The organism is Microvirga sp. P5_D2 (genome assembly GCF_054049475.1).
On sequence record NZ_JBFUMH010000013.1, the window covers coordinates 1 to 56,361 of the forward strand.

Sequence of the window (56,361 nt, forward strand, 5' to 3'; positions counted from 1 at the left end):
ACCATCCTTTCTTCGGCATGAAGTACGAAGGCAGGACCTACGATACGGGCTCGAAGATCGGCTTCCTCATGGCGAATGTCGCCTATGCGCTGGAGCGCGAGGAGCTCTCGGCCGACTTCCGCAAGGAACTCGAGGCGCTGCTGCGCCAGAAGTAACCGGGTTTCAGGGTTACTCATGGCCGCTCCGATATGCTAAAGGGGCGGCCATGGCACTCGTAAAACCGATCTCCGAACAGTCCGATCCCGCCGTCGCCTCGGCTCTCCGCACCCTTGCGACGGAGCGGGAGGGCTTGTCCATCCTGATGGATTCCATCGGCAACGGGCTCGGCGGGCCGTTCACCGCCGCGGTTGAGAAGATCGCCGCCGCCAAGGGCCGCGTCATCGTGACCGGCATGGGCAAGTCCGGCCATGTGAGCCGCAAGATCGTCGCAACACTCGCCTCCACTGGCACGCCCGCCCATTACGTCCACCCTGCCGAGGCCAGCCATGGCGATCTCGGCATGGTGCAGGCCGAGGACGTGATCCTCGCCCTGTCTTGGTCGGGCGAGACGACGGAGCTTGCGGACATCATCGGCTATGCCAAGCGCTTCCGGGTGCCCCTGATCGCCTTGACCTCGAATGCGGATTCGACCCTGGGCCAGGCCGCCGATATCTGCCTGGCATTGCCCAAGGTAAAAGAGGCCTGCCCCAACGGGCTGGCGCCGACCACCTCTACCACGATCCAGCTCGCTCTGGGCGATGCCCTGGCGGTGGCGCTTCTGGAAAAGCGCGGCTTCACGGCGGAGCATTTCCGCGTGTTCCATCCCGGCGGCAAGCTCGGCGCGCGGCTCAAGCTGGTGCGCGACATCATGCACAAGAACGAGCGTCTGCCGATCGTCGGCATCGACGCCCGCATGGATGAGGCCATCGAGGAGATCGGCCGCAAGGGCTTCGGATCGGTGATCGTGGTCAATCCCGACGGCACGCTCGCCGGCATCGTCACCGATGGCGATCTGCGCCGTAACCTGCGCCCCGATCTCGGCACCCTCCCCGTCACCGCGATCATGACCCGCACCCCGCGCACCATCGCGCCGGATGCTCTCGTGGCCACCGCCCTGGAGATCGAGGAAACAGCGCGGATTACCGCGCTGATCGTGGTCGATCACGGCAAGCCGGTGGGACTGGTCCACTACCTCGACCTGCTGCGAGCCGGAGCGGCTTAAAAAGCCTCAGACGATCAGGAAATCGCTGAGCACCAGAGCGGCCTTGTTGGACAAGGTCGCGATGTGAACCTGCGCCTCGGGTCCGGTGCCGTCCGGATCATAATAAAGGTTGCCTTTGGCCTTGTGATAGATGATCCGGTCCTCGGCATCCGCCGCGCTGGCGCCAAGCCGGAAGGCATCCGCCTTCAACTTTCCCTTCGGGCCGATGGCGGTAAAGACCGACTGACGAAACTGGAACGTGTCGTCTTTCGAGGAGAAGTCCTTGATGATGTCGAGATCGGCAGCGGTCGACATGAATGTGAAGATGAAGGTGTCTTTGCCGACGCCGCCGGTCAGCGTGTTGCGGCCAGCACCGCCGGCCAGCTTGTCGTTGCCTTCTCCGCCATTGAGCTTGTCATTGCCGTCGCCGCCATTGACGTTCTCCGAGACCTTGCCGCCCAGATAGGTATCGTTGCCGCCGAGAAGATCGACCTTGCCATAGATGAAGCCCTTGCGGGTATCGAGATAGTTGTTGCCCTCGCCCATGATGACGCCACCGCGAATGGTGCCGCCATTGGTGAAGCGAGAAGTATCGAGATAGAGAGCCATGTCACATTCCTTGGTCTGAAGTATCCGAACCTCTTGGCCCCATATGGCAGGGGCCGCGCTGCGACATGTTACTATGTTATATATTCCTGATTTTCTACGAGAAATTGTCCGCCTGCACGGATAAAGTGACGCGCCCTTACGGATCGTCCACCACGAGTGTCGTACCATCGACCCGCACGACGCGGACCTTGGCGCCCGCGAACCTGTCTGCGCCGGTGACGCGCCAGGAGCTGTCATCTACCCGGACCCGTCCCTCCCCATCCTTGATCGGTGTCTCCAGCGTGAAGACGCGCCCGACGAGGGCTTGGCCGCGCTGATTGAGCGGCGACGATTGCGCCTCCGACTGCGCGCCTGAGCGCGTGATCCAGCGCCCCAGAATCACAGCCGCCACCGCGAGCAGGGCGAAGACGAGGGATGCCGCCTGCCAGGAAAGCCCAAGCAGCGCATCGAACAATCCGGTCGCAAGAGCCGCGAGGCCGAGCCACAGGAAGAAGATGCCCGGCGCCAGAAGTTCGACGCCGATCAGCAGAAGGCCGAGGATGATCCAGGCCCAGGCTCCGAGGCTCGTAAACGCATCGGCGATCATGGGCGCTCCGTTCCGCCCGTGACGGCGGGAACCGTCCGCGAAGGACGGGCCGCCGAGCCGCTTTCCCCGCCGAACACGGATTTCGTCAGTTCCGCGATGCCGCCAAGCGTGCCGGCAAGGCCCGCGGCCTCGATGGGCACGATCACCACCTTCTGGTTCGGCGCGGTGGCGATGCTGCGGAGGGCATCGATGTATTTTTCCGCCACGATGAAGTTGGCGGCTGCAAGGTCGCCGCGCGTAATCGCATCGCTGACCATGGAGGTGGCCTTGGCCTCGGCTTCCGCGAGACGCTCGCGCGCCTCCGCATCGCGGAACGCTGCTTCCTTGCGGCCTTCCGCCGAGAGGATCTGCGATTGCTTCTCGCCTTCCGCGCGCAGGATCTCAGCCTGCCGCAATCCTTCCGCCTCCAGCACGGCGGCGCGCTTCTCGCGTTCGGCCTTCATCTGGCGCGCCATGGCGCCGGCCAGATCCTGCGGCGGGAGAATGTCCTTGATCTCGACGCGCGTGACCTTCGCGCCCCAGGGCGAAGCGGCCGCATCCATGACACGCAGCAGGCGCTCGTTGATCTCGTCGCGATGGGACAGAAGCTGGTCGAGATCCATGGAGCCGACCACCGTGCGGATGTTGGTCATGGTCAGAACCAGAAGCGCCTGGCTCAAATCCGATACCTCATAAGACGCGCGAGCCGCATCGAGCACCTGATAGAACGCGGCGGCATCGATGGTGACGCCAGCATTGTCACGCGTGAACGCTTCCTGGCTCGGAATGTCGAGCACCTGCTCCATGACATTCACGCGCTTCCCGATCTGGTCGATATACGGCACGATGAGACCAAGGCCCGGCGTGAGCGTGCGTGAATAACGCCCGAAGCGCTCCACCGTGTAGGCATAGCCCTGCGGCACGGTCCTCACGCCCATGGCGATCGTCACCACGACGACGAGCACGAGAACGATTACGAAGATATCAAAGCCAGTAAACAGCATTCACTTCCCCAGGCAACGAACAAGCAACGGAGTTGCAAGGGGCTCAAGCTAGCTGAAAGTGTAGAGGCCGCCTAGGTCGTCCGCCAGCATTTAAACGATGGGTAGCTGCTTCCTCACTCTGCACGTCATCACCGGCCTTGTGCCGGTGATCCCGATGGCTTGAAGCGCGGCGCTTTTCGCATCGGGATGGCCGGGACAAGCCCGGCCATGACGAAGAGCGAAAATTGGACGCGGGAATTCAAGTCGCTTCAAATCCACCCCTGAAGTTCGCGCTCGACGATGTGGTTGATCACGCGCATGCCGTCATCGCTGTCGTTGAGGCACGGGAGATAGGCAAATTCCTCGCCGCCGTTGTGCATAAAGATTTCGCGGTTCTCGCCGTCGAGTTCTTCGAGCGTTTCGAGGCAATCGGCGGAAAAGCCGGGAGCTACGATGGCCATGCGTTTCACGCCGCTTTTCGCCAGCGCCTCCACGGTCTTGTCCGTGTAGGGCTGGAGCCACTCGTCCGGGCCGAAGCGAGATTGGAAGGTCAGGCGGAACTTGTCGGCCGGCCAGCCGAAGGCCTCGCGCATGAGGCGCCATGTCTTCACGCATTGGCAGTGATAGGGATCGCCTTTCAGCAGATATTCCTTCGGCACGCCGTGGAAGGAAACGAGGATCACTTCCGGCTCGAAGGTGAGCTTGGCGAGGTTCCTCTTCATCGAGGCTATGACGGAATCGATATAGACCGGGTCGTCGTGATAAGGCGGCGAGACGCGCACGCTCGGCTGCCAGCGCATGTCCATGAGCGCGCGGAAGGCCTGATCGCAGGCGGTGGCGGAGGTCGCCGCCGCGTATTGCGGATAAAGCGGCACGAGGAGAATGCGGTCGCAGCCCTGGTCGAGCAGCGCCTGGATGCGTTCGCGCACCTCCGGCTTGCCGTAGCGCATCGCCCAATCGACGGTGACCTTGTCGCCCGCGATGTTCTTGATATGCGCGGCGACCTTCTCAGCCTGATTGCGGGTGATGGTTTTCAACGGACCCTCGTCGCGCTCGTTGTTCCAGATCGAGGCGTAGTCGCGCCCCTTCGGCCCGGGGCGCTTGGTGAGGATGATCAGGTTGAGAATCGGCCACCACAGGAGACGCGGGGTCTCGATCACGCGGCGGTCGGAGAGGAACTCCTTGAGGTAGCGACGCATCGGCCAGTAGCTCGTGCCCTCGGGCGTGCCCAGATTGAGGAGCAGTACGCCTATCCGGCCCGACCGGGCAGCCGGATGGTCCACCGGGCGCACGATCTCGCTCCATTCCGCTACGCTCACTCGCTCATTCATCGAAAAGACCCTTGGAAAAGCCCTTTGGCCGCGAAGCCCGGCTCGGGCTCCGCTCATTGGATTTGGTCTAGATAGTGGCTTTTGCACCGTGACGCCAACGGGACAAAGCATCACCTCCGTATTTTACCGGAGAGGCTTCTACACCGGCGGGCTCAGGCTCGCAGTCGCCTTGATGGGCGCGTCGATGGAAACGCGCAGGCCCGTCGGGTCGTAATCGACCTTGACCTCGGCATTGAGCTGGGTCGTGAGAACCCGATGCAGGAGGCGGGAGCCGAAGCCCTGCCGGCCCGGCTGCGCGACGCGCGGCCCGCCACGCTCCACCCAGGACAGCGACAGCCGCCGGTCATCGCCCTCCCCGTGCTCGGTCCACATGACCGAGACCCGCCCGGTGCGGATGGAGAGCGCGCCGTATTTCGCGGCGTTCGTCGTGAGCTCATGGACGGCCATGCCGATGGGAACGGCGATCTCCGAAGGAAGCTTCACATCGGGTCCCTCCAGCTCGATCCGCTCGCCCTTCGCATCGTTGTAGGGGATGAGTTCCTTCTCCAGGATCTCGCGTAAGGAAGCGGTCTGCCACAGGGCTTCGGTGAGCAGGGAATGGGTATTCGCGAGCGAGATGATGCGCCCGACGAAGGCCTTGTAGAATTCCTCGATGCTCGATGTGGAGCGCGCCGTCGCGCCCACCACCGCCTGCACCGTCGCGAGCGTGTTCTTGACCCGGTGATGCAGCTCGCGGATCAGGAAGGATTGCTGGTTCTGCGCCTGCCGGCGCTCCTCAATCTCATGCTGCGCCTCCTGATAGAGGCGGCCGTTCTCAAGCGCGATAGCCGCCTGCGCGGCAAGGCCCGTCACGAGGCGCTCGGCGCGCTCGGTGAAGGCTGCCGCCTTCTCATGGGCGAAGAGAAGAACGCCGTAGATCTTCCCCGTCCGCGACGAGACGGGAACCGCGAGCATGCTGCGGATTCGCGGACGTCCCTCGGACGAGCTTTCCTGGGTCAGATATTGCCCGTGGTCTGGGTCCACGGAGATGTCGTCGATCCGGATTGTGCGGCCATGCCCAAACACCGCCTCGCAGATCTTCTCCACGGCAAGGTCGGAGAAAGCGGCCCGCGCCCCGCCCGGCGCATAATGGCCGTAATGCACACCCGGTCTACCATCCTCGTTGGGGGAAACGGAATCCGCGCCCGAGAAGAAGACGCCGGTCTGCGCGCCGGTCAGCAGCACGGCGGCCTCGACCACGTTCTCGACGATGCGTTCGATATCGAGCTCGGCGGCCAGCGCCCGACCGGTGCGATTGAGAACTTCGAGCGCCGCCGTCTCCGCCTTCAGCTCCCCGGTGCGCAAAGATACCTCGCGCTGGAGCAGGGCCTCGGTGGCGGCCTGCTCATAGAATTGCTGATAGGCCAGGGATGTCAGCGCCAGCAGCGCGACGAGGGCGATGAGCGCGAAGGCGCCATAGAGCCGCATCTGAATGGTCCAGGGACCCCAATAGGCATCCTCGGGCATGCTCACATTAATGTAGAGCGGCATCGCGTCGACGCGGTGAAAAGCGCCCATCCGCTCCTCGCCCCGGCTCAGGAAGGCATAGGAACCGGACAAGGCGTTTCTCGCCACTGCCTGATCGAAGGCCGCCTTGTCGATGGGAAAGAATGTCAGCCCGTCCTGCGGCGCGGGATATTGCGCGATCACCCGCGCGTCCGAGCCCCTGAGAAGCGTGATCCGCGTGCCTTTCGGCATGCGCAGCTTGCCCCAGTACTCGTTGAAATAGGACTGCGCCACCGTCACGGAGGCGATGCCCTCGAAGCTGTTGTTCGGCCCCTCGATCCGGCGCGTAACCAGAAAGCTCGGTTCCTTCGTGATCATCCCGACCATCGGCTCGCCGATGACGAGACCCTGATTTGAGCGGGCCTGGATGGCGAATGCATCGCGTCCGGCCACGCTGGCATTCGGCGCGGGGAACACGAGGGATGTCAGGCGCAGCTTGCCGGTCGCATCGTTGAGCCAGACATTGTTGACGTAAGGCAGAGCATCCTTCACGGAGCGCAATTGCTGCCAGAGCGCCTCCGAGGCCTGAACCTCATCCCAGCTCGTGCCCGCGACGAGGCCGATGGTCTGCTTGAGGGTGAGGTCCGTCACCTCCAGGAGGCGCGCCGTATGATCCGCCAGGAAATAGGCGTTGCCTGCGATATCTTCCTGGTTGCGCTCGATGAGGCGGTTGCGCTGCTCCCAGGCGATATAACCGAAGGTGAGGAGAATGAACGCTACGCCGAACAGCCCCATGACCAGCGTCATGCGCCCGCGCGACAGAGAGCGGCGGCGCTTTCGGGTCAGGGTCGTCGGTTCTAATCGGGTCGGGGCCTGCAATGACACTTCGCTTCAATGCCGGGTTTTGGCCGGGATTCGGTCTGAGCGGCCAACATGGCACAGGCTCGACGATTGATGGAGGGGAAAATTACCCTCAAAAAGAAGGACGCCGAGACCCGGGTGAGCCTCGGCGTCCATTTTCATCGCGAATCAGCGAAGGACGACGCGGCCTTCGACCTTCGGGGAGACCTTGCCGGCTTTAGTGATGTACTCGATCACCTGGCTCGCCATAAGCTGGCTGGCCGAGACATCGATAAGGGACTTGCCCTCCGTCAGGGCGCGGTAGCCGTCGCCGCCGCGGGCCATGAAGTCGTTGGTGGCGAGCTTGTAAGTCTTGATCGGATCGAGCGGCTCGCCGTTGATCTTGACCGACTTCACGCGGTTGCCCACAGGCTCCTTCACATCGACCTCGGCCACGATGCCGGAGACCTGCGGGAAGCGTCCGCCGAGCTCACGCACCTGGCTGACGCCATTCTCGAGAGCCGCCTTGATGTGCTCGCCCTTGATCTCCAGCAGAACGGTGGTGTTTCCGAAGGGCATTTCCGCCAGGATGTTGCGGCGGGTCAGCTTCTGGCCGGCCTCGTACTGCTTGTCGGCGCGCAGGCCGCCGCCATTGGTGATGGCCACATCGGCACCGACAGCGGCCTTGAGGGCATCGGCCACGAGGTTGCCCATGGCGGCCTCGCCTCCACGCACCGTGGCGCGGCGGCTGTCGAGCGGGGTCTCGGTGAGGCCGATCTCCACATCGAGCTCCTTGGACAGCTTGTCCTCATAGCCCTTCACGACGCTCTCGATCTCCGGATCGGGCTTCACATTCGTGGTATCCACGATGCGGAAGTTCGGGGTCCAGGTGACCGTAGTCTTGCCGTCCTTCGTCGCCTTCGTCACGGCAAGCTCGGTGACCGTGACGTAGTTGGCCTGGGATTCGGATTCGGTGAGCGTGACCTTGCCGTCGTAGAAGGCGAGCAGGTGCTCGTCATGACCGCCGATGATCACGTCGACCCCTGCCGAGCGGGCGATGATCATGTCCACTTCGAGCGGGGTATGGGCGATGGCGACCACGATGTCGGCGCCGTTGCCGCGCAGTTCCTTTGCCTTCGAGCGCGCCGTATCGATAGTGGAGGAGAACTTGATGGTGCCGGGGCTCGACGCGATCGGCGTATCCTCGGTGGTCAGGCCGAAGAAGCCGATCTTGATGCCCTGGACCTCGATGACCTTGTCGGCCTTGGTGTTGGCCGGCAGGCCGTTGCCGTCGACGATGTTGGTGGCGAGCACGTCGAACTTGGCCTCGGCCATGCGCGCGCGGAAGGCTGCGTCGCCGAGATCGAATTCATGATTGCCCGGGGCCATCGCATCGACGCCCATGCGGTTCAGGATGTCGATGACATGCGCGCCCTTGTCGAAGCCCGACATCAGCGAGGGAGAGAGGGTGTCGCCCGCATGGATGAAGAAGGCATTGCCCTTCGCCTTCTCTTCCTTGACCACCGTCGCCAGCTTGGCAAAGCCGCCACGGCCCTTCTCGGGGCTCATGCGGTCGATGTCATTGGTTTGGACGAAGCGGATGGTCACCGCTTCCTGAGCCAGGGCCGTGCCGGACAGAAGCACGGACATTCCAAGAAGACCGGCGCGGAGCGCAGCGGAGGGTCGGCATTTAAGCATCGTCAGAGGTCCTTGATCGCGAGCGGGCTCACATTAGCCATACAGAGCCTAGACCGGCAACGTGTCACAAAGGCAACAATCTGTCGATGTTCCCACAGCCCAGCTCGGCTGGCACAGAATGATGCCTTTTTCGGCGGCTGCGACTAGAAGGGAGGGCGACACTTTCGATGCCCGCGTATCTGACCCAAAGGCACCTCTCTCCATGACCGGCCCCATCACGAAAGCCCTGGCGGATTTCCGCAAAGAGAAGCATGCCGCCGGTTGGACCAAGCTCCCCTTCTTCCGGGACGGCAGCGCGGAGGCCGTTGCCGCGAAGGTGGACGCGATGATCGCCTCGGGCGGCGAGGTTCTGCCGCCGCCGGATGCGGTGTTCACCAGCATGCGCCTCACGCCCCTCGACAAGGTCAAGGTGGTGGTGCTGGGGCAGGACCCCTATCCGACGCCGGGCGATTCCCACGGGCTGGCCTTCTCCTATCGCGGCGCAAGGCGGCTTCCCGCATCGCTGCGCACGATCCTTGCCGAGATGGCGGAGGATCTGGGCCATCCCATGCCGAAATCCGGCGACCTGTCGAAATGGGCGAAGCAGGGCGTTCTCCTCATCAACACCGCGCTCACCGTGGAGGCGGGCAAGTCCGGCGCCCATATGAAATTCGGCTGGTCGAGCCTGGTGGATCAGGTCCTCAGTGCGATCTCTGCCCAGCAGCCCGCCGTTGCTTTCCTGCTCTGGGGCGGACCTGCGCGAAAGCGGGCGGTTCTCGTCGATCAGGCAAAGCATCTCGTGATCGAATCGGGGCACCCCTCCCCGCTCAATCGCCTCAACGACTTTCGCAAGACGCGCCCCTTCAGCCGCGCCAATGCGTGGCTCATAGAGAAGGGACTTGAGCCAGTGGATTGGCGGCTCGATACGTAAGCCTCCATCAACAGCCTTGCCGGAGGCCTGCTTTCGGGTTTAGGTCTCCCGCATCGAAAACGGCGCTCTCGCAGGCCAGATGCCGCGTGCGCCTGGAGGTCAGCATGACGGAATCATTGTTCGGACGCGTCGAAGCCTTTGCGGGCGATCCCATCCTCTCGCTCAACGACAGCTTCAAGGCCGATCCCCGTACCGAGAAGGTCAATCTCAGCATCGGCGTCTACACGGACGAGAAGGGTCGCATTCCGACACTTGGCTCCGTGAAGGCAGCTTACGAGCGCGTCGGCTTTTCGGAGCGTCCCTATCTGCCCATGGATGGACATGCCGGCTATCGCGAAGGCGTGCAGAAACTGGTCTTCGGGGACAAGCACCCGGCCCGTACCGAGAAGCGCATCGCGACGATCCAGACCATCGGCGGTACGGGCGCGGTCGGCATCGCCGCCGACTTCCTCGCCAAGCATACCCCCGGCCGCACGGTTCTCGTCAGCGACCCGACCTGGGAGAACCACCACGGCCTGTTCCAGCGCGCGGGCTTCAAGACGGCGACCTATCCCTATTGGAACAAAGCCACCAAGTCCGTCGATTTCGACGGTATGGTGAAGGCGCTGAAAGCCGCCGAATCCGGCTCCATCGTGGTGTTGCAACCCGTCTGCCACAACCCGACCGGCGTCGATCTTGACGAGAAGCAACAGGCAGCCATCACCGATGTGCTCGTCGCCAAGGGCCACATTGCCGTGTTCGACATGGCCTATCAGGGCTTCGGCGAAAGCCTTGAAGCCGATGCCGCCTTCGTGCGTCGCTATGCCGAGCGCGCAAGCTGCCTCGTGGCGAATTCATTCTCCAAGAATTTCTCGCTCTACGGCGAACGCGTCGGCGGCCTGAGCGCCGTCTGTCAGAGCCAGGACGAGGCCGAGCGCGTGCTGGGCCAGTTGAAGCTCGCGGTACGCCGCAGCTATTCGAGCCCGCCGATGATGGGCGGCCTCCTCGTCGCGACTGTTCTCGGCAACGATGATCTTCGCGCGCAATGGATCCGCGAAGTCGATGAGATGCGCATCCGCATGGATTCCGTGCGCAAGCTTCTCGCCGAGCAGATCCGCGCCTTGTCGAACGAAGTCGATGTGGGTTTCCTGCTGAACCAGCGCGGCATGTTCAGCTATACGGGCCTCAGCGTGCCGCAGGTCCGCACCATGCGCGAGCGCGATGGCGTCTACCTCGTGGAATCGGGCCGCATGTGTGTGGCTGGTCTCAACGAAGAGAACGCACCCAAGGTGGCAAAGAGCTTCGTGGATGTGAGCCAGGGCTAAAACGACAAGCGGTCATCCCGGACGGCGTAAGCCGATCCGGGATGACGTTTTTTGAAGCCTTACTCCGCCGCAATCGGTAGCGGCTGAGGATCCGTGCGGAACTTGGCGAGGAGATCCGCCTCTTCCTTTTTGGCGATCTCCAGATTCCGCTCCTTGATGTGGCCGAAGCCGCGGATCTTTTGTGGGATGTTGGCAAGGCCGACCGCTGTTGCGTGATTGTCCGCCTTGAGCTTCGCGACGATCTCGCCGATGCGACTCTCGAACTCACGGATGAGCTCACGCTCCATGCGCCGCTCATGGGTGTAGCCGAACACATCGAGCGGGGTGCCGCGCAGGCTCTTGAAGTTTGCCAGAACGCGGAATGCCTTCATCATCCACGGCCCGAAGCTCATCTTCTTCGGAACGCCGGTGACAGGATCCTTCCTGGCGAGCAGCGGCGGCGCAAGGTGGAATTCGTAACGCAGGTTCTCGCCCTCGAAGCTTGAGGCGACCTGACGCTCGAAATGGCCGTCGGTGTAAAGACGTGCCACCTCGTACTCGTCCTTGTAGGCCATGAGCTTGAAGAGCGAACGCGCCACCGCATCGGTGAGTGCGGTCGAGCCTGGAACGACGCTTCCTTCAACCTCGCGAATGCGCTGAACTTGCGTGCGGTAGCGCTGGCCGTAGCGCTTGTTCTGGTAGGCGGTGAGGAACGCCACGCGCCGCTCGATCACCTCGTCCAGCGTCTCGGAGATCTTTAGCTCGTCGTTCGGGGCTTTTAGCGCGCTCATCATGGCAGCGACGACGCCGGGCTCCGCAGCAGCACGGCGTCCCCAGGTGAAGGCGGAGAGGTTCATTTTCACCGCTTCGCCGTTGAGCTCGATGGCCTTCTCGATAGCCTCGCCTGAGAGCGGCACGCGGCCTGCCTGATAGGCAAAGCCTAGCATGAACATGTTGGCCGCAATCGAATTGCCGAGAAGCGCAGTTGCGATTGCGGTCGCGTCCACGAAGTTGACGCCATCAGCGCCGGCCGCGCCCTTGATCGCGCGCTTCAGGCGCTCGGTGGGCAGCGAGAAATCGGCATTGCGCGTGAACTCGCCGGGCATCACCTCGGCGGTGTTCACCACGAGTGCTGTCTGCCCCTCCTTAACGGAGGCCAGCACCTTCTTGGTGCCTGTCACCACAAGATCGCAGCCGAGCACGAGATGCGCGGATTCCGCGCTCACGCGGATGGCGTGAATATCGTCCTGATGGTTGGCGAGGCGCACATGGCTGTAGACCGCGCCGCCCTTCTGCGCGAGGCCGGCCATGTCGATCATGCCCATGCCCTTGCCTTCGAGATGCGCCGCCATGCCGAGGATCGCGCCGATGGTGACGACGCCAGTGCCGCCCACACCTGTGACGATCACGTTGAAGGTGCGGTCGATGGCGGGGATTGCCGGGTCGGGCAGCGGCTTGAACGTCACGCCGTCCGTCGAGAGTGTTTCCGGCGCGGCCTTCTTCACCTTGGCGCCATGCACCGTCACGAAGGACGGGCAGAAGCCGTTCACGCAGGAGAAGTCCTTGTTGCAGTTCGACTGGTCGATCTGGCGCTTGCGCCCGAACTCGGTCTCCACCGGCTGCACGGCCACGCAGTTGGACTGCACGGAGCAATCGCCGCAGGCCTCGCAGACGAGATCGTTGATGATGACGCGCTTGTCCGGATCGGGGAACTCGCCGCGCTTGCGGCGGCGGCGCTTCTCGGAGGCGCAGGTCTGGTCGTAGATCATCACCGTCACGCCTGGGATGGCCGCAAGCTCCCGCTGCACCGGTTCGAGTTCCGAGCGGTGATGGATCGTCATGCCTGACGGCCAGCGGATCTCCTTCGGGTATTTGTGCGGTTCGTCGGTGACAAGCGCGATGCGCTCCACGCCTTCCTCGCGCACCTGCCGGGCGATCATGTCGACGGTGAGCTTGCCCTCGTGCGGCTGCCCGCCGGTCATGGCGACCGCGTCGTTGAAGAGGATCTTGTAGGTGACGTTGGTCTTGGTATCCGCCGACCAGCGCAGGGCCAGGATGCCGGAATGGTTGTAGGTGCCGTCACCGAGATTCTGGAACACGTGTCCGCGATTGGAGAACGGCGCCTCGCCGATCCAGTTCGCGCCCTCGCCGCCCATCTGCGTGAAGCCGTCGGTGGAGCGGTCCATCCACTGCACCATGTAATGGCAGCCGATGCCCGCATAGGCGCGCATGCCCTCGGGCACCTTGGTGGATGAGTTGTGCGGGCAGCCGGAGCAGAAATGCGGCACGCGGGTCGCCACATCGCCGGTCGTGGCGAGAATTTCCTGCGCATGGCGAAGCCGCGCCACGCGGCCACGCAGATCGTCGTTGTTGTGGTACGCGAGCAGTCGCTCACCGATCGCGATGGCGATGTCGTTGGGATCGAGCGCGCCCTTGACGGGGAGGAGCCAGTTGCCGGTCTCGTCCTTCTTGCCGATGCAGAGCGGCTGGTTCGCGGTGCCGTAAAGCTCCTCGCGCAGCTGCACTTCGATGAGGGAGCGCTTCTCTTCGACGACGATAACCTTGTCCAGCCCTTGCGCGAATTCCAGAAGCTCGCGCTGCGAGAGCGGCCAGGGGCATGCCACTTTATAGAGGCGAAGGCCCATGTCGTTCGCCTTCACCTCGTCGATGCCGAGTTCGTCGAGCGCCTGGCGCACATCGAGATAGGACTTGCCGACCGTGATGATGCCGATCTTCGGATTGCGCCCACCGGAGAGAACGATGCGGTTGAGATTGTTCGCGCGCACGAAAGCCAGCATGGCGTCGCGCTTGAAGTCCTGAAGCCGCGCTTCCTGATCGAGCACCCCGTCGCGGTTGCGGATGTTGAGGCCGCCCGGCGGCATGGTGAAGTCATCAGGAATGATGATCTTCACGCGGTCGAGCGAGCCGTCGACGGAAGACGTGGACTCGATGTTGTCCTTCACGCACTTGAACGCGACCCAGGTGCCGCAGAAGCGGCTCATGGCGTAGCCGTACTGGCCGTAATCGAGAATCTCCTGAACGCCCGCCGGGTTCAGGATCGGGATCATCACATCGACGAAATGGAATTCGGATTGGTGCGCGACGGTGGAGGATTCCGCCGTGTGGTCATCGCCCATCAGCGCCAGGACACCACCATGCTTGGAGGAGCCGGCCATGTTGGCGTGGCGGAACACGTCACCGGAACGATCGACGCCGGGGCCCTTGCCGTACCAGAGGCCGAACACGCCGTCATACTTGCCATCGCCGCGGATCTCGGCCTGCTGCGAGCCCCACACGGCGGTCGCCGCCAGTTCCTCATTGAGGCCGGGCTGGAACACGACGTTGGAGGCTTCAAGCCATTTCCGGGCGCGCCAGAGGTTCTGGTCCAGGCCGCCGATGGGGGAGCCGCGATAGCCGGAGACGAAGCCCGCCGTGTTCAGGCCCGCCAGCCTGTCCCGCTCGCGCTGCATGAGCAGCATGCGGATGACGGCCTGCGTGCCGGTAATGAAAACGTGATCCTTCGACAGATCGTATTTGTCGTCCAGCGTAACGCTACGAAGCGCCACATGACCTTCGGCCATGCCGTTCCTCCTTGGAAACTGGTCCCAAAGCCGGTTTTCCGGTTCTTCTTGGTTTTATGATTTATGTCAGTAATGCTGACATAATCCCCCAATGGCGTCAATCAAGCGATTCTAAAGTAGGGCCTTCGTTTTGCCTCCATTAACCATGATCCCTCATGATCCCGCTCCCTTGAGGCTTCCGGCGCCCGCCGGAAGCGCAGCGATTGAAGACAACACATGATACGCCGTCTGGGTCTCACATTCTGCCTTGCCGCCCTCCTGACGGGCATGGCGCTGCCGGCCTCGGCCCATCCGCATGTGTGGGTCACCGCCAAGGCGGAGATCGTCTTCGGACCCGACAGGAAGGTGACGGGCGTCCGCCACCACTGGACCTTTGATGAGGCCTATACAGCCTATGTGACGCAAGGCCTGGACAGGGACGGCGACGGCAAGCTCTCACCGGAGGAGCTTCAGACACTGGCCGATGAGAATGCGGGCTCTCTGGAGGAGTTCGAGTATTTCACCATCCTGAAGGCACGCGGCAAGCCTCAGACCTTCGACGCACCGCGCGAGGCGCGCATGGTCATGGACAACACCAAGGTCACCATGTCCTTCCTGCTGCCCCTCAAGGTGCCTGTGGCCTCCGCGGGCCCGGTCGCCATCGAGATCGAGGATCCGACCCTGTTCGTCTATTTCAGCCTGTCGGACGGACAATCCTCCGTCAGCCTCGCGGGTGCGCCGGAAGGTTGCCTGACCACCATCGCCAAGGCGAAGGCGCTCGACGCCACCATGCAGCAGATCCTGCAGGATGAAGGCGCGCTTCAGGCGCGCCCCGGGGATTTCGGCGTGGAATATTCCAACAAGGCCATCATCGCATGTCCGTGAGTTTCCAACCCTTAGCCCTCCCCGATTCCACACAGGGGCAGCTCTGGCGGAGGCTCGGCCTCATGGCTTTGGCTGTCGCAGGCATCGCCGCTCTGATGGCCGTGCTCGGCCTGTGGCTCGGCCCCATCGGCACGCCCGCACCCCGCAGCCCCTTCGGCATGGGTATCCGCGAGGCCGCGCCAAGCGGCGATATCGGCGCCTGGATCCTGTCGGTGCAATCGGGCTTCTATGCCAGCCTGCAGGCAGGCGTGCGAGACCTGAAGGAGAACGGCGCATTCGGTTCGCTGCTGCTCGTTGGCTTTGCCTATGGCGTGTTCCATGCCGCCGGGCCTGGGCACGGCAAAGGCGTGATCTCGGCCTATCTGGTGGCGGACGAAAAGGCGCTGCGCAAAGGCCTGCTGCTGAGTCTTGCCGCCGCGTTGGTGCAGGCGGTTGTCGCCATCCTCATCGTCTGCACGGTAAGCCTCGTGCTGCGCGCCACCGCCTCCACCATGAATAGGCTCGCGATGAATGTGGAGCTTGTGAGCTTCATCGCCGTCGCCCTGCTGGGTCTCGTGATCACCTGGCGCAAGGCCGGGAAGGTGCTAGGCGTCTTGGCGCTCGCCCGCAATCCCTTCGCATCTGTACAGGAGGAAGGCTGCGATCACGTCCACATGCCGCCGCCCGAGGAGCTGAGCCGCCTCACCCGCTGGCGCGACATGGCGGGCGTGGCTCTTGCCGCCGGCATCCGCCCTTGCGCAGGTGCACTCATCGTGCTCGTGTTTTCCCTGTCCCAAGGGCTGTTCGCGGCCGGCATCGCCGCCACCTTCGCCATGGCACTCGGCACCGCACTTACCACCAGCGCCATTGCGGCGCTCGCGGTCTTCTTCAAGGCTCTGGCTTTGCGGATCGCCGGCGGGCGCGGTGCCTCGGGCGCCGTCGCCATCGCGGGCCTAGAGCTTCTGGCGGCCGCCTTCGTGCTGGTGCTGGGTTTGAGCCTGCTCTACGGCCTTTGGACGACCAGCTAGGATCGGCTACCGCTGCGCTTCGAATGCCATCTTCATGGCGAGGCCGCCCAACACCGTGCCCATCAGCCATCGCTGCATCATCATCCAGCGAGGGCGGGTGGTCAGGAACACGGCAATCGACCCGGCCATGACGGCGATGACCGAATTCACGCCGACGCTGATGACGATCTGGGTAAAGCCGAGCATGATCGATTGCGTCAGAACGCTGCCCTGTTCCGGGCTGATGAACTGGGGCAGCAGCGACAGGTACATCACGGCGATCTTCGGGTTCAGCAGGTTCGTGATGAGACCCATCATGAACAGCTTGCGCGGGCTGTCCTTGGGCAATCCCTTGACCTGGAAGGGCGAGCGTCCGCCCGGCCTGACGGCCTGCCACGCGAGGTAGAGAAGATAGGCCGCTCCGCCGAAACGCAGAGCATCGTAGGCATAGGGCACGGCCAGCACGAGCGCCGTAATGCCGAAAGCTGCACAGAGCATATAGACCACGAAGCCGAGAGCCACGCCTGCGAGCGAGATCAAGCCGGCCACGCGCCCCTGGGAGATGGAACGCGACACGAGATAGATCATGTTCGGCCCGGGCGTCAGCACCATTCCAAGTGCGATCAAAGCGAAGGCGACGAGACTCGATGTTTCCGGCATGCATGCGCTCCTCGAATTGATCCTATATCGGACTTCGCATCTAAAGTCCCATCGCCTCTCCATCCGAGCGCGGATCGTGCACCGCCTCGACCCGCCCGTTTCGCGGATGCCTGACCAGCATGCCCGCATGGCCCATCAGATCGGCATAAGGCTTGCCCAATTCCTGGACCGGATGGCCATAGCTCGAGAGCGCCCTTAAGGTGCTCGGGTCGAAGCGATCCTCCATCTTCAAGGTCGCAGACGGCGCCTTCCAGCTTTTGCCGAAGAGCCAGCGTGGCGCGTCCACCGCATCGGCGAGGCCCATGCCGAAATCGGCATAACGCGTAAAAATTTGGGCAAGGATCTGCGGCTGCCCCTCCCCGCCCATGGTGCCGAAGGAGAGCACACGCCCATCGTTGAACACGGCCATGGCAGGGTTGAGGGTATGGAAGGGCTTGCGGCCCGGCTCCAGGGCCCGGATGCTTTTCGGATCGAGCGAGAAGCTCAAGCCCCGATTGTGCCAGTGGATGCCGGTGGCGGGCAGCACGCAGCCGGAGCCGAAGGCCCAATAGACCGACTGGATATAGGAGACCGCGAGACCATCCTTGTCGATGCAGCCCATCCAGATTGTATCGCCTTCCGCCGGGCGCGGTGGATAAGGCGCAGCGCGGCGGGCCTCGATCATCGCGGCCTCCTGCTCGAAGACCCTTGAGGTGAGCAGCGACGCGGGATCCTCCGTGAGATCGCGGGGATCCGTCACGACCCTGTCGCGGATGGCGAAGGCCCGCTTGGCGGACTCGATCAGCCCATGGTGATGCTCCGGCGTCTCGCCGCGCTGGACGTCCAGGCGTTGGAAGATGCCGAGAAGCAGCAGCGTCGCGAGTCCCTGGCTCGGCGGCGGCAGATTGTAGATTGTGGAATGCTCAAGCGCGACGGATAGAGGCTTCACTACGCGGGCCTGATAGGTCTCCACGTCCTTACGGGTGATAGGCGCGCCGATCCGCTCCAGATCGGCGGCGATCTCGCGGCCCACATCGCCGCGATAGAAATCTCGCAAACCCGCATGGGACAATCGTTCGAGGGTCTCGGCGAGTCTGGGCGCGCGGCGCATTTCCCCGACAGGCGGCAGCTTTCCGTCCGTCAGAAAAGCCTCTGAGAAGCCGGGCGCGGCAAAGAGCGCCTCCTGCTCAAGAAGCGCATTGCGTCCCTCGGCCGCGCCGACGGCATAGCCCTCGCGGGCAAGACGAATCGCATCGCTCAGGAGCATATCGCGTGGCAACTGACCGCCCAGAGCCTTGGCCAGTTCGAGCGCGAGCCCCCAGCCGCTTACCGCGCCGGCAACGGTCAGCGCCGCGTCCGGTCCTCGGGGCGGCACGGCATCATACTCCTTGTCCCGGTAGCGCTTGATCGTCGCGAGCGACCCGGCAGGGCCTGAGGCATCGAGGGCATGGACACGCCCTTTAGGCTCCCGCACCAGCCAGAATCCGTCCCCGCCAAGGCCGTTCATGTGCGGGTAGACGACCGCGATCGTCGCCGCCATGGCTACCATGGCTTCCACAGCGTTTCCGCCAGCGGCCAGGATCATCTGGCCGGTCTCGGCGGCGAGCCGGTGGGGTGCCGCGACGGCAGCAGTGGAGAAGACGGGGGTTTCGGGCATTGGCTCGATCAAAAACGCGACAGAATGAGATTTCCGGCAAACCTTGCACCGGAGGGGGCGTTTAGGGTAGTCCCTTCCGGAAGAGAATGGAGTAATCGAACCGTGGCTCAGGCGAAAAGCACCAACTGGCGCAACCTCATCACCATCATGAGCATCATGGTCCTGGTCGGGGCCGAGGTGTTCGGCGTGGCGATCTCGGCCGGCTGGGCCATCGCGGGCCTGCTCGAACTCGGCGACGTGGTGGGCTACGCCCTCATGGGCCTCTTCAGCCTGCTGGCGATCTACTTCCTCGTGAATCTCTGGCGCCGCTGCGTCGCGGTGGAGCCCCTGGCTCATTAAGCTCAGGGACTGCTTTTACACACCTTCATCACGACAGGGTCAGCCTCCGGCGGCACATAGGCCTCCATGGGGCGGCATTGCCCATCGATGCAGATCCGCCAATCCGCCGTCGCCCCTGAGCGGCGCATGACCACCTCGGCTTGCGGCGGCACCTTCGGCTTCCAGACGTAAGACCCGTCGACGAGCCTTGCCTCCGGCGGCGGCTCCATGCCCGCGCCCGAGCCCTTGACCCGCGCTTCCACGATTTCGAGCCCGGCGGGCGTCGCGCGCCAATCCTCTTCCCACACGATTTTTTCGACTGAATGGGTCCAGGCCAGGGTCATCGCACCGATCATGAGCGGCGCGACGACCTTGCCTGCCAGGAGGCAGATCATCAGCCGGGAACCATCGCCGTCGGAGCCTTGCGGATTTTCCAGACATGGTAGCCGACGAAGAGGGCCGAGAGGAGGAAACCGATCTCGTCTGTGAGCGGGACCGCCGCCACGAGAAGAGCGGCGGCAGCCGTGGCCCAGAGCCGCTCCCACCAATTCAGGGGTTTCAGGAAATACCCGATGGAAGCCATTCCCCATAGCGCCATGGCGAGCGTCGCCTTGAGCACGATATAGACCACCGCGAACCAATAGCTCACGCCTTCGAGACCCGGCACGGGCTGCAGCATCAGGGTCGGATCGTACACGGCCATGTAGGGCACGACGAAGCCGGGAAGCGCGATCCTGACCGCCTGCACGCCGATCTTGAGGCCCGATTCCTTCGCCATGGGTGCAGCCGCGAAGGCCGCGAGCGCGACCGGCGGCGTCAGGTCCGCCATGATGCCAAAATAGAACACGAACATGTGCGAGACGATGAGCGGCACATCGAGTTGCAGAAGGATGGGTGCTGCGAGCGACGAGGTAATGATGTAGTTCGGGATCGTCGGGATGCCCATGCCGAGGATCAGGCTGAAGACCATCGTGAGCACGAGGGCCGCGAAGATGTTTTCCTTGCCGATTGAGATCATCCATGTGCCGACGATGGTGCCGAGACCCGTCAGTGTCATGGTGCCGATCACGATGCCGACAACCGCGCAAGCCAAGCCTACGGGAAGCGCCTGCCGTGCGCCGTCCGCCATGGCATCGACGCACGCTTGAAGCGTGATGCGCCCACGGCCGGAGAAGGCGTTCCACAGGGACAAGGCCGCGACGACGAGAACGACAAGCGTCACGCTCGATGCGAGCGAAAAGGCTGACAGAAGCGCAAGACCGATCCAGAACGCCACGCGCAAGGCAGGAACCGCGAGCCCTGCCACGATGGCCGTGCCGAGGATCAGCGCCACGGTGAGAGACAGGCCGACGGCACCCGCGAAGAGCGGCGTGTAGCCGGTGAAGAGCAGGTAGACGAGAACGGCGAGTGGCGCGATGAGGAACCACTTCGTCTTCAGCTCGGTCCAAGCATTCGGCAGCTCGGTTTTCGGAAGGCCCCGCAAGTTACGCTTGCCGGCTTCGAGGTGAACCGCGAGATAGCAGGCCGCGAAATAGAGCAGCGCCGGAATGATCGCGGCTTCCACGATCTTCGAATATGGAACGTCGATGGTCTCGGCCATGATGAAGGCCACCGCGCCCATGACCGGCGGCATGATCTGCCCGCCCATGGAGGACGTCGCCTCGACGCCGCCCGCGAAGGCGGAGGAGAAGCCGAAGCGCTTCATCAGCGGAATCGTGAACTGGCCCGAGGCCACCACGTTGGCGACGCCGGAACCGGAGACAGTGCCCATGAGTGCGGAAGACGCCACGCAGACCTTGCCGGGCCCGCCCTGCTTGTCGCCGAACACCGCCATCGAGATATCGTTGAAGAAGTCGATGACGCCCGCCTTCTCCATGAAGGCTCCGAACAGGATGAACAGGAAGATGTAGGTCGCGGAGACCAGCGTCGGCGTGCCGTAGATGCCTTCCGTTCCGAAGGCCATGTGCTCGATCACCTGATCCAGCGAATAGCCGCGATGATCGAGCGGCGCGGGCAGGTAATTGCCGAACAGGCAATAGGCCAGGAACAGGCCGGCGACGATAGGAAGAGCAGGCCCCATTACACGCCAGACGAGATAGAACAGGATCACGAGCGCCGCGATGCCGCTGATGAGATCGCCCGTCGTCATATCGCCCGCGCGGATCACCAGATCATTGTAGAACGCCCATTGATAAAGGCCGACCGCGAAACCCGCGAAGCCGACGATCCATCCCGCCAGACGCACGGTCGAAGAGCCGGAGCGGTGATTGGCGACCATGGCGCCCGCCACGAGGCACAGGAAGCCCACATGGATAGCGCGCACGACCTGGCTCGGCACACTGCCGCCGAACCAGAGGATGAGCCCGAACGCCACCGCAAGCGCGAGCCAGCCGAGGATGCCGTCGAGTACGCTGCGGCCCCGCGCAGCAAGCACGATCATCCATGCGGCCCAGGCCGCCATGACGACGAAAATAATCTGGAACAGGCTCACGCCGAGAAAGAACGGCTGGTCGAGCGGAATGCCGAAGGAGGTGACGATCTGGAACGTGGAGAACGACACTGCGATCCAGAACAGGAGTCTGCCCCAGAACCCTTCGCCGAAGCTTTCCGGCAGGCCATGCTCCGGATTCACGCTCTCGGAGGGCGCCTCCATCTGGGCGAGTTCGGATGTGTTCGCACTCTGGCTCATGGCGCGGCGTCTCCTGGCAATGCTTGTTGTTCTTGTCGTTCAAAAAAGAAGCCGGAGCAGTTCACCTGCCCCGGCTCCGATGTAAATCGGCCGAAGGGTTTAGGAGCCCTGCTTCTTCACGCCCTTCTCGTCGAAATAGCGCTGCGCGCCCGGATGCATAGGCACCGGCATGCCGGAGAGAGCGCTCTCAAGCTTGATGTCCTTCGCGGCGGCGTGCGCGGCCGCGAGATCGGGCAGGCTCTCATAGATCGCCTTGGTCATCTGGTAGACGGTCTCGTCCTTCATGCCGGAATGGGTGACGAGATAGTTCACGACGGCCGCCGTCTGCACGGGCGCGGTCTGGCCCTCATAGGTGCCGGCCGGGATGGTGGTCTTGATGTAGGGAGTGCCCACCTTGTCCACGATTGCCGCGGGGATTTCCACCACGACGATCGGCACCGAGGTGGCGAGATCGCGGATCGAGGACACGCCGAGGCCTGCCGATTGCAGGGTCGCATCGAGCTGGCGGTTCTTCATGAGTTCGACGGATTCGCCGAAGGGCAGGTACTCGACCTTGCCGAGATCCTTATACGACAGGCCCGCACCCTGGAGGACCGCACGGGCATTGAGCTCGGTGCCGGATTTCGGCGCGCCGACGGACAGGCGCTTACCCTTAAGATCGGCAAGCGACTTGATGCCCGAATCCTTGGTCGCCACGATCTGGATGTAGTTGGGGTAGATGGCGGTGATGCCGCGCAGCTTGTCCTGCTTGGACTTGAACCCGGCCTCCTCGTCGCCCGCCCAGCCCATGGCCAGGCTGTCGCCGAGGGTGAAGCCGATCTCACCCTTGCCCTGCTGCAGCAGGGTGAGGTTTTCCACCGAGGCCTTCGTGGCCTGGACGGAGGGGCGCGAGCCCTGCACCTTTTCCGTGAAAACCTTGGAGAGAGCCACGCCGAGCGGGTAATACACGCCCGAGGTGCCGCCGGTCAGCACGTTGATGAAGTCTTGCGCCTGGGCCGGAACGCTGGCACCCGCGAGGGCAAGAGCGGTGGCGGCGCCCATGAGGCGGCGCATGATGGAACGATGCATAGGCGTACTCCCTTATTTTTCGGCACTGAAGTAACAGTGCCTGTGTGTGGCCCTAGTTTTGGCTGCTGACGAAGTTTTCTCAAGAGGCTAAGAGGGRCTTAATCCTGCCACCTTGGTCGGTAGGGGTCGGCTCTTTCACAGACAAACGATGCGTCCTGCCATGCTCAATCGCCGCCAGTTTCTCCAAACCGCCACTGCCACGGCCACCCTGGCAGCCCAGGGCTTTTCCGTCCCGGCTCTGGCGCAGCAAGGCCTGAAGATGGGTGCATCCGAGCCCTTCTCCTTCGAGAATCTGAAGAAACAGGCCGAAAGCATGGCCCGCTCGGCCTATGTAGCGCCCCCCAGCCCCGCGCCGGATATCCTCTACCAGATCGACTACGACGCCCACGGCAAGATCAAGTTCAAGACCGACCTGGCGCTGTGGGCCAACGGCCCCAGCGAGTTCCCGGTCACCTTCTTCCACATGGGCCGCTTCTTCCAGAAGCCGGTGCGCATGCATGTGGTCGAGAACGGCCAGGCCCGCGAGATCATCTACGACACCCAGTATTTCGACATGCCGGCGGATTCGCCTGCCCGGAAGCTGCCGGACAATTCGGGCTTTGCCGGGTTCCGCTTCCAGGAATCCCGCAACGGCAAGCTCGACTGGAGAAAGAACGACTGGGTCGCCTTCCTCGGCGCCTCGTATTTCCGCGCCATCGGCGAGCTTTACCAATACGGCCTCTCGGCCCGAGGCTTGGCGGTGGATGTGGCCGTTCATGGGAAGAACGAGGAATTCCCCGATTTTACCCATATCTATTTCGAGACCCCGGAAGCAGGCTCAGACACGGTCACGATCTATGCCCTGCTCGACGGCCCCAGCGTGTCAGGAGCCTACCGCTTCGTCATGAAGCGCACGGCCTCCGTGGTCATGGACCTCGACACCGCCCTCTACCTGCGCAAGGACGTCGAGCGCCTGGGTATCGCGCCGCTGACCTCCATGTACTGGTACTCGGAGAAGTCGAAGACCACCGCCATCGACTGGCGCCCGGAAATCCACGATTCAGACGGCCTTGCCATGTGGACGGGCGCAGGCGAGCGCATCTGGCGTCCGCTCAACAACCCACCGCGCATCATCACCTCGGCCTTCGGGGACGAAAACCCCAGGGGTTTCGGCCTGCTCCAGCGCGACCGGAACTTCGACCACTATCTCGACGGCGTCTATTACGACCGCCGCCCCTCGCTCTGGATCGAGCCGCAGGGCACATGGGGCAAGGGCTCCATCCAGCTCGTGGAAATCCCCACCGACGACGAGATCCACGACAACATCGTGGTCATGTGGGTTCCCGCCGATCCGGCCCGTGCGGGCCAGGCGCTCGAATTCCGCTACCGCATGCACTGGTCGGATGCCGAACCCTATCCCACCCCCCTCGCCCGCGTCGTCGCCACCCGCTTCGGCAATGGCGGCCAGGCCGGCACGATCCGCCCCAAGGGCGTGCGCAAATTCATGATCGAGTTCATCGGTGAGCCGCTGACCAAGTTGCCGAATGGCGTGATCCCGAAGCCCGTGCTCACCGCCTCCCGCGGCGAGTTCTCCAACATCATCACCGAAGCCGTGCCCAACAACGTCCCCGGCCACTGGCGCACCCAGTTCGACCTGACCGCGACCGGCACCGAGCCCGTGGAGATGCGCTGCTACCTGCGCAACGAAAACGAGGTGCTGAGCGAGACCTGGCTCTACCAGTACCATCCGGCGTTCTAGGATTGAGCTTGTAAACCATAGCTTTGACAGGGGCGTATAAAATACTATACGCCCCTAGAAATAGAGCTAGATCCGGTCTATGTGTGTGACATGCCGCATGACCATCACCGCCATCATCATCACGAGCACCGGGCTGTCGCCGCAGCGCCGACCTTTTCGCTGCTTCGCCTCTCGGCAGGGCAGCGTCTGACGGGAGCTGCCCTGGCTTTGGGCGTAATGTGGCTGCTGGTTTTCGGGGTGGTAGGGTAGTGCCATGACAGCGCCCTTGAATACGATCCGCTTCGACGAAGTGACCCTCGGTTATGACCGCAGGCCCGCCGTGCACCATTTGGACGGTGAAATCCCAGCCGGGAGCCTGACCGCCATCGTGGGCCCCAACGGCGCGGGCAAATCGACCCTGCTCAAGGGTATCGTCGGCACGTTGAAACCCCTCGAAGGCCATATCCGGCTGAACGGCCCCTCCTCCGGCATCGCCTACCTACCCCAGGCGGCGGAGATCGACCGTAGCTTTCCGCTCTCTGTCTATGATCTCGTGGCCATGGGCCTCTGGTCGCGCTCAGGGCTCTTCGGCGGCATTCCCGCGGGGGATCGCACCCGCGTTGAGCACGCGCTCTCGGCGGTGGGGCTGACCGGCTTCGAGCGCCGCCCCATCTCGACCCTCTCCGGCGGCCAGATGCAGCGCGCGCTCTTCGCGCGCCTGCTGCTGCAGGACGCTCCCATCATACTGCTCGACGAGCCTTTCACCGCCATCGACGCCAAGACCACCGCCGACTTGCTCCACATCGTGCGCCGCTGGCATGCGGAAGCGCGTACTGTGGTGGCGGTGCTGCACGATCTCGACATGGTCAAGCGCGTCTTCCCGCAGACCCTGCTCATCGCCCGTGAGCCCGTGGCCTGGGGCGCGACTCTGAATGTGCTGAGCGCTGAGAATCTTCTCAAGGCCCGCCGCATGGTCGAAGCGCATGATCCTCATGCGGATATCTGCCACCGCAACGTCGCGTGATTGTTCAACCGTGCTCGATCTTTTCTACACCCCCTTCTCCGAATTCGAGTTCATGCAGCGCGCGCTTGTAGGCGTGATCGCCATCGCGCTGGGCGGCGGCCCCATCGGCGTGTTCCTGATGCTGCGCCGCATGAGCCTGACGGGCGATGCCATGGCCCACGCCATCCTGCCCGGCGCGGCTGTCGGCTATCTGCTTGCGGGATTGTCGCTGCCTGCGATGACCATAGGCGGTCTCGCGGCAGGCGTGATTGTCGCCGTCGCGGCGGGGCTTGTTTCCCGCTTCACGTCGCTGAAGGAAGATGCGTCGCTCGCCGCCTTCTACCTGCTGTCGCTGGCGCTCGGCGTCACCATCGTGTCGCTGAGAGGCTCCAACGTGGACCTGTTGCACGTGCTCTTCGGCACTGTGCTGGCGCTCGATGACAACACGCTTCTGCTGCTGGCTTCCATTTCGACGATCACGGTGCTGGCGCTCGCGGTTCTCTATCGTCCCCTCGTGCTCGAATGCGTGGATCCGATCTTCCTGCGCTCGGTGAGCCGGTCCGGAACGCCGACGCATCTCATCTTTCTCGGGCTCGTGGTTCTCAACCTCGTCGGCGGCTTTCACGCGCTTGGCACGCTGCTCGCTGTGGGCATGATGATGCTGCCCGCCGCCGCCGCGCGTTTCTGGACCAGCGACATCACCATGATGATGATCGTCTCGATCCTCATCGGAATCGTGTCGGGCATCGCAGGCCTTCTGCTCTCGTTCCATGCGGAATTGCCTGCAGGTCCCGCGATCATCCTCTCGGCCGGTGGCGTGTATGTGGCGTCCCTGCTGGTGGGTCGGACGGGCGGCGTTCTGTGGCTCGCATGGCCGGGCAAGCATCTCGAAGCCTAAAACCAATAAGGATCTCATCATGCTGACGAGACGAACCGCCCTGTCTCTGCTTGCGGGTTCATTGGCTCTGGGCTGCTCCCTCATGCCGGCACTGGCTCAGGAAAAGCTCAAAGTCGTGGCGACCTTCTCGATCCTGGGCGACCTCGTGCGCAATGTCGGTGGCGAGCGCGTGGAGGTGATGACCCTCGTCGGCCCCAACGGCGACGGCCATGTCTATTCGCCGACGCCCACCGATGCCCGCCGCCTGACGGAATCCAAGATCGTTTTTTCCAACGGCCTCAAGTTTGAGGGTTGGATCAATCGCTTGGTGAAGTCCTCCGGCACCAAGGCCACAAGTATCGAAGCCGCCAAGGGCATTAAAACGCTTGAGGAGGAAGAGCATGGGCACGATCACGGCCATGGCGGGCTCGATCCCCATGCCTGGCAGAGCATTGGCAATGCCAAGATCTACGTGGCGAACATTCGCGATGCGCTGATCGCGGCGGATGCCTCCGGCAAGGCGGCCTACGAGGCCAACGCCACCGCCTATCTCGGCAAGCTCGACGCGCTTGAGACCGAGCTTAAGGACCTCGTCGCCAGGATCCCCCAGGAGCGCCGCCGGATCATCACCTCTCACGATGCCTTCCGCTATTTCGAGGCGGCCTACGGGATCGACTTCGTCTCGCCCCAGGGCGTCTCCACGGAGGCCGAGGCCTCGGCCAAGGACGTGGCCCGCATCATCCAGCAGATCAAGCGCGAGAAGATCGGCGCCGTCTTCGTGGAAAATGTCTCGGACGCGCGGCTGATGGAGCGCATCGCCAAGGAGACCAGCGCCCGGATTGGCGAGCGGATCTATTCCGATGCGCTTTCGGAGCAGAACGGCCCCGCCGGGACTTACATTGACATGATGAGACACAATATAAGGGCTTTCAGCGCGGCTTTGTCGAGCTGATGCGTTTTTTACCCTCCCCTTGAGGGGGAGGGTCGGAGTGCGTAAGCGCTCCGGGGTGGGGTGGCAGCGCGACCTCACCTGAGTTGGTGTTTCCACCCCACCTCGGCCTTTCGGCCGATCCTCCCCCTCAAGGTGAGGATGAAAGTTGCGGACTATCCGATGACCGACAAGATTCCCGTTACCGTTCTCACTGGCTATCTCGGCGCCGGCAAGACCACCCTACTCAACCGCATTCTCACCGAGCCGCACGGCAAGAAATATGCCGTGATCGTCAACGAGTTCGGTGAGATCGGCATCGATAACGAACTCGTCGTCGGCGCGGACGAGGAAGTGTTCGAGATGAACAACGGCTGCATCTGCTGCACCGTGCGCGGCGACCTGATCCGCATTCTCGACGGGCTGATGAAGCGCAAGGGCAAGTTCGACGCCATCATCGTCGAGACCACAGGCCTCGCCGATCCTGCCCCCGTGGCGCAGACGTTCTTCATGGACCAAGACGTCTCCGACGCCGCGCGCCTCGACGCTGTGGTGACGGTGGCCGATGCCAAGTGGCTTTCCGACCGCCTGAAGGATGCCCCCGAGGCCAAGAACCAGATCGCGTTTGCCGATGTGATCATCCTCAACAAGATCGACCTCGTGAGCGAGGCGGAACTGAGCGAGGTCGAAGCCCGCATCCGCGCGATCAATCCTTATGCAAAGATCCATCGCACGYAGAACGCGGCCATCCCGATCTCCGAGGTGCTCGACCGCAAGGCCTTCGATCTTGACCGCATCATCGAGATCGAGCCTGACTTCCTCGAAGAAGGCCATCACCATCATCACGATGAGGAGATGCAGTCCGTCTCCGTGAAGATCGACGGCGAGGTCGACCCGGAAAAGTTCATGCCGTGGATCTCGAATCTCACACAGGTCGAGGGCCCGAACATCCTGCGCTGCAAGGGTATCGTCGCGTTCCCGAACGAGCCGAAGCGCTTCGTCTTCCAGGGCGTTCACATGATCCTGGACGGAGACGTGCAGGGTGAGTGGAAGCCGGGCGAGAAGCACACCTCGAAGGTGGTCTTCATCGGCCGCGATCTGAACGAGAAGGCCATTCGCGAGGGCTTCCTCGCCTGCGCGGCCTGAGACCGGTTGATCTCAGGGGTCTTAGGCGGCCCCTGAGCGCTGCTCAGCTATGGAGCAAACCCGGCTTTCGTCATGCAGTCCTGGACATAGACCTTGCGGGTCTCCTGCACCCGTGTGCGCCATTCGGGGGATGTGTTACTGCCGKTCCGGTAAATCAGCCGCGCCTCTTTCTGACAGGTCACCTTCTGCGCCTCCCGTTGGGGCGCTGCTCCGTCCATCGTCTGTGCAGATACCTCCATCGGGCCTAGTGCCACCAAGACAAAACCGATCACGGTCAAAATCCGCATTCCGAAACTCCCATTCCCGAACTCGTGGGTGTCAAAGCCATATGATGGCCCATCGGCCCGCGCGGACCATGGCCCAGAAGGCTTACCGCCGTGGGGATATTGGCTGTAGCCCACGCCTTGCCCTGCATCCCCCGAAACATGCTATGGGGAACCGACCTGAGGGGATCGCCCGATGAATTCTGAAAATGCTCCGTCCTTGACCCAGAACATCGCGCCCGTCGATGCGGGCGCCCATGTCATCGCAATCGGCTGGCTGAAGGGCACTGCGGCCTTCGGCCTCGCCGATGGTGGCGTGGTGCTGGCGAAGGACGGCGAAACTCATCGTGTTGAGGCCCATCCCGATGCCGGCATCCTCGTGGGCGCGAGCGACGGCGAACGCTTCGTGACGGGCGGCGACGATGGCCGCGTCGCGGTGACCGGCGCTGACGGCTCCACGAAGACCCTGGCCGAGACCAAGGGCGCATGGATCGACTCTCTGGCGCTCAATGCGGGCGGCGCATTCGCCTATGCCGCCGGCAAGCGTGTGTTCGCCCGTGACGACAAGGGCAAGGAAAAGACCCTCGAAGTGCCCTCGACCGCGCGCGGCCTCGCCTTCGCGCCCAAGGGCTACCGGCTCGCGATTTCGCACTACAACGGCGCGACCCTGTGGTTTCCGAATACGGAGACCAAGCCCGAGGCGCTCGAATGGAAGGGCTCGCATCTTGACGTGACCTGGTCGCCCGATGCGCGCTTCGTCGTCACCTCCATGCAGGAGAATGCGCTGCACGGCTGGCGTCTGATCCCCGACAAGGGCCACATGCGCATGAGCGGCTATCCGTCGAAGACGCGCTCGCTTGCGTGGTCGCATGACGGCAAATGGCTCGCCACATCCGGCGCGGAAGCCGCAATCATCTGGCCCTTTGAGTCCAAGGAAGGCCCTATGGGCAAGGCGCCGCGCGAATGCGGCGTGCGCCCGGCCAAGGTGAGCCGCGTAGCCTTTCACCCCAACACCTCCGTGCTGGCGGTGGCCTACGAGGACGGCTGCATCCTCATGATCCGACTGACCGACGCCTCCGAGCTGCTGGTGCGCCCCGCCGTGAAGAGCAGCGGCGTCACCGCGCTCGCCTGGGACAAGGGCGGCAAGCGCCTCGCCTTCGGCTGCGAGGACGGACAGGCCGGCATCCTGACCCTCCCCACATGAGGTCGCCCGTGGCTCTGTTCGGCGGTTTTTTAAGGGGGACCTTCGGGCTGCCCAAGCCCGACCGGGAGGCCGTGGAACGTGTGAAGGAACTGGCACGCACGATTCTCCACGTGTCCCCGGACACTACCTTCGCGGTCAACGAGATCGTCTGCAACGATCCCGGCTGTCCTGGCTTGGAGACCGTGATCCTAGTGATGGAACCGGGGCGGAAGACCCGTGCTCTCAAGGTGCAGAAGACGCTGGATGAGATAACGGAACAAGATATCCGCGACGTGCTTGACCTGTAAGGAGGTCATCCGTGTCACGTACCATTCGCATCATCGCTTTCGGTCTCGGCATTTTCGGTGGCATCGTCGCCTCGCAGGGGCCGGAATATTCGCAGCAATATCGCCAGCGTCTCGGCGGCGCGATCGACGAACTGCAACGCGTGATCGCGCGTTTCGACGCTGATGCGAGCGCGAACAACGAAACGCAGGACACCGCCATCGCGCGCCTGCGCTCGAACCCCGATGGGCTCGTCAACCGCCAGGGCGTGGCAATGCAGGCCAATGTGGAGCGTATAAAGCGCCTGCAGATCCATCGCGAAGCCATGATGCAGGCCGGCCCCTTCGCCCGCGTCGCCCTGATGCTGCGCGACGGCGATCGGGACGTCATGGAAGCCGCCTATCGCGATTTCGAACCCGCGGTGCCGGTGACGGAAGAAGGGCTTCTGTCCACCGCTATCGGATTCATTGTCGTGTGGGGCGGCGTTTTGCTGCTTGCGGGATTTGTGCGTAGCTTCTTCCGAAAGCGTCCTCGCACGAGCAAAATAAAGACAGAAAAAATCCACCAGAACTCATCCTGAAGAGGTCGCTTAAGCGACCGTCTCGAAGGAGGTTCAAGTACACTCTGGACGATCCTTCGAGACGCCTGCTGCGCAAGCCCTCAGGATGAGGTCTGGTGTTTGCTATGTCGGTTAAGTCTCGCGCTCCGACTTTCCGGCGAGCACCACGTAAAAGCCCAAGCCATCCTCGGCGGGCAGCGTTTGCAATCGGTCGATCCAACCGCGCTTCTTGGCTTCCAGCAGCGCTTTGCCGATGGGTTGGAAGAGCGTTTCGCCGCCGCCTTCCGGGGGCGGGGCCAAGCGCACGGCGACGGATTTTCCTTGGGCGAAGCGGCTGCGTTCCAGCATGTCCTGGAGCGAAGCCGCGGCCTGCTCGCGCGTGGCTTCGCGCAGATCGAGCACCGATTCCGCGTCAACGACGCCAAGCCCGCCGCGCAGCTTGTCGGCGTAAAATTCCTCGAAATGAGGCATGCCAGAATCCTCCAGTTTCATCCCCGGCGGCCTTCAAGGACCGCCGGGGATGAGAAACATCGCATCAGCGCACGAGCACGTTCCGGAACTGCCACGGATCGGAGGTGTCGATATCCTCCGGGAAGAAGCCGGGGCGGTCCTTGAGCGGCGTCCAATCGGTGTAGAAGCCGTTCACGGGGCCGAGATAGGGCATCTGCACTTCAAGGCAGCGGCGGAAATCCATTTCGTCCGCTTCGACGATGCCGGCTTCCGGATTCTCCAGCGCCCACACCATGCCCGCGAGCACGGCAGAGGTGACTTGCAGGCCGGTGGCGTTCTGGTAAGGCGCCACGCGGCGGGTCTCTTCGATGGAGAGCTGCGAGCCGTACCAATAGGCGTTCTTGCTGTGGCCGTAGAGCAGCACGCCGAGTTCGTCGACGCCATCCACGATCTCGTTCTCGTCGAGGATGTGCTGCTCCTCCTGCGCTATGCCGGCATTGCCGAACATCTCGTGCAGCGAGAGCACCGCTTCATTGCAGGGATGATAGGCGTAGTGGCAGGTCGGGCGGTACACAGCCTTTTCGTTCTCACGCACGGTGTAGTAGTCCGAGATCGAAATCGCCTCGTTATGCGTGACGAGGAAGCCGTGCTGCGAACCGGGCGTCGGGCACCAAGTGCGCACGCGCGTGGCAGCACCCGGCTGAAGCAGGTAGATCGCCTGAGCATCGGGACCGAGCGTGCCGGCATTCTCAGGCATCCATTTCTCATGGGTGCCCCAGCCTAGCTCGGAGGGCTGCAAGCCTTCCGACACGAAGCCTTCCACCGACCATGTGTTGACGAAGATGCCCATGGGCTTTTCCGACTTCGCGCGCTGCGTGTCGCGCTCGGCAATGTGGATGCCCTTCACGCCGACTTGCTGCGCAAGCTTCGCCCAATCCTCACGGCTCTTCGGCTCGTCATAGGTGATGCCGAGATCGCCGGCGACATTCACCAGCGCCTGCTTGACGAACCAGGAGACCATGCCGGGATTCGCGCCACAGCAGGAAACCGCCGTGGTGCCGCCCGGATTGCGCCTGCGCGCCGCCATGGTGATCTCGCGCAGCGCGTAGTTCGTGCGCGCGGCCGGACCCTTGCTCTTGTCGAAGTAGAAGCCGGGCCACGGCTCGTTGACCGTGTCGATGTAGAAGCAGTTGAGCGAGCGGCACAGCTCCATGATGTCCACGGAGCCCGTGTCCACCGAGAGATTCACGCAGAAGCCCTGGCCGCCGCCTTCAGTCAGCAGCGGCGTGAGCAGCTCGCGGTAGTTCTCCTTGGTCACGGCCTGCTGGATGAAGCGAATGCCGCGCTCGTCGAGGAGGTCCTTGTGCTTCTCCTGCGGATCGATGACCACGAAGCGGCTTTTGTCATACTCGAAATGACGTTCGATGAGCGGCAGGGTGCCCTGGCCGATCGAGCCGAAGCCGATCATCACGATGGGGCCGCTGATGCGGGCGTGGACAGGCCAAGTGGTCATCGGATCTGTCTCCTTCGAAAGCAGAGTTGGGAAGGGTTAACGTCTTACAACGACGTTGGGCGCATCTAGGATTGAGGAGCCCTCGGGGTCAATGCCTGGGCGTATCTGCCCAGGCGAAACGGCAAAATCCCTGCGGATGGCGAAGGCTTCATGACAAATTCAAGCCCTGCCATGCTCATTTGGGGCCTCGACATTGTGAAACAAGGCTGCATGATGCGGCTATCCTGTTGATGCCTGATACGAAGACCGATGAAATTCCATGAACTCCTCATGCGCCACGGGCGCGTGATCGGCCTAGGTTTTGCCCTGACATTCCTGTCGTCCTTCGGGCAGACCTTCTTCATCTCCCTGTCAGGCCCGAATATCCGCGATGCCTTCGGGCTTACTAACGGTGGCTTCGGCTCAATCTATTCGGTCGCAACCCTGTCCTCCGGCCTCCTGATGATCTGGGTGGGCAGCATGATCGACCGGGTGAATATCCGCCTCTACGCCACCATTGCCCTGATCGGCCTGGCCTGTGCCGCGCTGAGCCTGTCCTTCGCGCCCAATATCCTCGTTCTTGGCTTGAGCCTCTTCGCGTTGCGCCTCTTCGGCCAGGGCATGCTGAGCCATGCCGGCGTCATGAGCACCGCCCGCCTGCACGAGGGCGTTCGCGGCCGCGCGCTCGGCGTGGCGGCGCTTGGCTTTCCGGCGGGCGAGGCCATATTGCCGGGGATCGCGCTCGCACTCATTGCCGGCTTTGGATGGACGGGAACCTGGCGCATCGCCGCGCTCATTCTCGTGACGGCTTTGTGCATCGGCTGGCTTCTCGGCTTCTCGCTGCGGTCGAAAGATCCCGATCTTCAGGCAACCACGCACATCAAGGCATCGGGCGAGCCGGGCCCGACCTGGTTTGAGATCGTCAGCGACTGGCGCTTTCTCGCGCTGGTGCCGACCATGATCGGCTATCCTGCGATCATGACCGCCTATTTCTTCCATCAGCGATTCATCGCCGAAGTAAAAGGCTGGTCGCTGGAACTGCTTGCCAGCAGCATCACCACATTCGCTCTGGTCTCCGTGGTCGTCGCCATGAGCGCGGGCAGCTTCGTCGACCGTTTCGGCGCGGTGCGTCTCAGCCATTTCTATCTGGCGGGCATGACGGCGGCCTCCATCTGCCTCGCCACGCTCAGCGGGCCGTTTCTGCCGCTTCTGTTCTTCGGATTGATTGGCCTCACATCGGGCTGCACCAACGTGGTGATTGCTGCCGTTCTCGCCGAGTTGTTCGGCACAACGCATCTGGGAAAAATCCGCGCCATTGCAGGCTCGATGATGGTCGTTGCCTCCGCCGCGACACCAGGCGCCATCGGTCTCCTGATCGATGCGGATGTCTCTCTCGAAACGATTGTGCTGGGCTTTGCCGCCTACATGATTCTCGCGGCGGGTACGACCTTCGTGCTGCCRAACCCGAGAGCCCACAGAGAGCCCTCGGGTTTCTAAGCAGAAGCTTTATGCAGCCGGACGATATCCGCCGCGCGCACCCTGCGCTGCAGCGGCGACGAGAGCCGCGAGATCCGGCTTCTCCTCGAAGGCACCCGTGGCCGCAACGAGGCCGCGTGTGTTGTCGAGGTATCCGTCCTCGAGTTCCAGCGCCAGGAAGCGGTCGCGCTCGTAGGGGCCTGGCAGCCAGAGCGCACCCGTCTTGTCCGTCGAGAAGCCGAAGCGCTTGTAGTAAGGCGCATCACCCACCAGCAGCACGGCCTTGTGGCCGAGGTCAGTTGCGCGCTTCACTGACTCGCGCATGAGCTTGCCACCAAGGCCGAGGCTTTGGAGCGCGGGATCGACGGCGAGCGGGCCGAGCATGAGCGCCGGGCGATTCGGGCCGGCACAGACGTGCCAGAGGCGCACCGTGCCGACGATCTCGGCATTCTGCTCGATCACCAGCGACAGGCCGTCGGCGGCCTTGCGGCCTTCGCGCAGACGCTCGCAGGTCTTCTGGAACCGGGCAGGTCCGAAGCAGGCATCGAGAAGCGCTTCGCGCGCTTCGACATCGTGGAAGGATTCTTCACGAATCGTGATCATGGCCGTGGCCTCCCAATACACGTGGGGTGAGCGACAGCCCTCGCACCAACACGAACATCGTGTAGGCCGTCCGGGACAACTTCGTTGGGGTTGATGCCTGCCTCATTACACGAGGCAGGCGGGACGTGAGTTAGATCACGTAAGACTTCAGCGGCGGAAAGCCGTTGAATGCGACCGCCGAGTAGGTGGTCGTGTAGGCACCCGTGCCCTCGATCAGCACCTTGTCGCCGATCTCCAGCGAGAAGGGGAGCATGTAGGGCTCCTTCTCGTAGAGAACGTCGGCCGAGTCACAGGTCGGACCAGCCAGCACGCAAGGCACCATGCGGTCGCCGTCGCGCTCGCTGCGGATCGGGTAGCGGATCGACTCGTCCATCGTCTCGGCGAGACCGCCGAACTTGCCGATGTCGAGATAGACCCAGCGCACCTCGTCCTCGTCGCGGCTCTTCTTCGAGACGAGAACGACCTCGGCCTCGATGATGCCCGCGTTGCCGACCATGCCGCGACCCGGCTCGATGATCGTCTCCGGAATGCGGTTGCCGAAGTGCTTCGACAGCGCACGGAAGATCGACTCGCCATAGGCTTTCACCTGAGGCACCGACTTCAGGTACTTCGTCGGGAAGCCGCCGCCGAGGTTGACCATCGACAGATGGATGCCGCGGTCCGCGCATTCACGGAAGATCGCGGAGGCGGAACCGAGAGCCTGATCCCAGGCTTCCGTGTTGCGCTGCTGCGAGCCCACGTGGAACGACACGCCATAAGCTTCCAGGCCATGACGAACGCCATGCTCGAGCACGTCCACCGCCATTTCCGGCACGCAGCCGAACTTGCGGGAGAGCGGCCACTCGGCGCCGGCGCCGTCGCACAGGATGCGGCAGAACACCTTCACTTCGGAAGCGGCAACACCGGCAGTCTCGGCAGCACGGGCGATCTTCTCGACCTCGACTTCGCAATCGACCGCATAGAGGCGCACGCCAAGCTCAAGCGCGCGAGCGATGTCGCGCTCCTTCTTGATCGTGTTGCCGAAGGAGATGCGGTCGGGCGTCGCGCCGGCATCCAGTGCGAGCTGAATCTCGACCACGGAGGCCGTGTCGAAGCACGAGCCGAGATCGGCCAGAAGCTTCAGGACCTTCGGGTCGGGATTCGCCTTCACGGCGTAGAACACACGCGTGTCGGGAAGCGCCCGGGCAAACTTGGAGTAATTTTCGCGCACGACTTCGAGGTCGACGACAACACACGGGCCGTCCTCGCGTCGGGTACGCAGGAATTCACGAATACGCTCAGTCATGGCGCTCTCCCCACCACAGGTTCAATGGAGGTCTTGTCCAGCCTCCGGATTGAAATCTGAACGGTCAGAACATTCTGCCGTCCGGCGTCAGCGAGGGAAGATGCATCCCGCTTCGTGCGATGGAGACACGCGTAGCGGCGATGGGCTCTTCACCCGACGATGCTGCCGTGGATTGGATGGGGAGTTCCCGTCCGCACGCCTGGCAATGATAAACAAGCCTCTTCGGTGTTGACCTTTGGAGGGCCAACGAGACCAAAAAAGCCCGTTCGTCGTTGCTTTAAGTCGCGTCCCTCGTTGAGAACGAGGTGCGCCGGTTTTCGCCTCCGGCTGCCGGTTAGGGGTATCGAGAGCTAGGATGCTCTCGGGCGGCTGTCCGGCCTCTTGTCCGGATGCCCACCAACCGACACACGACCACAGGCACGTGCGAAATTGGGCAAGAGTGAAATAAGCGCATTCCCCCCGGATCACAATAGCTATTCAGGGTATCCCGGACATTTTTTTAACCCTGTCCGAGCCTGTGTCTTGCTCGCATCACCATTCAGCTTCCATTAAGCGGAACGGGTCCACGGGATCGGGGTTGACGCCCATATTCCTGACTTCAGCTAAGCTCGCCATTTTCCTTATAGAAGAACAGTTCCGCCACCATGATGCACCTGTCCCGCCGACGCCTCCTGCAAAGCTTGCTTGCCGCCACCGCCCTGCCGGCCTGGGCGCAGCAGGCCTCAGCGCAGCAGAACGGGGCGCCGACGCCGAACCCGTTCCGATTCGAGGATGTGGTGCGCCGGGCGCGGGAATTGTCCACCGCCCCCTTCGAGACCGCGCCCACGCAGCTGCCGGAGCCCCTGAACCGGCTCAGCTTCGACGATTACCGCGATATCCGCTTCCGAACGGACAAGGCCCTGCTTGCCTCGGGCAACGGGCCGTTTCGCATGCAGCTGTTCCATCTCGGCTTCCTTTATCAGCGCCCGGTGACGGTCAACATCATCCGCGACGGCGTGCCCACGCCCGTGCCCTACCAGCGCGAGCTGTTCGATTACGGCCGCAACAAGATCGAGCGGCCGCTTCCGGTGAACCTTGGCTTTGCAGGCTTCCGCCTGCATTACCCCCTGAACAACCCGAAAGTGTTCGACGAGCTGATCGCCTTCCTCGGTGCGAGCTATTTCCGCTTCCTCGGCCAGGGTCACAAATACGGCCTCTCGGCACGCGGCCTCGCCATCAATGTGGAAGGCGGAGAGGCGGAGGAGTTTCCGCATTTCCGCGAGTTCTGGATCGAGATGCCCAAGCCCGAGGACGACCGGGCCACAATCTTCGCCCTACTGGACAGCCCCTCGGTCACGGGCGCCTATCGCTTCGTGATCTATCCGTCCAAGGAGACGACGCTGGACGTCACGGCCACGCTGTTCCCGCGCCAGCGGATCGAGAATGTGGGCCTTGCTCCCCTCACCTCCATGTATTTCGAAGGCGAAAACGACCGCAAGCCCACGGACGATTACCGCCAGGAAATTCACGATTCGGACGGATTGCTGATGCAATCGGGGCGCGGCGAGTGGATCTGGCGCCCCTTACGTAACTCGAGCCGCAAGGCCATTTCATCCTTCAGCGACAATAATCCGCGCGGCTTCGGCCTCATGCAGCGCGACCGGGTGTTCGAGAATTACCAGGACCTGGAAGCCAGCTATCACCAGCGCCCGGGCTACTGGGTCGAGCCCATCGGCGAATGGGGCGAGGGATTTGTGGAGCTGGTGGAGCTTCCGACACCGGACGAGACCCATGACAACATCGTGGCCTATTGGCAGCCTGCGCGTCCCTACGAGCAGGGCCAGGAGGTCACCCTCTCCTACCGCCTGCGGGCTGCGGGCGCCATCGGCGCGATGCATCCCGGGGGCAAGGCGATCAACACCTTCCAGACCCCGCCCCGCGCCAGCGGATCGAACGGCCCCAGCGACCGCACACACCGGCGCTTCATCATCGACTTCGCCGGCGGCAACCTGCCCTATTATTTCAACGCGCCGGATCAGGTGCAGCTCGTTCCCTCGACCTCGGCCGGCCAGATCACCAACACTTTCCTCATGCCCAACGATCACACCGAAGGATTCCGTGCCGCCATTGACGTGAAGCTGGAGCCGGGCCAGTCCACCGATCTGCGCGCCTTCTTGAAGGCCGGAAACCGGACGCTGACGGAAACCTGGACCTATCCTTGGTCGGTGGAGTGATTCTGAGGCTTCGCCATCCCGGACAGTATGAGCCGATCCGGGATCGTGCGCGGAATAAGGCCAAGGACGACAGTGCTTGCCAAGCACGTCTGAACCGCGCAGAAGCTCTGCCTTGAGGGCAGGCCCATGCCTGCAGGTGTCAAGAGGTGAGCGATGAAGCTGAACGCTTGGTTGGCTGGTTTTCTAGCAATATGCCTTGGCGGCGGCGCCATGGCACAGACACCACTGCGGGAGGTCACCTTCGGCACCAACTGGCTCGCGCAAGCCGAGCATGGCGGCTACTACCAGGCTCTCGCCGACGGCACCTATGAGAAGTACGGCCTGAAGGTGACCATCGTTCCCGGCGGCCCACGGGCGAACAACCGCATGCTCATGAGCGTCGGCAAGCTCGACTTCTATATGGGCGGCAGCCTCATTCAGTCCTTCTCGGCTGTCGAGAAGAACATTCCCACGCTCGTCGTCGCGGCCCATTTCCAGAAAGAGCCGCAGGTTCTTCTCAGCCATCCGGGCCAGGGCCTCGACACCTTCGCGGATCTGAAGAAGTCGAACGACATTCTTCTGTCGAAGGACGGCTTCGCCACCTTCTATCAGTGGATGAAGGTCGAGTTCGGTTTCAAGGACGAGCAGATGAAGCCCTATGGCTTCAATCCGGCTCCTTTCATCGCCAACAAGCAAGCCGTGCAGCAGGGCTATGTGACGTCCGAACCGCTCGTCATCGAGAAGGCCGCAGGCTTCAAGCCGAACGTATTCCTGCTCGCAGATCACGGTTTCAGCACTTACTCGACCACGGTCGAGACGCGCCGCGAGATCGTGGAGAAGGATCCCGATCTGGTGCAGCGTTTCGTCGACGCCTCGACCATCGGCTGGTATAATTACCTTTATGGCGACAGCGCCAAGGCGGACGCACTCATCAAGCGCGACAATCCGGAGATGACGGACGAGCTGCTCGCCTATTCGCGCGCCAAGATGAAGGAATACGGCATCGTCGATTCAGGAGATACCGCGACGCTCGGCATCGGCGCCATGTCGGATGCGCGCATGAAGGACTTCTTCGAGAAAATGGTGAAGGCTGGTCTCTTCAAAGCCGATCTCGACTACACGAAAGCTTATACCCTGCAATTCGTGAACAAGGGCGTCGGCCTCGATCTCAGGAAGCAATAAGGATTGCGCATTGCGCAGCGTCGCATATCCCATAGGTGAGCCTGCTTCCACGCTCGTGTCCCTGCACGGCATCTCGAAAATATTTGCCAATGGCGTGGCTGCGCTCGAAGACTTCAGCCTCGATGTGCGTGCGGGAGATTTCATCTCGCTTCTTGGGCCGTCGGGATGTGGAAAATCGACAGCGCTCCGCCTAATCGCAGCCCTTGCCAATCCGACATCCGGCAGCATCGATTGGCCAGGAGCATTGCAGGAGGATCATCGCAGCGAGATCGGTTTCGTTTTTCAGGAACCGACCCTGATGCCTTGGGCCAATGTGGCCGATAACGTATGGCTGCCCCTGCGCCTGCGCGGCATCTCGAAGCGCGATGCGAAAGATAGGATTGCGGAATGCCTTTCCCTTGTGGGATTGCAGGATTTCGCGAAGGCCTATCCGCGCGAGCTTTCCGGCGGCATGAAGATGCGCGTGTCGATTGCCCGCGCCCTGATCGTCCAGCCGAAGCTGCTGCTGATGGATGAGCCGTTCGCAGCGCTCGACGAGATCACGCGCTTCAAGTTGAATGACGACCTTCTTGAGCTTCAGAACACGCTCCGCTGCACCATCGTGTTCGTGACGCATTCCGTTTACGAGAGCGCCTATCTTTCGAACCGCATCGCCATCCTGTCGCCGCGCCCCGGCCGCATCGTCGCGGAGATCGCGGGCGAGCCGCAAAGCGCGCGCGGCAGCGAGTTCCGCACCAGCCTGCGCTACGCTGAACTCTGCCGCGATGTCTCCCACGCTCTCATGACGGCGATGCATGGCGAGGATCTGCGATGATCCTTGCCCGTAACGCGCTTAAGGTATTTCTACCAATCACCGTCATTCTATTGGCTGTCGTAGCCTGGGAAGCAACTGTCCGCCTCCAGGATATTCCGCCCTATATCCTGCCCGCGCCGAGCCTGATCGCCGCGACGATGTGGAGCGACCGAGCGCTCCTGTCCGCATCTCTTCTGGTAACGGTCGAGACTACACTCATTGCACTTGCTCTCGCGGTGGTCGGCGGCGTGGCGCTCGCCGTTATTTTGAGCCTCTCGCGCGTCGTCGAATATTCGCTCTATCCTTTTGCCGTCGTTCTGCAGGTGACGCCTGTCATCGCCATCGCGCCCCTGCTTCTCATTTATATGCGGCAGGATCTGGCGGTGCTGGCCTGCGCTTGGCTCGTCGCTTTCTTCCCCATGCTGTCCAACACCATGCTGGGGTTGCAATCCGTCGACAGGAATCTCCTGGAGCTGTTTCAGCTCTACGGCGCTCCCGCGCGCCAGGATTGGACGGCCCGCCTGCAAGTGCGCCTCAAGTCGCTCTGGTATCTGCGCCGCCCTGCGGCCCTGCCGGCCTTCCTGGCGGGTTTGCGGATTGCAGGCGGATTGTCCCTCGTCGGTGCTGTGGTGGCGGAAATGGCGGCAGGTTCCGCAGGGGCAGGTTCGGGCCTCGCCTATCGCATCATCGAAAGCCAGTACCGTCTCAACATTCCCCGCCTCTTCGCAGCTCTTGTCCTCTTGGCGGCTTTAGGCGTTACTCTATTTCTATCGTTAAGTGCCCTCACCCAGATTCTCCTGCGGCGGTGGCATGAAAGCGCTGTGTCCCGGAGCACCTGATCGGCATTTCCCTCTGTGGGTTTTCCGATTTCCAGTCGGCCTGTCATTGAAACGTCATGAGTTCCTGCTCATGGTGCTGCACAGTCGCTCACAATGGGGGAAGACATGGACAAGGACGTCGTGCATCCGGGCGTCAAAAGCGTCGGCTGGGCCCTGGTCCAAACCTCACGCCTCCATCGCAGCCGCACGGGCGACAAGCTCTCGGAGCTGGGTCTTTTCGCCGGCCAGGAGCAAGTTCTCCAGGCTCTCGCAAGCTCCGGCCCCATGACCATGGGCGATCTCGCCGCCATCCTGCGCGTGCGTCCGCCCACGGCCTCGAAGACGGTGTCCCGTCTCTCCTCCCTGAAGCTCGTCGAGCGCCATACGGAGCCCGGCGATGCGCGTGTCGTGCGCGTGAAGCTCACCAAGGAAGGCAAGCGCAAGGCCGCCTCCATCGACGCAATCTGGGCCGAGGTCGAGGGGGAACTTCTCGCGGGCTTCGACAACAAGGATCGCAAGCGCCTTCGCAAGCTCCTGCGCAAGGCCGCCAAGAACCTCGCCGGTCTCACCGGCGCCGACCAGAGCGGTTTCGAATCCGATGACGACCTGGAAGATCTCGGAAGCGAAGAGCCCGTCATGGCTGTAACGGCCTGACTGCCCGCGCGACCTCTGCCTTTGGCGCAGGAGGGTCGTGCGGCATTGGCACTCGTGCGGCAAAGGCTAAGCGGCTAGCATCGCCGCAATGGCCGACACCGCACTCTCCTCGTTTTCCGACGAATCCCAACATTACCGCCGCCGCTGGACAGGCATCGCGCTCATGTGCGCGACCCTTATCTGTTTCTCGGGTACGGACGCCCTGGCGAAATGGGTCAACCAATCCATGGACCCCCTCGTCACTGTCTGGGCGCGCTACCTGTCGGGCGCCCTCCTGACGGCGCTCGTCATCAACCCGCGCACCAAGCCCGGCGTCCTGCGGTCCCGGAGGCTCCCACTGCAACTCTTGCGCTCCTGCCTTCTGTTCAGCACGACCATCTGCAACTTCATTGCCCTCAAGTATCTACAGCTCGTCGAGACGACCTCGATCACCTTTTCCACACCGCTCATCGTGGCCCTTCTGGCCGGGCCCTTTCTCGGGGAATGGGTCGGCATGCGCCGCCTGATCGCCATCGGCGTCGGTTTTATCGGAATTCTCGTCATCACGCGGCCCGGCATGGGCACGATGCATCCGGCCGTTCTGCTCTGCATCGCCAGCGCGGTCTGCTATGCGCTCTACGTCATCGTCACGCGCATGCTCGCTTCCACCGACTCCACAGCGACCACGACGATCTATTCGAGCGTTGCCGGGGTCGTTCTCATGACCCCCGTCATGCCCTTCTTCTGGACGACGCCTCCCAGCCTCTCCACCTGGATCGGCCTGATCTCGGTCGGCGCGATAGCCTCCTTCGGGCACTGGCTCCTGGTGATGGCCCATGCCCGGGCGCCTGCGGCGGTCCTCGCGCCCTTCATCTATACCCAGATCGTGTGGATGCTGGCCCTGGGCTACATCATCTTCGGCGACTGGCCGGACCCATGGACCTTTGTCGGGGCTGGCATCGTCATCGCATCGGGGCTTTACTTGCTCTCCCGCGAACGCATCAAGAAAGCAGCATGAGCGACGCCCCCATCAGCACTCTTCCCGGCATCGGTTCCGCAACCCAGGAGCGGCTTGCAGAAGCTGGAATCCGCACGGTCGGCGAACTCCGGTCCATCGGCCCGGTGGAGGCCTATCGACGCATCAAGTTCATGATGCCGCGTCAGGTGAGCCTCAACGCACTTTATGCTCTCGAGGCAGGCCTGCGTGGTTGCCATTGGCTCGACCTGCCCCAGGATGTGAAGGCAGCGCTCCAGCGGGAAGCCGGGATGATCGACGAAGCCATGCGACGCGGAGCAGCCGCCCGCTGCGTCATCGGCTAACAGCGAAAACACTTGGGGAGAAAGCCATGAGCAAAGCCGATATTCTGATGACCGCGCCCATGATGCCCATCGTCATCGAGGCGCTGGACAAGGCCTTCACCCTGCACCGCCTGTGGGAGCATGGCGACCCTGAGACCTATTTGCGCGACATCGGCCCACGAATTCGCGGCGTTGCCACCAGCACGCTCTACGCGCGCATGGACCGCACCTTGTTCGAAAGCCTGCCGAACCTCGAGATCGTTTCGAGCTTCGGCGTCGGCTACGACAATGTGGACGTGGCAGAGGCAGCGATCCGCAAGATCATCGTCACCAATACCCCGGATGTGCTCAACGACGAGGTCGCCGACCTTACCCTCGGACTCCTGCTCGCAACCTTACGCAAAATTCCCCAGGCAGACCGATACTTGCGCGAAGGCCAATGGCTGAAGGCGTCATTCCCGCTGTCGCCGACACTGCGCGGTCGCAAGGTCGGCATTATCGGCCTGGGGCGCATCGGCAAGGCCATCGCCAGGCGGCTCGAAGGCTTCGGCATAACCATCGCCTATCATGGCCGCAACCGGCAGGCCGATGTCGCTTACGCCTATCACCCGACGCTGCTGGGCATGGCGGAAGATTGCGACGTTCTCATCGCCATCACGCCGGGCGGTGCTGCTACGCAAAATCTCATCAATGCCGAAATCCTCAAGGCACTTGGCCCGAACGGCGTACTCATCAACGTGGCGCGCGGCAGCGTCGTGGATGAAGAGGCGCTGATCGACGCCCTGCAATCCGGAACGATTCTCGCCGCAGGCCTCGATGTCTATCCGGACGAGCCCCGCGTTCGCCAGGAGCTGATCGACATGGAGCACGTGGTGCTCCTGCCCCACATCGCCTCCGCCTCCGTTCACACCCGCAACGCCATGGGCCAGCTCGTCGCCGACAATCTGGTATCGTGGTTCGACGGAAAAGGTCCGCTCACGCCAGTGGCTGAAACGCCGTATCCGTAGGCCTAAAGCGCGAACCCGCCATCGACCAGATGAATATGGCCGGTCGTGTAGCTCGCTTCATCCGATGCAAGATAGACGGCAAGAGCCGCCACTTCCTCAGGCGTGCCGAGCCGTCCCATCGGCTGGCGATCGATGAAGGCTTGGCGCACAGCCTCGACGCTTTGTCCTGAACTTTTCGCCTGCGAATCGATGCGCTCGTCGAGCGAGGGCGATTGCACCGTGCCGGGGCAGATGGCGTTGGCGCGAATGCCGCGTCTGATGAAATCGGCGGCGACGGATTTCGTCAGGCCGATTACCGCTGCCTTCGTCGCGCCGTAGGCATAGCGGTTCGGAATGCCGCGAACAGACGAAGCGCCGGATGCGATATTGACGATGGAGCCGCTGCCCTTGTCGAGCATGCCGGGCAACACCGCCTTGATCATGCGGTGCATGGATTTCACGTTCAGGTCGAACGAGAAATCCCAATCCGCATCGGAGCAATCGAGAATGCTGCCGTGATGGACATAACCCGCCGCGTTGACGAGCACATCAAAGGGACCGGCGTCAGTGACCAGCGCCGCGATGTCGGTGCTTGAGAGAACGTCGAGCCTGCGGCACTGCGCTCCCTCAAGTCCTTGCAGCTTCGCAACGTCGAGATCGGTTGCCCAGACCGTCGCGCCTTCGCGCAGGAAAGCCTGTGCGATGGCGCGCCCGATCCCCTGCCCCGCAGCCGTCACGAGTGCCGTCTTGCCTTTGAGCCGATCCGTCATGGCAGCACCGAGCTAGTGGTTGTCGCGCGGCACGCCGAAGGTCTGGGCGACCTTCTGATACTTCACAGCGGGCTTGAGCGTCATGCCCTCAGAGAGCTGATCGACCATCGAACGCTGGATCTCCTGCCACGGGGTCTGGCTTGCCGGATAGGCAAAGCCGCCGCGCGCCTCCAGATCCGCGCGCCGCCGCTGCAACTCTTCCGCGGAGAGCAGAATATCGGCGCTGCGCTTGTTGAGATCGATGCGCACGCGGTCACCCGATTGCAGCAGCGCGAGCCCGCCGCCTATCGCAGCTTCCGGAGACGCGTTGAGGATCGACGGCGTGCCGGACGTACCGGACTGGCGCCCGTCACCGATACAGGGGAGCGACAGCACACCGCGCCGGATGAGCGCGCCGGGCGGCTGCATGTTCACCACCTCCGCCGCGCCCGGATAACCGATGGGACCAGCGCCGCGCATGATGAGGATCGTGTGCTCGTCGATATCGAGAGAAGGATCGTCGATGCGGTGGTGATAATCCTCAGGCCCATCGAACACGACGACGCGACCCTCGAACGCATTCGGATCGTCGGGATTGTTGAGATAGCGTTCCTGGAATTCCGGGCTGATCACGCTCGTCTTCATGATCGCGGAATCGAACAGCGTGCCCTTGAGATTCAGGAAGCCCGCCTTCTCCTTCAACGGATTGTCGTAGGAGCGGATCACATCGTGATCCCAGGTGAACTTGCCCGTGCAGTTCTCGCCGATGGTGGTGCCGGTGCACGTGAGGGCATTCTCGTGAATCTTGCCCGCGCCGATCAGCTCGGCCATCACCGCAGGCAGGCCGCCCGCGCGGTAGTATTCCTCGCCGAGATATTCGCCCGCCGGCTGCACATTGACCAAGAGCGGTATCTCGAAGCCGATCCGCTCCCAATCGTCGCAATCGAGCGGCACGCCGATATGCTTGGCGATAGCATTGATGTGAACCGGTGCATTGGTGGAGCCGCCGATGGCCGCGTTGGCGACGATCGCGTTCTCGAACGCCTCGCGGGTCATGATGTCGGAAGGCTTCAGATCCTCCCACACCATGTCGACGATGCGCAGGCCCGTTTCAAAAGCCATCTGTCCGCGCTCGCGGTAAGGCGCGGGGACGGCGGCCGAGCCCGGCAGCGACATGCCGAGCGCCTCGGCCAGCGCGTTCATGGTCGAGGCCGTGCCCATGGTGTTGCAATGGCCGACGGAGGGTGCGGACGATCCCACGATGTCGATGAATTGCTGATAATCGATATCGCCGGCGGCATGGCGCTCGCGTGCCTTCCACACGATGGTGCCGGAGCCCGTGCGCTCGCCATGGTGCCAGCCGTTGAGCATGGGGCCGACATTGAGCGAGATCGCCGGAATATTCACGGTAGCCGCTGCCATGATGCAGGCGGGCATGGTCTTGTCGCAACCGGTGAGCAGCACCACGCCGTCGAGCGGATAGCCGTAGAGAACCTCGACCAGGGAGAGATAGGCCAGGTTGCGGTCGAGGCAGGCAGTGGGACGTTTGCCGGTCTCCTGGATGGGATGGCACGGGAACTCGAAGGGCACCCCGCCTGCGGCCGTGATGCCGTCGCGAACGCGCTTGGCAAGCTCGATGTGATGCCGGTTGCAGGGGGACAGATCCGAGCCGGTCTGGGCGATGCCGATGATCGGCTTCTTGCCCTGCAGCTCCCTGCCCGTCAGGCCGAAATTCAGGTAGCGCTCCAGATAGAGCGCGGTCATGCCCGGATTATCCGGATTGTCGAACCAGAGCCGTGAGCGGAGCTGATCGGGTGTRCGGCGGTGAGGCTTTCCAGCCATTCTATGCTCCTCTTAAATTCTTAAAGGCCATCGGTCTTGATCTGGGGCGAAACAGGAACCGGAAAACCGGCGCGGCTGAAGAACCGTTCCTGTACCGCCACCCTTCGGCAGCACTCGAAAGCGAAATGCTGTCTCATGCAAGCCGACTTTCGAATAAATCATACAAATAGAATTGTAATGTTGTTTCGAAAAACGCTTCCGGCTATGGTGCCGTAACCTGAAACGCCCTGGCCGGTCATGCTCAAACAGACATTGCTCTTCGCTCTCGCTTCATTCATCCCTGCATCGGCCTTGGCCGAAACATGCCCCAATGCCAAAACGGCCAAGCAGGGCTTCGTTCTGGAGCGGCAAGGCACACGCGCCGAGGTGCGCCAGGCCTCCGACCATTTCGTCCATGTGACGAACCTCTATCCGGGCGGCAAGAAGCAGGACGTCGTCTATTACAAGGGACTGCTTCCCATCAGCCGCTTCGATGAGACAACGCAGAGCATCTCGATTCCGGTTTCAGAGCTGAGAACCATTTTTCCGCTCGCCCTCAAAGCTCGCAGGGCAGTGACCTACGCCCCCGCCACGCCCAGCAAAGTGGGTGCCCTGATCTCCCTGGAGCTGACGGTCATCGGACTGGAGGAGCTTGAGCTTGGGCCCTGCACTTACGAGGTCTACGCGGTCCACAACCGCTATATGAACGCGGAAGGCAGGACGACCTCGGAGCATACGGATCTCTATTCACCCGATCTCGGCTTCCTCATCGGCAAGCGCTATCACGAGAAAGGCGGCGCGCAGACTCTGGTGAAGTATCAGAGCATCAAGCCGCTCGGGCGGACTCCGTTCTGACGAATCAGCCCAAAGAATCCGCCGTCTCGTCGATCTGACGGCGGGTCGAGGGATCGAGGTCGAGCGCTTCGGCGAGCTGGTGGAGAAATTCCCGTTCCTGCATCGTGTCGGGGTCGATGGCGATGCGGGCTGCTGCATAGACCTGCGCCGCCAATTCGGGATCGTTGACGTTCGCCGCGAGTTCCTCGACATCCGCAGGCGAGGCCATTTCCGTGTCGAGCCAGCGGCTCGAATCCGGGTCGATCCCGGCCTCCATCAGCCCTTTGACGATTCGGGCCCGCTCAGCCTCATCGATATGCCCATCCGAGGAGGCTGCTGCGACCATTGTTTTGAGAAACAGCAGCGCATCGTCCTCGGTCTGTGAAACCGGGTGGAACCGCGACTGCTCGGGCGGGCTGATAGCTTCGCTCGTTGCCGAGCCGCCGGCCAATGCCGGAGTGGTGCCTTGCGTGCCGCCGATTTCTTTGCTGCCCTGGTGGCTTTGGTACGCCCGGTAGGCGAGCCCGCCGATCACCGCGAGGCCGCCCAGCTTCACGAGGCTGCCCGTGAGCTTGCCCTTCTTGCGCCCTTTGAACAGAAGTCCGGCCAAGCCGACAAGCGCGGCCTGCGTAAGGCCCGGATGCTGAGCCGCGAGATCCTTGGCTTTCTGCAGCAATTGCTCAGGCGACTGGCCGCTCAGTTGGCGAACATTCTGTTCCAGCTGCTCGCGCATGCCCGGCTGGCGGCTGGCTGTCTGGGTGCCGGCGGTTTCAGGCCGATCCTGATGCTGGTCCGAGCGGCTGACGGCGCCGACGAATGCATCCAACAATTTCCGGTAATCGACCATAAATTCCTCCTGTCACCTGCGGGCTGGCAAGTACACAACGGAGGCGCCGGGGAATGGTTCAGGTTTAGGCGCGCAGGCCCGCCGCCTGAGAAGCGAGCCGCCTGACGGCTCCCATGTCGCCGGACTTCAAGGCATCTGCGGGGGTTACCCAAGTGCCGCCGACGCAGGCCACATTCGGCAATGCGAGGTAGGAACCGGCATTAGCGGCGTCGATGCCGCCTGTCGGGCAGAAGGAGAGTTGCGGCAGAGGCCCGTGAACGCCCTTGAGCCAGGCTGTGCCGCCGGAGGCGGCCGCGGGGAAGAACTTCAGAAACTGGAAGCCCAGGCTTGCAAGGGCCATGGCTTCCGACACGGTCGCGCAGCCCGGCATTACCGGGATGGGAGAGGCGCTCAAAGCTTCGGCCAATTTCGGAGGCGTACCCGGCGTCACGATGAACTTGGCCCCCGCATCGGCCACTTCGCCGATCTGGCTGGCGTGAAGGATCGTACCGGCGGCCACGATGGCATCGGGCACGGCCTTGGCGATGGCGTTGATCGCATCGAGCGCGGCGGGCGTCCGCAAGGTAACCTCGATCACGAACRATCCGGATTCGACCAGGGCCTGCGCGAGATCGATGCTGACTCGGGCATCACTGATAGTGACGACCGGCACAACGGGCGAGCGGCTCACATAATTCCGAAGGGCGGATGTGTGGGCTGCCGTCATCGTGCTGTCTCCTCGCTGGTCATTCAAGCGACCCTATCTTAGGAGGAGCCCCGACGGATATCCATGGCTTTGTTCTTAACCCCTAGCCGGGATCGTTCGCCAGTTCCCATACGGCGTCGGCAAGAACGCGCGCGCCTGCCGTGAGATGCTCGGGCTCGGCCCACTCGGCGGGATTGTGGGAGATCCCCTCCCGGCACGGCACAAAGATCATGCCGGTGGGGCAGAAATAATGGAGCTGGCGGGCATCGTGGCCAGCTGCCGAATAGATATCCGTGCAGGGAATGCCGATCCGCTCCGCCGCCTGGGCAATGCTTGCCCGCACATGTTCGGAGAAGGCGAGCGACGGCGCATGGGCGATCTGCTTCAGCTCGACTTCGCACGGCCCCTTCTCGGCCTCGACGATGCGACGGATATCCTGATCGACGCGATCAACGACCGCGTTGTTCGGGTGACGCAGATCGATGGAAAAGAAAACCTCTGACGGAACGACGGAGGGTGCATTGGGCGTGACGTTGAAAAGACCCACCGTCAGCATCGTGTCTGAGGGCTCGAGCGCCGCATTGTCGATGGCGGCGATCATGCGCACGGCTGCCATCAAGGCATCCTTGCGCTCGGCGCGCAAAGCCGTGCCGGCATGAGCGGCCTCGCCGCGCACCCTGACACGATAACGGCGAGTGCCCTGGATGCCGGTGACGACGCCCACGGGAATGCCGAGCTTTTCCAGGATCGGCCCCTGCTCGATATGCGGCTCCAGGAAAGCGGCGACGGAAAATCCGAATGGACGATGCGGTACATCCACATCCGTCGCGAGCACGGCCTTTGCCGCCTCCTTCACCGTGATGCCATCGGCGTCCTGCACCTGATGCAGAACGTCGATGCTCTTGACGCCCGTGAAGGCTTCGGACCCGGTCATGCCCGGCGCGAAGCGCGATCCTTCCTCATTGGTCCAGGCCACGACCTCGATGGAGCGCAGCGGCTTTTCGCCTCGGCCGAGAATGGCCTGCACGGCTTCGAGCCCTGCCAGAACTCCGAACACGCCATCGAACTTTCCGCCCGTGGGCTGGGAATCGATATGCGAGCCCGCGAGCACCGGCGGCAGGCTCGGATCGCGTCCATCGAGACGCAGGAAGAGATTGGCGGCCGCATCGGTGAATGGATGCAGCCCCAACTCGCGACCCCACGCAACAAGCCGGGCGCGCGCCTGAGCCTCGATGGGCGACAGGGCGGGCCTGTCGACGCCGCCATCTTCCCGCGCGCCGAAGCGGGCGAGGTCCATGTGGCGATCCCATAGCCGGGATCCATCGACGAAATCGGAAGGGCGCTTGCTCGGCTGTTGCATGCAGGCTTACTCGGTTCGCATGATCTGGGCGGGATTGGCGCGCGGATCGCGCACGTCCCAACGACCGGCTTCGACCTGGGCGAGGAATTCGGCGACGATGCGGTTGAACATCTCCGGCTCTTCCAGATTTAGGGTGTGCCCGGCCTTGGGGAAGATCGACAGACCGCAGCGCGGAATCGTCTTCTTCAAATAGACGCCCGGCTGGATGCAGTGATCGTCCTCATCGCCCGCCATCACGAGAACCGGCACCGGCAGAGCCTTCAGCTCCGCTTCGAGATCGTAAAGCGAAGGCCTGCGCATCTGCACGCCGCGCATCGTATTGGCCGCGCCGAGGTTCGAATGCTTGCCGAGGCGATCCGCGAACAGTTGCCAGCCGCGCGGGTCCTTGTTCTGGAACTGCACGCGCGAAGCGCCTTCCGCGTATGTCGGCGCAAACTTCTCCGCGCCGAGTTCCTGAAAATTTTTCGCAACCGTTTCCGAGATGCCGCGGAAATATTCCTCGTGCTCTTTCTCCGCGCCATAGCCTGCGCCGGCGACGACGGCGGAGAGAATCCGGTCGGGATGGCGCAGAGCCGCATGCAGGCACGCGAAGCCGCCCATGGAGAGCCCCACGATGTGGGCCTTCTCGATTCCCGCCGCACTCATAACATCGACGATGTCGTCCGCAGCGCGCGCCTGCGAATACATCTCCACATCGTCAGGAATGTCGGACGGCGCATAGCCGCGCGCCGCATAGGTGATGACCTGATGGCGGCGCGAGAAGTAGTTGAGCTGTGGCTCCCAGCTCCAGTGGTTTCCGCCGAATTCGTGGACGAAAATGATTGGTGTGCCGGAACCGGCGCTCTCGTAGAAGAGCTGGACGCCGTCGCTGGTCTTGGCGAATGCCATGTCTATCCCCTCAGATGATCGAACGACGCGACGCGATGCCGCCATCGACCGTGAAGATCGTGCCTGAGGTGTAGCCCGAGCGGTAGGATGCCAGAAACACGATGAGATCGGTGATCTCATGCAGGTGCGCGGGCCGCTTCAGTGGATAGCGGTCGAGGAGCTCGGTATAACGGCTCTCATCGCCGTGCCAGTCCTTCGCGCGTTTCTTGAGCATGTTGTAGATGCGGTCCGTATCGACGGGGCCGGGATTCACGCCGACAACGCGGATGTTGTCGTCGAGGCTGTGGCCGCCCATGGCGCGGGTGAACGCCATGAGGCTCGCATTGCCGGTGGTGCCGGCAACATATTTTGGATCGAAGACCTCGCCGCCATTGCCGATATTGTTGATGATGATGCCGCCGCCGCGCTGCTTCATGCGCGCATAGACTTCACGGGTGAGGTTGATGTAACCGAACACCTTCAGCTCCCATCCCTCACGCCATTTCTGCTCATCCACGTCCCAGAGGCTGCCGCTGGGAATGACGCCCGCGTTGTTGACGAGAATATCGATATCGCCGGCGGCCTCGACCACCTGCGCGATGGCGCCCTTCTGCGTCATGTCGAGAGGCTGGATGGTCACGTTGACAGGATGCTTGGCGAGAATTTCGGCCTTGATGGTCTCCAGCCGATCCGCAGAGCGTGCGACGAGATGCACGTCGCAGCCCTCCTCCGCGAAAGCCCTGGCAAGGCCTTCACCGATGCCCTGCGATGCGCCGGTGATCAAAACCTTCTTGCCGTTCAATCCTAGATCCATCTTCGAGTCTCCTGATATGTCTTATTGCAATTGATCGTGTGTCCGGCGCAGCGCGTCAGAAAAGTTTGACGTCTTCGTTGCGCCCGCGAGCGCGCTCGACCATGCCGGGAAGCAGATCGACGAACTCCTCGATCCATGCGGACGGCACGCTGGTGCTGACCTTCACGAAGCGGTCGCCGAAGGTGGGCGTGTGGTAGGCCCCCTGACGGATCATGATGTTGCGCTGCTGGTATTCGGCGACGAGCGCTTCCGGCGCGATGCCTGCGCCTTGTGTTTCGAGTACGATGAAGTTGCCGTTAGAGGGATAGACCGGCATCCGCAATCCTGGGATCTTGTCGGAGGCTTCCTTGATCAGCCTCTGATTGTTGCGCTGGTTGGCGAGAACGGCTGGGAACCACTCAGGCTTGACGCGCAGGCCCGCTGCTGCGGCGCGTTGCGCGAAGATGCTGGAGCCTAAGTTGTTGGGCGGCGCGCTTGCGAGCTTCTCGACGACGTCGCTGCTGGAGACGATGGCGCCGACCCGCAGGCCCGCAAGGCCGAGCCATTTAGAGAAGCTGTAGACAGTCAGCGTCTTCTCGGGATAGCGCGTCGCGGCGAGCGTGTGGTCATAGGCGAAATGCCGGTAGGTGCAGTCGTGGATAAGATACGCACCCGCGCTGCGGACGATCTCGACGATGGCGTCAATCTCGGCAGCGGTGCAGGCGGTGCCCAGCGGATTGTTGGGATCGACGAGATAAACCACCTTCGTCTTCGGCGTAATCGCAGCGGCCAGACGCTCGGGTGCGAGACGATAACCGTATTCATCGCCATAGATCGGGATCTGCTTCACTGTCGCGCCGACCGAGCGCGCGAAAGCCATCGGCCAGTTCCATGTCGGGTCCGTCGTGATGAATTCGTCACCGGGGCCGAGCAGGGTATGGCAGGCATGATAGAGCGATGCCACCGCGCCGTCCGAGACGAGCGCCGATAGCCCCTCAAGTCCAAGATCGGCAAGGATGCCGGCGCGGAGTTCCTCGAGCCCGGCGGGCGGTGCATAGATGTGGAACTCCTCGTCGCGGATGCAGCGCTCCATGGCCTCGATGACGGCGGGATGCAGCTTGGAGTGATTTGTATTTTGCCCAAGCCACTTCAGATCCGGCGTGTTCACCAACCGATCGAAATGAGCGTTGCGGGCCTCAAAAACCTTCATGGAAGAGCGTCTCCAGTTGGCGCGTCGCGGCAGCGTGCTTTCCGGGCATGAGGCGCTACGTGCACATTATTTACGCACTTGCACACCAAATAACCGAGAAGCTGGGATAGTTCGTTCAATTAATCCCACATCTGGCATACCATCAAGAGGATTTTTGTATAATTTGTTCTTGCCCATCATCTGATTTCGATCAAAGATGACGTTAGGGGCGGTATGCCGGCGCCAGAGACCGGCTTCTCGTAACGCCTCACTGAGAGAGGAACAGGTCTATGCCGTATTCACGTCGTGATGTTCTCAAAGGGATCGGAGCCGCCGGATTGGCGGCAGGCAGCGTGCACCTCGCAACCCCGGCGATCTCGCAGGGGCTGACCAAGGTCACGTTCACCACCTCGTGGATTCCGGAAGGCCCCAATCTGTTCGCCTATGTCGCGCGGGATCGCGGCTTCTGGAAGAAGCACGGTCTGGATGTCAGCGTCGCCCGCGGCTCCGGTTCGGGCTCGGCCGCGCAGGCCGTCAGCGCCGGCACCTTCGATTTCGGCATGGCCGCAACGCCGACAGTCATCGTGCAGGCCGCGAAGAAGCTGCCCATCACCTGCATCGGCCAGGTGAACTATGACGCCCTCATGGGCATCGGCGTTCTCTCGAGTTCTCCGATCAAGACTCCGAAGGATCTCGAAGGCAAGAAGCTCGGCGCCAGCGTCAGCTCGGGCGAGTATCCGTTCCTTCCCTTGTATGCCAGCAAGGCCGGCTTCGATCTGTCGAAGGTGCAGCTCGTGCAGGTGGACAGCAAGGTTCGCGAGCGCTCGCTGGTCGAGAAGCAGGTCGATGCGGCGGCAGCCTTCGCCACGAGCACGATTCCCTCGCTTGCACCGCTCGGCACGGATGTGCGCTTCATGTTGTACCGGGATGCCGGGATCGAGTTCTACGGCCAGTCCCTGACCACGCAGCCGCAGAAGATCGAGAAGGATGCGAATCTATGCGCGGCCTTCGTGGAAGGCGCGATGGAAGCGATCAAGTTCACGATGACGAATTTCGACGAGGCGGTCGAGATTTTCCTGAAAGCCAACAGCGAAGTGGCGATCAGCTCCACCGGCAAGGAATATTCCCGCATCGGGCTCGGCCTCACGAACCTGACCAATCTCGTTCCCGAAGTGAAGGAGCATGGCTTCGGTTATGCCGATCCGCAAAAGGTCGGAACGATGACGGATCTCGTCATGCAATACGCGGCCGGCGATCAGACGACACGCCCGGATGTGGCGAGCCTCTTCACGAACAAGTTCGTCGGAAAGGTGAAGCTGTCGGCCGATGAGCTGGCGGCGGCAGAAAAGAATGCGGCGGCATTCCGCAAATATGTTGCTTGATCCAGCCCTGAGGGATGAGATGGCTTTGACGTTGATGAAATCTGAGAGGGCTGGCATGGACCAGCCCCTCGTATCCGTGCGTTCCGTTCAAAAGACCTACTTCGGCCGCCAGGGGCCCATCCACGCCGTGGCCTCGGCATCGCTCGATGTTCAGCGCGGTGAATTCGTTTCGCTCCTGGGGCCTAGCGGCTGCGGCAAGAGCACCTTACTGATGATGATTGCCGGGTTGGAAAATCCGACCTCGGGCGAGATCGAGCTCGCCGGCGCACCTGTCGCGACGCCCCGGCGCGATATCGGCATCATCTTTCAGGATGCCACGCTGCTGCCGTGGAAGACCTCGCTCGAGAACGTCCTGTTCCCCATCAAGATCCTGAAGCTTCCGATGGCTCAATATCGCGACAGGGCTCACGAACTGCTCAAGATGGTCGGGCTGTCGGGCTTCGAGCACAAGAAGCCCGGCGAGCTCTCCGGCGGCATGAGACAGCGCGTCGCCATCTGCCGCGCCCTCATCCACGATCCCGAGATTCTTCTGATGGACGAGCCGTTCAGCGCGCTCGACGCCATCACCCGCGATCAGATGAATGTCGCATTGTCCGAGATCCTGGAAAAATACAACAAGACCGTGATCTTCGTGACCCATTCCATCCGCGAGGCGGCTTTCCTGTCCGACCGCGTCGTCGTCATGGGCGGGCGTCCGTCCGGTATCATGCTCGACATGCCGATGCCGTTCCCGAGACCGCGGCGCTTCGACATCGAAGACAGTCCGGAATTTGCCCAGGTCTGCCGCAAGCTGCGTCTCACCATCGAGGAAGCGCATGGAGACAGCCACAGCAGGCACGCTGCAAGCGCATCGCCCCACGCCAGTGTCATCGAGTGAGAGCAAGCATCATGGCAACTACAACAATCGGAACCGAGACTGGCGTGCCGCTCGCATCGCCGAAATCGACGAGCGGTCGCGGCATGGGCGGCCTGAGCTCGATCATCCTGCCTCTCGGCCTCGCCTTCCTCGTTCTGGCCATCTGGCAGGTCGCCGTCGTCGTGGCCAACATTCCATCCGTCATTCTTCCCTCACCGATCTCGATCGGGCGCTACATCATCGCGCGGTATGACATCCTCCTCACGCATGCGATTCCGACGACCCTGGAATCGGCCGCCGGATTTGTTCTCGCGACAGTGCTCGGCGTAGCGCTCGCCATCCTGATCACCTATTCGCGAATGGCCCGCGAGGCGCTCTATCCCAATCTGGTGTTCTTCCAGCTGATCCCCAAGATCGCGCTCGCCCCGCTCTTCATCATCTGGCTCGGCGTGGGAGCGCAGTCCCGCGTGGCGTTCTCCATCTTCATCGCGTTCTTCCCTGTCGTGATCGCAACGACGGCCGGCTTCATGAGCGTGGACAGGAACATGCTGCGCCTGTGCCGATCCCTGACCGCGACGGAATGGCAAGTATTCACCAATATCCGGTTTCCGTCCGCCCTCCCCTACATCTTCAGCGGCATGAAGATTGCGATCACCCTTGCCATCATCGGCGTGATCATCGGCGAGTTCATCACGGCCCAGGCGGGCCTGGGATACCTGATCATCTTTGCAACCGCCCGCGCAGACACCGAGGTCTCGATGGCCGCAATGGTAGTCCTTTGCATCTGTGGATTGTTATTGTATGGCCTTGTCGCCTTGGGTGAGGCGATCGCGAACCGCTTCTATGCGGCAGACAATCGGTAACCGAAACTCAAGCGCGCCCTTCCAGGGGCGCGCCTCTGGCTGATGGGGCCGAATACCTTCGGTAGTATATTCGATGAAGAAGTCTCAACTCTCGGCGCCATCTCAAAAGAAAAGCGCCGACATCCTGGCCGGTGCAGGCTCCTCCCTTTCCAGCGAAGTCATTCGACGCTTCGAAGGGGAGATCATCCATGGCACTCGCAAGCCCGGCGACAGGCTGGATGAGCGCCAGCTCGCCGAGCATTACGGCGTCTCGCGAACC

General features: G+C 62.7%; 53 protein-coding genes and 1 pseudogene (1 of these 54 only partly in view). 29 read left to right on the top strand and 25 right to left on the bottom strand.

Translation table 11 applies throughout. The features are described from left to right. A pseudogene (locus ACXJKO_RS06545) lies at positions 1 to 155 on the top strand (UTP--glucose-1-phosphate uridylyltransferase); the annotation flags it as partial. Between the two features lie 50 nt (positions 156 to 205). Beyond that, entirely contained in the window at positions 206 to 1,201 is a 996-nt protein-coding gene (locus ACXJKO_RS06550; protein ID WP_457090284.1) for a KpsF/GutQ family sugar-phosphate isomerase, read from the top strand. Between the two features lie 6 nt (positions 1,202 to 1,207). Here the strand turns inward: ACXJKO_RS06550 and ACXJKO_RS06555 are convergent, their stop codons facing one another. The 6 genes from ACXJKO_RS06555 to ACXJKO_RS06580 all read right to left on the bottom strand — a co-directional run bounded on the left by ACXJKO_RS06555 (position 1,208) and on the right by ACXJKO_RS06580 (position 8,691). Continuing rightward, entirely contained in the window at positions 1,208 to 1,789 is a 582-nt protein-coding gene (locus ACXJKO_RS06555) for a hypothetical protein (protein ID WP_457090285.1), read from the bottom strand. Between the two features lie 136 nt (positions 1,790 to 1,925). Next, positions 1,926 to 2,375, bottom strand: coding sequence for an NfeD family protein (locus tag ACXJKO_RS06560; protein WP_457090286.1), 450 nt, complete (start codon positions 2,373 to 2,375; stop codon positions 1,926 to 1,928). After that, positions 2,372 to 3,358: an SPFH domain-containing protein gene (locus tag ACXJKO_RS06565; protein WP_457090287.1), complete on the bottom strand. Its 987-nt coding sequence runs from the start codon at positions 3,356 to 3,358 to the stop codon at positions 2,372 to 2,374. The genes ACXJKO_RS06560 and ACXJKO_RS06565 overlap by 4 nt, the downstream gene beginning before the upstream one ends. Before the next feature lie 248 nt (positions 3,359 to 3,606). Next, positions 3,607 to 4,668: a ferrochelatase gene (hemH, locus tag ACXJKO_RS06570; RefSeq protein ID WP_457090288.1), complete on the bottom strand. Its 1,062-nt coding sequence runs from the start codon at positions 4,666 to 4,668 to the stop codon at positions 3,607 to 3,609. A 138-nt stretch (positions 4,669 to 4,806) separates the two neighbouring features. After that, a complete protein-coding gene (locus tag ACXJKO_RS06575) occupies positions 4,807 to 7,038 on the bottom strand; it encodes an HWE histidine kinase domain-containing protein (protein ID WP_457090289.1) in 2,232 nt (743 codons plus the stop codon). A 144-nt stretch (positions 7,039 to 7,182) separates the two neighbouring features. Continuing rightward, the gene (locus tag ACXJKO_RS06580; RefSeq protein WP_457090290.1) at positions 7,183 to 8,691 is read right to left on the bottom strand and encodes a bifunctional metallophosphatase/5'-nucleotidase; all 1,509 of its coding nucleotides are present in this window, start codon (positions 8,689 to 8,691) and stop codon (positions 7,183 to 7,185) included. Positions 8,692 to 8,893: 202 nt separating this feature from the next. Here ACXJKO_RS06580 and ACXJKO_RS06585 point away from each other — a divergent pair, with 202 nt between their 5' ends. Continuing rightward, positions 8,894 to 9,601, top strand: coding sequence for a uracil-DNA glycosylase (locus ACXJKO_RS06585; protein WP_457090291.1), 708 nt, complete (start codon positions 8,894 to 8,896; stop codon positions 9,599 to 9,601). A gap of 104 nt (positions 9,602 to 9,705) precedes the next feature. After that, complete coding sequence (locus ACXJKO_RS06590; RefSeq protein ID WP_457090292.1) at positions 9,706 to 10,905, top strand: amino acid aminotransferase; 1,200 nt, start codon at positions 9,706 to 9,708, stop codon at positions 10,903 to 10,905. Between the two features lie 59 nt (positions 10,906 to 10,964). On the opposite strand, the gene ACXJKO_RS06595 is transcribed toward ACXJKO_RS06590, so the two are convergent. Then, positions 10,965 to 14,465 carry an indolepyruvate ferredoxin oxidoreductase family protein gene (locus ACXJKO_RS06595; protein WP_457090293.1) on the bottom strand — a complete coding sequence of 1,167 codons (3,501 nt, stop codon included), beginning with the start codon at positions 14,463 to 14,465 and terminating at the stop codon, positions 10,965 to 10,967. A gap of 216 nt (positions 14,466 to 14,681) precedes the next feature. Between ACXJKO_RS06595 and ACXJKO_RS06600 the strand changes: the two genes are divergently transcribed. Continuing rightward, the gene (locus ACXJKO_RS06600) at positions 14,682 to 15,329 is read left to right on the top strand and encodes a DUF1007 family protein (RefSeq protein WP_457090294.1); all 648 of its coding nucleotides are present in this window, start codon (positions 14,682 to 14,684) and stop codon (positions 15,327 to 15,329) included. Next, the gene (locus tag ACXJKO_RS06605) at positions 15,320 to 16,336 is read left to right on the top strand and encodes a nickel/cobalt transporter (RefSeq protein ID WP_457090295.1); all 1,017 of its coding nucleotides are present in this window, start codon (positions 15,320 to 15,322) and stop codon (positions 16,334 to 16,336) included. Before ACXJKO_RS06600 ends, ACXJKO_RS06605 begins: the two co-directional genes overlap by 10 nt. Before the next feature lie 6 nt (positions 16,337 to 16,342). Here the strand turns inward: ACXJKO_RS06605 and ACXJKO_RS06610 are convergent, their stop codons facing one another. Both ACXJKO_RS06610 and ACXJKO_RS06615 read right to left on the bottom strand, forming a co-directional pair. Continuing rightward, a complete protein-coding gene (locus tag ACXJKO_RS06610) occupies positions 16,343 to 16,975 on the bottom strand; it encodes a LysE family translocator (protein ID WP_457090296.1) in 633 nt (210 codons plus the stop codon). A gap of 40 nt (positions 16,976 to 17,015) precedes the next feature. Further along, on the bottom strand, positions 17,016 to 18,611 hold the full coding sequence (locus ACXJKO_RS06615) for a gamma-glutamyltransferase family protein (protein ID WP_457090297.1): 1,596 nt from the start codon (positions 18,609 to 18,611) through the stop codon (positions 17,016 to 17,018). A gap of 147 nt (positions 18,612 to 18,758) precedes the next feature. Between ACXJKO_RS06615 and ACXJKO_RS06620 the strand changes: the two genes are divergently transcribed. Then, complete coding sequence (locus ACXJKO_RS06620; RefSeq protein ID WP_457090345.1) at positions 18,759 to 18,950, top strand: hypothetical protein; 192 nt, start codon at positions 18,759 to 18,761, stop codon at positions 18,948 to 18,950. Positions 18,951 to 18,952: 2 nt separating this feature from the next. On the opposite strand, the gene ACXJKO_RS06625 is transcribed toward ACXJKO_RS06620, so the two are convergent. The 3 genes from ACXJKO_RS06625 to ACXJKO_RS06635 form a co-directional block, all read right to left on the bottom strand. Beyond that, a complete protein-coding gene (locus ACXJKO_RS06625; RefSeq protein ID WP_457090298.1) occupies positions 18,953 to 19,324 on the bottom strand; it encodes a DUF1850 domain-containing protein in 372 nt (123 codons plus the stop codon). After that, entirely contained in the window at positions 19,324 to 21,618 is a 2,295-nt protein-coding gene (locus ACXJKO_RS06630; protein WP_457090299.1) for a TRAP transporter permease, read from the bottom strand. The genes ACXJKO_RS06625 and ACXJKO_RS06630 overlap by 1 nt, the downstream gene beginning before the upstream one ends. A 99-nt stretch (positions 21,619 to 21,717) precedes the next feature. Continuing rightward, on the bottom strand, positions 21,718 to 22,686 hold the full coding sequence (locus ACXJKO_RS06635) for a TAXI family TRAP transporter solute-binding subunit (RefSeq protein ID WP_457090300.1): 969 nt from the start codon (positions 22,684 to 22,686) through the stop codon (positions 21,718 to 21,720). Between the two features lie 160 nt (positions 22,687 to 22,846). Between ACXJKO_RS06635 and ACXJKO_RS06640 the strand changes: the two genes are divergently transcribed. Continuing rightward, positions 22,847 to 24,424 carry a glucan biosynthesis protein gene (locus tag ACXJKO_RS06640; RefSeq protein ID WP_457090301.1) on the top strand — a complete coding sequence of 526 codons (1,578 nt, stop codon included), beginning with the start codon at positions 22,847 to 22,849 and terminating at the stop codon, positions 24,422 to 24,424. Positions 24,425 to 24,490: 66 nt separating this feature from the next. Here ACXJKO_RS06640 and ACXJKO_RS06645 read toward each other — a convergent pair whose 3' ends face one another. Beyond that, entirely contained in the window at positions 24,491 to 24,679 is a 189-nt protein-coding gene (locus ACXJKO_RS06645) for a hypothetical protein (RefSeq protein ID WP_457090302.1), read from the bottom strand. On the opposite strand from ACXJKO_RS06645, the gene aztA reads away from it, so the two are divergent. The 7 genes from aztA to ACXJKO_RS06680 all read left to right on the top strand — a co-directional run bounded on the left by aztA (position 24,678) and on the right by ACXJKO_RS06680 (position 30,668). Then, the gene (aztA, locus tag ACXJKO_RS06650; RefSeq protein WP_457090303.1) at positions 24,678 to 25,427 is read left to right on the top strand and encodes a zinc ABC transporter ATP-binding protein AztA; all 750 of its coding nucleotides are present in this window, start codon (positions 24,678 to 24,680) and stop codon (positions 25,425 to 25,427) included. The two genes, ACXJKO_RS06645 and aztA, sit on opposite strands and share 2 nt — an antisense overlap. Further along, entirely contained in the window at positions 25,396 to 26,304 is a 909-nt protein-coding gene (aztB, locus tag ACXJKO_RS06655; protein WP_457090304.1) for a zinc ABC transporter permease AztB, read from the top strand. Before aztA ends, aztB begins: the two co-directional genes overlap by 32 nt. Before the next feature lie 19 nt (positions 26,305 to 26,323). After that, a complete protein-coding gene (locus ACXJKO_RS06660) occupies positions 26,324 to 27,235 on the top strand; it encodes a metal ABC transporter substrate-binding protein (protein WP_457090305.1) in 912 nt (303 codons plus the stop codon). Between the two features lie 159 nt (positions 27,236 to 27,394). Continuing rightward, a complete protein-coding gene (locus ACXJKO_RS06665; protein WP_457090306.1) occupies positions 27,395 to 28,357 on the top strand; it encodes a CobW family GTP-binding protein in 963 nt (320 codons plus the stop codon). A gap of 459 nt (positions 28,358 to 28,816) precedes the next feature. Then, the gene (locus tag ACXJKO_RS06670) at positions 28,817 to 29,824 is read left to right on the top strand and encodes a WD40 repeat domain-containing protein (protein WP_457090307.1); all 1,008 of its coding nucleotides are present in this window, start codon (positions 28,817 to 28,819) and stop codon (positions 29,822 to 29,824) included. 8 nt (positions 29,825 to 29,832) lie between these two features. Continuing rightward, positions 29,833 to 30,111: a hypothetical protein gene (locus ACXJKO_RS06675; RefSeq protein WP_457090308.1), complete on the top strand. Its 279-nt coding sequence runs from the start codon at positions 29,833 to 29,835 to the stop codon at positions 30,109 to 30,111. 11 nt (positions 30,112 to 30,122) lie between these two features. Further along, a complete protein-coding gene (locus tag ACXJKO_RS06680; protein ID WP_457090309.1) occupies positions 30,123 to 30,668 on the top strand; it encodes a DUF2937 family protein in 546 nt (181 codons plus the stop codon). A 111-nt stretch (positions 30,669 to 30,779) separates the two neighbouring features. Here the strand turns inward: ACXJKO_RS06680 and ACXJKO_RS06685 are convergent, their stop codons facing one another. Next, the gene (locus tag ACXJKO_RS06685; RefSeq protein WP_457090310.1) at positions 30,780 to 31,118 is read right to left on the bottom strand and encodes a hypothetical protein; all 339 of its coding nucleotides are present in this window, start codon (positions 31,116 to 31,118) and stop codon (positions 30,780 to 30,782) included. Between the two features lie 64 nt (positions 31,119 to 31,182). Beyond that, a complete protein-coding gene (locus ACXJKO_RS06690) occupies positions 31,183 to 32,610 on the bottom strand; it encodes a homospermidine synthase (protein ID WP_457090311.1) in 1,428 nt (475 codons plus the stop codon). A 249-nt stretch (positions 32,611 to 32,859) separates the two neighbouring features. On the opposite strand from ACXJKO_RS06690, the gene ACXJKO_RS06695 reads away from it, so the two are divergent. Continuing rightward, positions 32,860 to 34,086: an MFS transporter gene (locus ACXJKO_RS06695; protein ID WP_457090312.1), complete on the top strand. Its 1,227-nt coding sequence runs from the start codon at positions 32,860 to 32,862 to the stop codon at positions 34,084 to 34,086. A gap of 9 nt (positions 34,087 to 34,095) precedes the next feature. Here ACXJKO_RS06695 and ACXJKO_RS06700 read toward each other — a convergent pair whose 3' ends face one another. Together ACXJKO_RS06700 and ACXJKO_RS06705 are read right to left on the bottom strand one after the other, a co-directional pair. Continuing rightward, a complete protein-coding gene (locus ACXJKO_RS06700; protein ID WP_457090313.1) occupies positions 34,096 to 34,668 on the bottom strand; it encodes a GNAT family N-acetyltransferase in 573 nt (190 codons plus the stop codon). Between the two features lie 130 nt (positions 34,669 to 34,798). Further along, on the bottom strand, positions 34,799 to 35,953 hold the full coding sequence (locus tag ACXJKO_RS06705) for a type III PLP-dependent enzyme (protein WP_457090314.1): 1,155 nt from the start codon (positions 35,951 to 35,953) through the stop codon (positions 34,799 to 34,801). 644 nt (positions 35,954 to 36,597) lie between these two features. On the opposite strand from ACXJKO_RS06705, the gene ACXJKO_RS06710 reads away from it, so the two are divergent. From ACXJKO_RS06710 to ACXJKO_RS06745, 8 genes are all read left to right on the top strand, one after another. Further along, the gene (locus ACXJKO_RS06710) at positions 36,598 to 38,166 is read left to right on the top strand and encodes a glucan biosynthesis protein (protein ID WP_457090315.1); all 1,569 of its coding nucleotides are present in this window, start codon (positions 36,598 to 36,600) and stop codon (positions 38,164 to 38,166) included. 210 nt (positions 38,167 to 38,376) lie between these two features. Continuing rightward, complete coding sequence (locus ACXJKO_RS06715; protein WP_457090316.1) at positions 38,377 to 39,327, top strand: ABC transporter substrate-binding protein; 951 nt, start codon at positions 38,377 to 38,379, stop codon at positions 39,325 to 39,327. 10 nt (positions 39,328 to 39,337) lie between these two features. Further along, positions 39,338 to 40,141, top strand: coding sequence for an ABC transporter ATP-binding protein (locus tag ACXJKO_RS06720; protein ID WP_457090317.1), 804 nt, complete (start codon positions 39,338 to 39,340; stop codon positions 40,139 to 40,141). Continuing rightward, a complete protein-coding gene (locus tag ACXJKO_RS06725) occupies positions 40,138 to 40,959 on the top strand; it encodes an ABC transporter permease (protein WP_457090318.1) in 822 nt (273 codons plus the stop codon). Before ACXJKO_RS06720 ends, ACXJKO_RS06725 begins: the two co-directional genes overlap by 4 nt. A gap of 105 nt (positions 40,960 to 41,064) precedes the next feature. After that, complete coding sequence (locus ACXJKO_RS06730; RefSeq protein WP_457090319.1) at positions 41,065 to 41,592, top strand: MarR family winged helix-turn-helix transcriptional regulator; 528 nt, start codon at positions 41,065 to 41,067, stop codon at positions 41,590 to 41,592. 88 nt (positions 41,593 to 41,680) lie between these two features. Further along, positions 41,681 to 42,589 (top strand): DMT family transporter, encoded by a 909-nt coding sequence (locus tag ACXJKO_RS06735; RefSeq protein WP_457090320.1) that lies wholly within the window; start codon positions 41,681 to 41,683, stop codon positions 42,587 to 42,589. After that, complete coding sequence (locus ACXJKO_RS06740) at positions 42,586 to 42,891, top strand: TfoX/Sxy family DNA transformation protein (protein WP_457090321.1); 306 nt, start codon at positions 42,586 to 42,588, stop codon at positions 42,889 to 42,891. Before ACXJKO_RS06735 ends, ACXJKO_RS06740 begins: the two co-directional genes overlap by 4 nt. A gap of 26 nt (positions 42,892 to 42,917) precedes the next feature. Continuing rightward, entirely contained in the window at positions 42,918 to 43,877 is a 960-nt protein-coding gene (locus tag ACXJKO_RS06745; protein ID WP_457090322.1) for a 2-hydroxyacid dehydrogenase, read from the top strand. A gap of 2 nt (positions 43,878 to 43,879) precedes the next feature. On the opposite strand, the gene ACXJKO_RS06750 is transcribed toward ACXJKO_RS06745, so the two are convergent. Then, positions 43,880 to 44,626, bottom strand: a complete 747-nt coding sequence (locus ACXJKO_RS06750) for an SDR family oxidoreductase (RefSeq protein WP_457090323.1) — start codon at positions 44,624 to 44,626, stop codon at positions 43,880 to 43,882. Between the two features lie 12 nt (positions 44,627 to 44,638). Then, on the bottom strand, positions 44,639 to 46,447 hold the full coding sequence (locus ACXJKO_RS06755) for an IlvD/Edd family dehydratase (RefSeq protein WP_457090324.1): 1,809 nt from the start codon (positions 46,445 to 46,447) through the stop codon (positions 44,639 to 44,641). 237 nt (positions 46,448 to 46,684) lie between these two features. On the opposite strand from ACXJKO_RS06755, the gene ACXJKO_RS06760 reads away from it, so the two are divergent. Continuing rightward, positions 46,685 to 47,281: a hypothetical protein gene (locus ACXJKO_RS06760; RefSeq protein WP_457090325.1), complete on the top strand. Its 597-nt coding sequence runs from the start codon at positions 46,685 to 46,687 to the stop codon at positions 47,279 to 47,281. A gap of 4 nt (positions 47,282 to 47,285) precedes the next feature. Here ACXJKO_RS06760 and ACXJKO_RS06765 read toward each other — a convergent pair whose 3' ends face one another. The 6 genes from ACXJKO_RS06765 to ACXJKO_RS06790 form a co-directional block, all read right to left on the bottom strand. Next, positions 47,286 to 48,107, bottom strand: a complete 822-nt coding sequence (locus ACXJKO_RS06765) for a tellurite resistance TerB family protein (protein WP_457090326.1) — start codon at positions 48,105 to 48,107, stop codon at positions 47,286 to 47,288. A 64-nt stretch (positions 48,108 to 48,171) separates the two neighbouring features. Beyond that, positions 48,172 to 48,813, bottom strand: coding sequence for a bifunctional 4-hydroxy-2-oxoglutarate aldolase/2-dehydro-3-deoxy-phosphogluconate aldolase (gene eda, locus ACXJKO_RS06770; RefSeq protein ID WP_457090327.1), 642 nt, complete (start codon positions 48,811 to 48,813; stop codon positions 48,172 to 48,174). 82 nt (positions 48,814 to 48,895) lie between these two features. Next, the gene (locus ACXJKO_RS06775; RefSeq protein WP_457090328.1) at positions 48,896 to 50,152 is read right to left on the bottom strand and encodes a M20 family metallo-hydrolase; all 1,257 of its coding nucleotides are present in this window, start codon (positions 50,150 to 50,152) and stop codon (positions 48,896 to 48,898) included. Between the two features lie 6 nt (positions 50,153 to 50,158). After that, positions 50,159 to 51,040 carry an alpha/beta fold hydrolase gene (locus ACXJKO_RS06780; RefSeq protein WP_457090329.1) on the bottom strand — a complete coding sequence of 294 codons (882 nt, stop codon included), beginning with the start codon at positions 51,038 to 51,040 and terminating at the stop codon, positions 50,159 to 50,161. Between the two features lie 10 nt (positions 51,041 to 51,050). Next, on the bottom strand, positions 51,051 to 51,833 hold the full coding sequence (locus ACXJKO_RS06785; protein WP_457090330.1) for an SDR family oxidoreductase: 783 nt from the start codon (positions 51,831 to 51,833) through the stop codon (positions 51,051 to 51,053). Between the two features lie 55 nt (positions 51,834 to 51,888). Next, the gene (locus tag ACXJKO_RS06790; protein ID WP_457090331.1) at positions 51,889 to 53,022 is read right to left on the bottom strand and encodes a pyridoxal phosphate-dependent aminotransferase; all 1,134 of its coding nucleotides are present in this window, start codon (positions 53,020 to 53,022) and stop codon (positions 51,889 to 51,891) included. A 269-nt stretch (positions 53,023 to 53,291) separates the two neighbouring features. On the opposite strand from ACXJKO_RS06790, the gene ACXJKO_RS06795 reads away from it, so the two are divergent. The 4 genes from ACXJKO_RS06795 to ACXJKO_RS06810 form a co-directional block, all read left to right on the top strand. Then, positions 53,292 to 54,383, top strand: a complete 1,092-nt coding sequence (locus tag ACXJKO_RS06795) for an ABC transporter substrate-binding protein (protein ID WP_457090332.1) — start codon at positions 53,292 to 53,294, stop codon at positions 54,381 to 54,383. A gap of 55 nt (positions 54,384 to 54,438) precedes the next feature. After that, positions 54,439 to 55,260, top strand: a complete 822-nt coding sequence (locus tag ACXJKO_RS06800; RefSeq protein WP_457090333.1) for an ABC transporter ATP-binding protein — start codon at positions 54,439 to 54,441, stop codon at positions 55,258 to 55,260. Between the two features lie 11 nt (positions 55,261 to 55,271). Then, complete coding sequence (locus tag ACXJKO_RS06805) at positions 55,272 to 56,102, top strand: ABC transporter permease (protein WP_457090334.1); 831 nt, start codon at positions 55,272 to 55,274, stop codon at positions 56,100 to 56,102. Between the two features lie 73 nt (positions 56,103 to 56,175). Continuing rightward, positions 56,176 to 56,361: the beginning of a GntR family transcriptional regulator gene (locus ACXJKO_RS06810; RefSeq protein WP_457090335.1), read on the top strand. Its footprint extends 549 nt past the window's final position; only the first 186 of its 735 coding nucleotides appear in the window; it begins with the start codon at positions 56,176 to 56,178; its stop codon lies off the right edge, out of view.

What these genes read in the sequence shown, in the direction of transcription:
- ACXJKO_RS06550 (WP_457090284.1), top strand. Translation starts at nt 206, where the DNA reads ATGGCACTCGTAAAACCGATCTCCGAACAGTCCGATCCCGCCGTCGCC.
- ACXJKO_RS06555 (WP_457090285.1), bottom strand. Translation starts at nt 1,789, where the DNA reads ATGGCTCTCTATCTCGATACTTCTCGCTTCACCAATGGCGGCACCATT.
- ACXJKO_RS06560 (WP_457090286.1), bottom strand. Translation starts at nt 2,375, where the DNA reads ATGATCGCCGATGCGTTTACGAGCCTCGGAGCCTGGGCCTGGATCATC.
- ACXJKO_RS06565 (WP_457090287.1), bottom strand. Translation starts at nt 3,358, where the DNA reads ATGCTGTTTACTGGCTTTGATATCTTCGTAATCGTTCTCGTGCTCGTC.
- hemH (WP_457090288.1), bottom strand. Translation starts at nt 4,668, where the DNA reads ATGAATGAGCGAGTGAGCGTAGCGGAATGGAGCGAGATCGTGCGCCCG.
- ACXJKO_RS06580 (WP_457090290.1), bottom strand. Translation starts at nt 8,691, where the DNA reads ATGCTTAAATGCCGACCCTCCGCTGCGCTCCGCGCCGGTCTTCTTGGA.
- ACXJKO_RS06585 (WP_457090291.1), top strand. Translation starts at nt 8,894, where the DNA reads ATGACCGGCCCCATCACGAAAGCCCTGGCGGATTTCCGCAAAGAGAAG.
- ACXJKO_RS06590 (WP_457090292.1), top strand. Translation starts at nt 9,706, where the DNA reads ATGACGGAATCATTGTTCGGACGCGTCGAAGCCTTTGCGGGCGATCCC.
- ACXJKO_RS06595 (WP_457090293.1), bottom strand. Translation starts at nt 14,465, where the DNA reads ATGGCCGAAGGTCATGTGGCGCTTCGTAGCGTTACGCTGGACGACAAA.
- ACXJKO_RS06600 (WP_457090294.1), top strand. Translation starts at nt 14,682, where the DNA reads ATGATACGCCGTCTGGGTCTCACATTCTGCCTTGCCGCCCTCCTGACG.
- ACXJKO_RS06605 (WP_457090295.1), top strand. Translation starts at nt 15,320, where the DNA reads ATGTCCGTGAGTTTCCAACCCTTAGCCCTCCCCGATTCCACACAGGGG.
- ACXJKO_RS06610 (WP_457090296.1), bottom strand. Translation starts at nt 16,975, where the DNA reads ATGCCGGAAACATCGAGTCTCGTCGCCTTCGCTTTGATCGCACTTGGA.
- ACXJKO_RS06615 (WP_457090297.1), bottom strand. Translation starts at nt 18,611, where the DNA reads ATGCCCGAAACCCCCGTCTTCTCCACTGCTGCCGTCGCGGCACCCCAC.
- ACXJKO_RS06620 (WP_457090345.1), top strand. Translation starts at nt 18,759, where the DNA reads ATGAGCATCATGGTCCTGGTCGGGGCCGAGGTGTTCGGCGTGGCGATC.
- ACXJKO_RS06625 (WP_457090298.1), bottom strand. Translation starts at nt 19,324, where the DNA reads ATGATCTGCCTCCTGGCAGGCAAGGTCGTCGCGCCGCTCATGATCGGT.
- ACXJKO_RS06630 (WP_457090299.1), bottom strand. Translation starts at nt 21,618, where the DNA reads ATGAGCCAGAGTGCGAACACATCCGAACTCGCCCAGATGGAGGCGCCC.
- ACXJKO_RS06635 (WP_457090300.1), bottom strand. Translation starts at nt 22,686, where the DNA reads ATGCATCGTTCCATCATGCGCCGCCTCATGGGCGCCGCCACCGCTCTT.
- ACXJKO_RS06640 (WP_457090301.1), top strand. Translation starts at nt 22,847, where the DNA reads ATGCTCAATCGCCGCCAGTTTCTCCAAACCGCCACTGCCACGGCCACC.
- aztA (WP_457090303.1), top strand. Translation starts at nt 24,678, where the DNA reads ATGACAGCGCCCTTGAATACGATCCGCTTCGACGAAGTGACCCTCGGT.
- ACXJKO_RS06645 (WP_457090302.1), bottom strand. Translation starts at nt 24,679, where the DNA reads ATGGCACTACCCTACCACCCCGAAAACCAGCAGCCACATTACGCCCAA.
- aztB (WP_457090304.1), top strand. Translation starts at nt 25,396, where the DNA reads ATGCGGATATCTGCCACCGCAACGTCGCGTGATTGTTCAACCGTGCTC.
- ACXJKO_RS06660 (WP_457090305.1), top strand. Translation starts at nt 26,324, where the DNA reads ATGCTGACGAGACGAACCGCCCTGTCTCTGCTTGCGGGTTCATTGGCT.
- ACXJKO_RS06670 (WP_457090307.1), top strand. Translation starts at nt 28,817, where the DNA reads ATGAATTCTGAAAATGCTCCGTCCTTGACCCAGAACATCGCGCCCGTC.
- ACXJKO_RS06685 (WP_457090310.1), bottom strand. Translation starts at nt 31,118, where the DNA reads ATGCCTCATTTCGAGGAATTTTACGCCGACAAGCTGCGCGGCGGGCTT.
- ACXJKO_RS06690 (WP_457090311.1), bottom strand. Translation starts at nt 32,610, where the DNA reads ATGACCACTTGGCCTGTCCACGCCCGCATCAGCGGCCCCATCGTGATG.
- ACXJKO_RS06700 (WP_457090313.1), bottom strand. Translation starts at nt 34,668, where the DNA reads ATGATCACGATTCGTGAAGAATCCTTCCACGATGTCGAAGCGCGCGAA.
- ACXJKO_RS06705 (WP_457090314.1), bottom strand. Translation starts at nt 35,953, where the DNA reads ATGACTGAGCGTATTCGTGAATTCCTGCGTACCCGACGCGAGGACGGC.
- ACXJKO_RS06710 (WP_457090315.1), top strand. Translation starts at nt 36,598, where the DNA reads ATGATGCACCTGTCCCGCCGACGCCTCCTGCAAAGCTTGCTTGCCGCC.
- ACXJKO_RS06715 (WP_457090316.1), top strand. Translation starts at nt 38,377, where the DNA reads ATGGCACAGACACCACTGCGGGAGGTCACCTTCGGCACCAACTGGCTC.
- ACXJKO_RS06725 (WP_457090318.1), top strand. Translation starts at nt 40,138, where the DNA reads ATGATCCTTGCCCGTAACGCGCTTAAGGTATTTCTACCAATCACCGTC.
- ACXJKO_RS06730 (WP_457090319.1), top strand. Translation starts at nt 41,065, where the DNA reads ATGGACAAGGACGTCGTGCATCCGGGCGTCAAAAGCGTCGGCTGGGCC.
- ACXJKO_RS06735 (WP_457090320.1), top strand. Translation starts at nt 41,681, where the DNA reads ATGGCCGACACCGCACTCTCCTCGTTTTCCGACGAATCCCAACATTAC.
- ACXJKO_RS06740 (WP_457090321.1), top strand. Translation starts at nt 42,586, where the DNA reads ATGAGCGACGCCCCCATCAGCACTCTTCCCGGCATCGGTTCCGCAACC.
- ACXJKO_RS06745 (WP_457090322.1), top strand. Translation starts at nt 42,918, where the DNA reads ATGAGCAAAGCCGATATTCTGATGACCGCGCCCATGATGCCCATCGTC.
- ACXJKO_RS06750 (WP_457090323.1), bottom strand. Translation starts at nt 44,626, where the DNA reads ATGACGGATCGGCTCAAAGGCAAGACGGCACTCGTGACGGCTGCGGGG.
- ACXJKO_RS06760 (WP_457090325.1), top strand. Translation starts at nt 46,685, where the DNA reads ATGCTCAAACAGACATTGCTCTTCGCTCTCGCTTCATTCATCCCTGCA.
- ACXJKO_RS06765 (WP_457090326.1), bottom strand. Translation starts at nt 48,107, where the DNA reads ATGGTCGATTACCGGAAATTGTTGGATGCATTCGTCGGCGCCGTCAGC.
- ACXJKO_RS06775 (WP_457090328.1), bottom strand. Translation starts at nt 50,152, where the DNA reads ATGCAACAGCCGAGCAAGCGCCCTTCCGATTTCGTCGATGGATCCCGG.
- ACXJKO_RS06780 (WP_457090329.1), bottom strand. Translation starts at nt 51,040, where the DNA reads ATGGCATTCGCCAAGACCAGCGACGGCGTCCAGCTCTTCTACGAGAGC.
- ACXJKO_RS06785 (WP_457090330.1), bottom strand. Translation starts at nt 51,833, where the DNA reads ATGGATCTAGGATTGAACGGCAAGAAGGTTTTGATCACCGGCGCATCG.
- ACXJKO_RS06790 (WP_457090331.1), bottom strand. Translation starts at nt 53,022, where the DNA reads ATGAAGGTTTTTGAGGCCCGCAACGCTCATTTCGATCGGTTGGTGAAC.
- ACXJKO_RS06795 (WP_457090332.1), top strand. Translation starts at nt 53,292, where the DNA reads ATGCCGTATTCACGTCGTGATGTTCTCAAAGGGATCGGAGCCGCCGGA.
- ACXJKO_RS06800 (WP_457090333.1), top strand. Translation starts at nt 54,439, where the DNA reads ATGGACCAGCCCCTCGTATCCGTGCGTTCCGTTCAAAAGACCTACTTC.
- ACXJKO_RS06805 (WP_457090334.1), top strand. Translation starts at nt 55,272, where the DNA reads ATGGCAACTACAACAATCGGAACCGAGACTGGCGTGCCGCTCGCATCG.